This window comes from Hymenobacter fodinae (assembly GCF_004745825.1).
Taxonomy (GTDB): domain Bacteria; phylum Bacteroidota; class Bacteroidia; order Cytophagales; family Hymenobacteraceae; genus Hymenobacter; species Hymenobacter fodinae.
In genome coordinates this window covers 1552836-1595966 of sequence record NZ_SRLA01000002.1, presented here as the reverse complement: position 1 = coordinate 1595966, position 43131 = coordinate 1552836, and the positions used below count along the sequence as shown (strand labels likewise).

Annotated in this window: 40 protein-coding genes, 2 tRNA genes and 1 pseudogene (1 of these 43 cut by a window edge); 29 read left to right on the top strand and 14 right to left on the bottom strand. The window is 54.8% G+C overall.

All coding sequences use genetic code 11. The annotated features are described in order from the left end of the window. Positions 1-1175: HAMP domain-containing protein (locus tag EU556_RS13995; protein WP_245327654.1), on the bottom strand; the 1175-nt coding region annotated here is incomplete at its 3' end. Between the two features lie 352 nt (positions 1176-1527). Between EU556_RS13995 and topA the strand changes: the two genes are divergently transcribed. The 6 genes from topA to EU556_RS13965 all read left to right on the top strand — a co-directional run bounded on the left by topA (position 1528) and on the right by EU556_RS13965 (position 11347). Further along, a complete protein-coding gene (gene topA / locus EU556_RS13990; protein ID WP_135434703.1) occupies positions 1528-4008 on the top strand; it encodes a type I DNA topoisomerase in 2481 nt (826 codons plus the stop codon). A gap of 107 nt (positions 4009-4115) precedes the next feature. Next, positions 4116-4991: a DUF4846 domain-containing protein gene (locus EU556_RS13985; protein WP_135434702.1), complete on the top strand. Its 876-nt coding sequence runs from the start codon at positions 4116-4118 to the stop codon at positions 4989-4991. 120 nt (positions 4992-5111) lie between these two features. After that, positions 5112-5804 (top strand): SIR2 family NAD-dependent protein deacylase, encoded by a 693-nt coding sequence (locus tag EU556_RS13980; protein ID WP_135434701.1) that lies wholly within the window; start codon positions 5112-5114, stop codon positions 5802-5804. A 33-nt stretch (positions 5805-5837) separates the two neighbouring features. Then, complete coding sequence (locus tag EU556_RS13975; RefSeq protein WP_135434700.1) at positions 5838-6383, top strand: metal-dependent hydrolase; 546 nt, start codon at positions 5838-5840, stop codon at positions 6381-6383. Between the two features lie 106 nt (positions 6384-6489). Next, positions 6490-10215: a ShlB/FhaC/HecB family protein gene (locus EU556_RS13970; RefSeq protein ID WP_135434699.1), complete on the top strand. Its 3726-nt coding sequence runs from the start codon at positions 6490-6492 to the stop codon at positions 10213-10215. A 136-nt stretch (positions 10216-10351) separates the two neighbouring features. After that, positions 10352-11347: a Ppx/GppA phosphatase family protein gene (locus EU556_RS13965; RefSeq protein ID WP_210116280.1), complete on the top strand. Its 996-nt coding sequence runs from the start codon at positions 10352-10354 to the stop codon at positions 11345-11347. A 71-nt stretch (positions 11348-11418) separates the two neighbouring features. Here EU556_RS13965 and ppk1 read toward each other — a convergent pair whose 3' ends face one another. Genes ppk1 through gyrB form a run of 3 tightly spaced genes read right to left on the bottom strand, consistent with a single transcriptional unit; the run spans position 11419 to position 16173 of the window. Then, positions 11419-13701 (bottom strand): polyphosphate kinase 1, encoded by a 2283-nt coding sequence (gene ppk1 / locus EU556_RS13960; protein ID WP_135434698.1) that lies wholly within the window; start codon positions 13699-13701, stop codon positions 11419-11421. A gap of 52 nt (positions 13702-13753) precedes the next feature. Next, complete coding sequence (locus tag EU556_RS13955; RefSeq protein WP_135434697.1) at positions 13754-14134, bottom strand: RidA family protein; 381 nt, start codon at positions 14132-14134, stop codon at positions 13754-13756. A gap of 50 nt (positions 14135-14184) precedes the next feature. After that, positions 14185-16173: a DNA topoisomerase (ATP-hydrolyzing) subunit B gene (gene gyrB / locus EU556_RS13950; RefSeq protein ID WP_135434696.1), complete on the bottom strand. Its 1989-nt coding sequence runs from the start codon at positions 16171-16173 to the stop codon at positions 14185-14187. A gap of 498 nt (positions 16174-16671) precedes the next feature. Here gyrB and EU556_RS13945 point away from each other — a divergent pair, with 498 nt between their 5' ends. From EU556_RS13945 to EU556_RS13930, 4 genes are all read left to right on the top strand, one after another. After that, entirely contained in the window at positions 16672-16995 is a 324-nt protein-coding gene (locus EU556_RS13945) for a hypothetical protein (protein WP_135434695.1), read from the top strand. A gap of 395 nt (positions 16996-17390) precedes the next feature. Then, positions 17391-18338, top strand: a complete 948-nt coding sequence (locus EU556_RS13940; protein WP_135434694.1) for a helix-turn-helix domain-containing protein — start codon at positions 17391-17393, stop codon at positions 18336-18338. A 93-nt stretch (positions 18339-18431) separates the two neighbouring features. Further along, positions 18432-19184, top strand: a complete 753-nt coding sequence (locus tag EU556_RS13935; protein ID WP_135434693.1) for an SDR family NAD(P)-dependent oxidoreductase — start codon at positions 18432-18434, stop codon at positions 19182-19184. A gap of 749 nt (positions 19185-19933) precedes the next feature. Next, positions 19934-22765: a PAS domain-containing sensor histidine kinase gene (locus EU556_RS13930; protein WP_135434692.1), complete on the top strand. Its 2832-nt coding sequence runs from the start codon at positions 19934-19936 to the stop codon at positions 22763-22765. A 223-nt stretch (positions 22766-22988) separates the two neighbouring features. On the opposite strand, the gene EU556_RS26085 is transcribed toward EU556_RS13930, so the two are convergent. The 8 genes and pseudogenes from EU556_RS26085 to EU556_RS26825 all read right to left on the bottom strand — a co-directional run. Then, positions 22989-23132 (bottom strand): hypothetical protein, encoded by a 144-nt coding sequence (locus tag EU556_RS26085; protein WP_167855577.1) that lies wholly within the window; start codon positions 23130-23132, stop codon positions 22989-22991. A 229-nt stretch (positions 23133-23361) separates the two neighbouring features. Beyond that, entirely contained in the window at positions 23362-23928 is a 567-nt protein-coding gene (locus EU556_RS13925) for a LemA family protein (protein ID WP_135434691.1), read from the bottom strand. 205 nt (positions 23929-24133) lie between these two features. After that, positions 24134-24207, bottom strand: a tRNA-Arg gene (locus EU556_RS13920). 49 nt (positions 24208-24256) lie between these two features. Beyond that, positions 24257-24330 (bottom strand) — tRNA-Pro (locus EU556_RS13915). Positions 24331-24555: 225 nt separating this feature from the next. Continuing rightward, entirely contained in the window at positions 24556-25842 is a 1287-nt protein-coding gene (locus EU556_RS13910; RefSeq protein ID WP_135434690.1) for a site-specific integrase, read from the bottom strand. Positions 25843-26057: 215 nt separating this feature from the next. Continuing rightward, positions 26058-26474, bottom strand: coding sequence for a helix-turn-helix domain-containing protein (locus EU556_RS13905; protein ID WP_135434689.1), 417 nt, complete (start codon positions 26472-26474; stop codon positions 26058-26060). A gap of 2 nt (positions 26475-26476) precedes the next feature. Further along, positions 26477-27037: a S24 family peptidase gene (locus EU556_RS26500; RefSeq protein ID WP_245327652.1), complete on the bottom strand. Its 561-nt coding sequence runs from the start codon at positions 27035-27037 to the stop codon at positions 26477-26479. Between the two features lie 372 nt (positions 27038-27409). Beyond that, positions 27410-27610 (bottom strand): annotated as a pseudogene (locus tag EU556_RS26825) (helix-turn-helix domain-containing protein); the annotation flags it as partial. 634 nt (positions 27611-28244) lie between these two features. On the opposite strand from EU556_RS26825, the gene EU556_RS13895 reads away from it, so the two are divergent. The 10 genes from EU556_RS13895 to EU556_RS13850 all read left to right on the top strand — a co-directional run bounded on the left by EU556_RS13895 (position 28245) and on the right by EU556_RS13850 (position 36943). Further along, positions 28245-28646 (top strand): hypothetical protein, encoded by a 402-nt coding sequence (locus EU556_RS13895; RefSeq protein WP_135434687.1) that lies wholly within the window; start codon positions 28245-28247, stop codon positions 28644-28646. A gap of 13 nt (positions 28647-28659) precedes the next feature. Then, positions 28660-28998 (top strand): DNA-binding protein, encoded by a 339-nt coding sequence (locus tag EU556_RS13890; protein ID WP_135434686.1) that lies wholly within the window; start codon positions 28660-28662, stop codon positions 28996-28998. A gap of 77 nt (positions 28999-29075) precedes the next feature. Further along, positions 29076-30038 (top strand): hypothetical protein, encoded by a 963-nt coding sequence (locus tag EU556_RS13885; RefSeq protein WP_135434685.1) that lies wholly within the window; start codon positions 29076-29078, stop codon positions 30036-30038. Positions 30039-30123: 85 nt separating this feature from the next. Beyond that, positions 30124-30990, top strand: a complete 867-nt coding sequence (locus EU556_RS13880; protein WP_135434684.1) for a helix-turn-helix domain-containing protein — start codon at positions 30124-30126, stop codon at positions 30988-30990. After that, a complete protein-coding gene (dnaB, locus tag EU556_RS13875; protein ID WP_135434683.1) occupies positions 30987-32474 on the top strand; it encodes a replicative DNA helicase in 1488 nt (495 codons plus the stop codon). The genes EU556_RS13880 and dnaB overlap by 4 nt, the downstream gene beginning before the upstream one ends. A 173-nt stretch (positions 32475-32647) precedes the next feature. Continuing rightward, positions 32648-33259, top strand: coding sequence for a hypothetical protein (locus EU556_RS13870; protein WP_135434682.1), 612 nt, complete (start codon positions 32648-32650; stop codon positions 33257-33259). 123 nt (positions 33260-33382) lie between these two features. Next, on the top strand, positions 33383-34249 hold the full coding sequence (locus EU556_RS13865; protein ID WP_135434681.1) for a hypothetical protein: 867 nt from the start codon (positions 33383-33385) through the stop codon (positions 34247-34249). Between the two features lie 134 nt (positions 34250-34383). Beyond that, positions 34384-35262, top strand: coding sequence for a hypothetical protein (locus tag EU556_RS13860; protein WP_210116279.1), 879 nt, complete (start codon positions 34384-34386; stop codon positions 35260-35262). A gap of 93 nt (positions 35263-35355) precedes the next feature. After that, positions 35356-36207: a ParB/RepB/Spo0J family partition protein gene (locus EU556_RS13855; protein WP_135434679.1), complete on the top strand. Its 852-nt coding sequence runs from the start codon at positions 35356-35358 to the stop codon at positions 36205-36207. Positions 36208-36211: 4 nt separating this feature from the next. Continuing rightward, a complete protein-coding gene (locus EU556_RS13850) occupies positions 36212-36943 on the top strand; it encodes an RNA polymerase sigma factor (protein WP_135434678.1) in 732 nt (243 codons plus the stop codon). Here the strand turns inward: EU556_RS13850 and EU556_RS13845 are convergent. Continuing rightward, positions 36940-37560: a hypothetical protein gene (locus EU556_RS13845; RefSeq protein ID WP_135434677.1), complete on the bottom strand. Its 621-nt coding sequence runs from the start codon at positions 37558-37560 to the stop codon at positions 36940-36942. The genes EU556_RS13850 and EU556_RS13845 overlap by 4 nt on opposite strands. A gap of 50 nt (positions 37561-37610) precedes the next feature. Between EU556_RS13845 and EU556_RS26820 the strand changes: the two genes are divergently transcribed. Continuing rightward, complete coding sequence (locus EU556_RS26820) at positions 37611-37976, top strand: HNH endonuclease (protein WP_135434676.1); 366 nt, start codon at positions 37611-37613, stop codon at positions 37974-37976. Between the two features lie 2 nt (positions 37977-37978). Here EU556_RS26820 and EU556_RS13835 read toward each other — a convergent pair whose 3' ends face one another. Next, positions 37979-38461, bottom strand: a complete 483-nt coding sequence (locus EU556_RS13835; protein ID WP_135434675.1) for a hypothetical protein — start codon at positions 38459-38461, stop codon at positions 37979-37981. 92 nt (positions 38462-38553) lie between these two features. Here EU556_RS13835 and EU556_RS13830 point away from each other — a divergent pair, with 92 nt between their 5' ends. The 8 genes from EU556_RS13830 to EU556_RS13795 form a co-directional block, all read left to right on the top strand. Further along, positions 38554-39348, top strand: a complete 795-nt coding sequence (locus EU556_RS13830; protein WP_135434674.1) for a terminase small subunit — start codon at positions 38554-38556, stop codon at positions 39346-39348. Then, entirely contained in the window at positions 39348-40526 is a 1179-nt protein-coding gene (locus EU556_RS13825) for a PBSX family phage terminase large subunit (RefSeq protein WP_135434673.1), read from the top strand. Before EU556_RS13830 ends, EU556_RS13825 begins: the two co-directional genes overlap by 1 nt. Before the next feature lie 62 nt (positions 40527-40588). Continuing rightward, the gene (locus tag EU556_RS13820) at positions 40589-40864 is read left to right on the top strand and encodes a hypothetical protein (protein ID WP_135434672.1); all 276 of its coding nucleotides are present in this window, start codon (positions 40589-40591) and stop codon (positions 40862-40864) included. After that, the gene (locus EU556_RS13815; RefSeq protein ID WP_135434671.1) at positions 40861-41586 is read left to right on the top strand and encodes a hypothetical protein; all 726 of its coding nucleotides are present in this window, start codon (positions 40861-40863) and stop codon (positions 41584-41586) included. The genes EU556_RS13820 and EU556_RS13815 overlap by 4 nt, the downstream gene beginning before the upstream one ends. Next, a complete protein-coding gene (locus tag EU556_RS13810; protein ID WP_135434670.1) occupies positions 41583-41822 on the top strand; it encodes a hypothetical protein in 240 nt (79 codons plus the stop codon). The genes EU556_RS13815 and EU556_RS13810 overlap by 4 nt, the downstream gene beginning before the upstream one ends. Further along, positions 41819-42289 (top strand): hypothetical protein, encoded by a 471-nt coding sequence (locus EU556_RS13805; RefSeq protein WP_135434669.1) that lies wholly within the window; start codon positions 41819-41821, stop codon positions 42287-42289. The genes EU556_RS13810 and EU556_RS13805 overlap by 4 nt, the downstream gene beginning before the upstream one ends. Further along, the gene (locus EU556_RS13800; protein ID WP_135434668.1) at positions 42289-42825 is read left to right on the top strand and encodes a hypothetical protein; all 537 of its coding nucleotides are present in this window, start codon (positions 42289-42291) and stop codon (positions 42823-42825) included. The genes EU556_RS13805 and EU556_RS13800 overlap by 1 nt, the downstream gene beginning before the upstream one ends. Before the next feature lie 62 nt (positions 42826-42887). Beyond that, a protein-coding gene (locus EU556_RS13795) for a hypothetical protein (protein ID WP_135434667.1) crosses the window boundary here: on the top strand, positions 42888-43131 show its beginning. Its footprint extends 1244 nt past the window's final position; 244 of the gene's 1488 nt are visible here — the first part of the coding sequence; it begins with the start codon at positions 42888-42890; its stop codon lies off the right edge, out of view.

Below are 43131 nucleotides of genomic sequence, written 5' to 3'. Positions count from 1 at the left end.
ACACGGGTTACCTCGCCGGCAAACAGGTTGAGCGAGTCCACCATCTGGTTTAGGTTCTGCTTCAGCTGCAGCAGCTCGCCCTTTACGTCTACCGTGATTTTCTGCGTTAGGTCACCCTTCGCTACGGCCGTGGCTACGTTAGCAATATCTCGCACCTGCAGGGTCAGGTTCGAGGCCATCGTGTTTACATTGTCGGTGAGTTGTTTCCATACTCCACCCACGTTTGGCACCACGGCTTGGCCGCCGAGTTTACCCTCAGTGCCTACTTCCTGCGCCACACGGGTTACCTCGCCGGCAAACAGGTTGAGCGAGTCCACCATCTGGTTTAGGTTCTGCTTCAGCTGCAGCAGCTCGCCCTTTACGTCTACCGTGATTTTCTGCGTTAGGTCACCCTTCGCTACGGCCGTGGCTACATTGGCAATGTCTCGCACCTGAGAGGTCAGGTTTGAGGCCATGTAGTTTACGTTGTCCGTCAGCTCCTTCCAGATACCGCCTACGTTCGGTACGGAAGCTTGTCCACCAAGCTTACCCTCCGTACCTACTTCCTGCGCCACACGGGTTACCTCGCCGGCAAACAGGTTCAGGTTATCAATCGTTTTGTTGATGGTTTCGGCCATCACCTTGAAGTCACCCGATACAGGAATCTGGAAGGTTTCGTCCAGGTTACCCTTGCTGATGTTCTTCAGTACTTTGCCTACTTCCAGTACCGGAACGGCAATGCTGTCCACCAGCCCATTGATGTTATTGATCATGTCGCGCCAGAAGCCGGCGGCATTATCCGCTGAGGCGCGGGCTTTGAGGTTACCCTCTACCCCAGCCACCTTCGAAATGCGCGACACTTCGCCTCCTACCCCACCAATCATCTCCACCATGGAGTTGTAGGCCTCGGCTATTTCAGCAAAGATGTCATCGTTCTGCTTCGTGAGCCGCACCGATACGTCGCCTTTCTTAAAGGCATCAAGTGCGTACAGCACCCTGTTCAGCTGCTCATTCACGTAATCAGAATCGGCAGTTGAGCTTAGGTGCGGACTGCTGCCACGCTTGCGCGTGGAGTTATCGGAAGGACGTAAGGGCGGCATGGAGCCGTTGGTAGCTGGCGCAGAAGCCAACGTATCTAGGGTTTCCGGGGCGTCGGCTTCCGGACGGGTGTTCTTGGGCATCTTAGCTGAGGCCATAAACGAGGAGTAGTGGCGAAACCTCTGAGATGAGGCGGTGCACAAACGGAACATCGGGTGGACGAGTTCCAAGACTTACAAAGGTAGTAAATGCAGCTTTTTAGCCACCTATCCCACAAAAAACTTCCACAAAAACACTAAGTAGCGAGTACTTAGCTACTTGCGACACACAACCGGTTGAACCAACTCACTTCCTTACTCCTTATAGTATACCTAGCTACCCTTATTTGCAACGGCTTCAGCGCTGCAATGGATTATTCCAGCATCTTTGCGGCAAAATTCAACTTTACGCCGTGGCTGCCGTTTTCCAAGTAGGAACAGCTTTAGCGTTAGCAGTCACTCGCACCCCTATATGGTCAAAAATCTAGTCATAGTAGAGTCTCCGGCCAAAGCCAAAACCATTGAAGGCTACCTCGGAAAGGACTTCGTGGTTAAATCTAGCTTCGGCCACGTCCGCGACTTACCCAAGGACAATAATGCCATTGATATTGCCAATGGATTCAAGCCTACCTATGTCGTTTCCGCGGATAAACGGGATGTCATCAGCCAACTGAAGAAGCTTGCGAAGGAGGCTGAAATGGTATGGCTAGCAAGTGACGATGACCGGGAAGGAGAAGCTATTTCGTGGCACTTATCGGAAACGCTTAACCTAAGCAACGACAAAACTCGCCGCATTGTATTCCGGGAAATTACCAAGAATGCTATCCTGCACGCCATTGATACGCCCCGGGAAATCAACCTGGACCTGGTGAATGCGCAGCAGGCCCGACGTGTGCTCGACCGCCTGGTGGGGTTTGAGCTTTCGCCCGTACTCTGGAAGAAAGTAAAAGCTGGTCTTTCCGCCGGTCGGGTACAATCGGTTGCGGTGCGCTTGGTAGTGGAGCGTGAGCGGGAGATCAACCAGTTTAAGTCGTCCTCGGCTTATCGTGTGGTGGCTAAGTTCGACGCCGGCCGGGGTGCTGTGCTAGAAGCGGAATTGCCCACGCGCTTTAAAACGAATGAGGAAACTCAGGCTTTTTTAGAGCGTTGCATTGGTGCTTCTTATTCGATTGAAAACTTAGAGAAGAAGCCGGGCAAGCGTAGCCCAGCTCCGCCTTTTACTACTTCTACCCTGCAGCAAGAAGCCTCGCGCAAGCTGGGCTTCTCGGTGGCGCAGACCATGAGCGTGGCGCAGAAGCTGTACGAAGCGGGTAAGATCAGCTACATGCGGACGGACTCGGTGAATCTTTCACAGGATGCACTGGCCGCCGCCAAGGACGAAATCAGCCGGGCCTACGGACCCGAGTACGCACAAACGCGCCAATTCAAGACGAAATCAGCTTCAGCTCAAGAAGCGCACGAAGCAATTCGGCCCACCGATTTTTCACTCGTGAAAGCGGGTGCTGATTCGCAGGAGCAGCGCCTCTATGACCTGATCCGGAAGAGGGCCATGGCTTCACAGATGGCTGATGCCGTAATTGAGCGCACGGTGGCTTCTATCAGCATTAGTACCCAGCCGGGCACGCTGCTTACGGCTACGGGGGAGGTTATCACCTTTGAGGGCTTTTTGAAAGCTTATTCGGAGTCGAAAGACGAAGAAGTGCAGGATGAGACGCCCACGGAATCGACGTTCTCACGTGGGCTGCCGCCATTGTCGGTAGGCCAGGTGCTGCCCCTACAGCAACTGCGCGCAACAGAGCGCTTTGCCTCCCCGGCGGCGCGCTACACAGAAGCTTCATTGGTGAAGAAAATGGAGGAAATGGGAATTGGTCGTCCTTCCACCTATGCACCTACCATCAGCACTATTCAAAAGCGAGGCTACGTTGAAAAAGACTCGCGCGAAGGCAAGGAGCGCAAGTACCGAGTGCTGACGCTGGATGGCGACACCGTGAAGACGGAGGTGAAAACCGAAACCTACGGGGCTGATAAGGCCAAGCTGTTCCCAACGGACACGGCTATGGTGGTTAACGACTTCCTAGTGGAGCATTTCCCCGTGATTGTGGATTACCAATTCACGGCCAAGGTGGAAGATGAGTTCGACCAGATTGCCAACGGCCACGAGCAGTGGACTGATATGCTGGCTGGCTTCTACGGCACCTTCCACGAGACCGTGGAGCGTGGCCAGGATATTGAGCGCAGCACGTTAGGTAGCACCCGTGTTATTGGTACTCACCCCGACACTGGCCAGAAAATCACAGCGCGTCTGGGCCGCTTCGGTCCTTACGTGCAGATTGAACCTCAGGAAGGCTCGGAGGAAAAAGCGGTATATGCTAGCCTGCGGAAAGGGCAATTCATTGAGAACATTACCCTGGAAGAAGCCCTGGATTTGTTTAAACTGCCACGCATTGTAGGCCAGTTTGAGGAGAAGGACATGACGGCGGCGCTGGGCCGGTTTGGTCCATATATCCGGCACGACAGCAAGTTTTACTCGCTCACCAAGGAGCAAGACCCGCACACCATTACGGCCCAGGAAGCAATTGATTTGATTGAGGCTAAGCGCAAAGCTGATGCGGAGCGCCTCATAAAGGAGTTTGCGGAGAACCCAGAGGTGCAGGTGCTCAATGGTCGCTTCGGACCCTACATAGTAGTAGGCAAAAAGAACGTTAAGATTCCGAAGGGCGAGGAGCCAACCAGCCTCACGCTGGAGCGCTGCTTAGAGCTAGCCGCTGCCACGCCCGATAAGCCCGCGAAAGGAGGCCGTTTCGGCGCTAAGAAAGCTGCCCCCGCTGCTGATGACACCGCCGACAAGCCTGCTAAAAAGGCTCCGGCGGCTAAAAAATCAGCTGCTAAGAAGCCAGCCGCTAAAAAAGCCGCTGGCACTGCTACCAAGAAGGCCGCTCCCAAAGCGAAATAAGCACTGCTTATCAAGTACCAGTACAAAAGCCCCAACCTATTTGGTTGGGGCTTTTGCATTAAAATATTAGCAAAAATCTATCGTTACGAAGCCTCTTACTCTGTGCTATGAATATGTTGTTGCCGCTGCTAGGGCTGCTTGGATTTTTGAATGCCTTTATAGCTATTCCTAACCTACCTCCCCTAGTTAATCCTACTAGGGCCCTAGGCCAGTACCAATGGTTGCCAGGAGGTAAATACGATGCCCAGCAAAGCTTATCAGTGCGCTTTCCGGCTCCGGCAGGCTACCAACGGGTAACCGTAGCCTCTGGTAGCTTTGGGCAGTGGCTGCGGAATCTACCGCTCTTGCCCGTAGGCACTCCTGTACGCCTGCACAACGGTCAGTTAAAAAGCCGGCAAGATGTGCATGCCGCCGTGGTAAATATTGACACTGGCTCACGGGATTTGCAGCAGTGTGCCGACGCAGTAATTCGTCTACGGGCGGAGTATTTGTTTAGTCTCAACCCCGACCAAGTACACTTCCATCTCACCAGTGGCCACGACATCCGGTTCCAAGACTGGTATCAGGGCCGCAGCTTTCGGGTTGTCGGGGAAGACGTTTTGCCGGCCACCAAACCAGTGGAGGCGCCTACGCACTTGGTTTTCCGGCACTACTTAGATCAAATTTTCACGTACGCGGGCACACTGTCACTGAGCCGGGAGCTAACGGCCGTGCCCCTAGACCAGGTGCAGCCCGGCGACGTTCTCATTCGGGGTGGCTCGCCGGGCCATGCGGTGCTGGTGCTGGATGTGGCAACACAGCCCGGAACTGGCCGGCGCGTGGCGCTGCTGGCACAAAGCTATATGCCTGCCCAACAACTGCACGTCCTGAAGGCAGGCCCCCGACCCGACTCCGGAGCTTGGTTTGTACTTGATGCTAATCAAGAGCATGTGTTTACGCCGGAATGGACGTTTGCCAACGATGAGCTAAAGCGGTTCGAATAGGTAGCTTAGCTTCTTCACTTGCTAGTAGGGAGCGTAGGTCTGAAAAGCTCAGTTTGCCATTGGTTCGCAACGCAGAAGAACAATGCCTCGTCTTTACAGCATTCATCAGCGGCAATACCTATGAAAAAGAAACTGGTAGTACTCACTGGGGCGGGCATCAGCGCGGAGAGTGGCCTAGCTACCTTCCGCGGGTCAGATGGGCTGTGGGAAGGGCATCGGGTAGAGGATGTAGCCTCGCCCGAGGGTTGGGCCCGCAACCCGGAGCTGGTGCTCGATTTTTACAACCAACGCCGCTCGGCTGCCCGGCAGGCCCAGCCAAATGCGGGCCACCGGGCGCTGGTTGAACTGGAACAGGCCTACGAGGTAATAATTGTAACCCAAAACGTGGACGACCTGCACGAGCGAGCAGGCAGCAGCCACGTCATTCACTTGCACGGCAAGCTGATGGAGTCGCGCAGCACCCGGCACGAGGAGTTGGTGTATCATCTCACCTCTGACTTCCTGCACCTCGGCGACACCTGCGAAAAAGGTCATCAGCTGCGGCCCAACATTGTGTGGTTTGGTGAGCAGGTAACCCTCATGGAGCGAGCTATTGAAGAAGCCGCCACCGCCGATATATTTTTGGTGGTGGGCACCTCCTTGCAGGTATACCCAGCGGCCGGATTGGTGCATTACACTCGCCCCACCTGCCCCGTCTACATCATCGATCCGCAACAGCCCCCGGTTTCGCCACGGCCCAACCTACACTTTGTGCAGGAGCCTGCTTCAACCGGCGTACCCCGGATAGCTCAAGAACTGCTTGCCAGCGCCTAGCCAACATATATCGGCAAATACTGATATTGCGGCATGGCTTCCATTTTCGGACACACTATTGCCGGTGCAACGCTGGGTAAGCTGCTATTGCCAGAAAGGCGCCATTGGCGCTGGTGGCTAGTGGCGGCGGCCTGTGCTTTTCTTCCCGATGCTGATGTTATTGGCTTCAAATTCCACGTGGCCTACGGTAGCCTGTGGGGTCACCGCGGCCTCTCGCATTCCTTGTTGGCTGCGGCGGTAGTGGCCTCCTGCCTTACAGGCCTAGCAGCAGCACTACGCCGCAATAGTGCCGGAGTTCCTGTTGGCCGGGTTTGGCTTTTGCTGTTTCTAGCAACCGCTTCGCACGGCATGCTCGATGCCATGACCACGGGTGGCCTAGGGGTAGCGTTCTTCAGTCCTTTTGATACAGAGCGCTACTTTCTGGGGATGCGGCCAATTGCCGTTTCTCCCATTGGCGTGAAGAATTTTGTGGGTGAGTGGGCAGCTCGGGTGTTGCGGAGTGAGGTACTGTGGGTAGCATTACCCTGCGCCGCCGTGCTGTTGCTGCAACGCCTGCTTCGGCGGCCCATAACCCGGTAAGTGCACCTTCTAGCTTATTCCTGTTCTACTCTTGACTCAGAAATTAAAATGCAATTAAATCGTTGAGTCAGATTCTGCGTAGAACAGGCCTCCACACATTCACTCTATGCCACTACGCTATACTCGTGTGCTCCTGACCAGCCTTGGTTTGGCAGCCACTTTTCCGGCATTTTCGCAGTCAGCGGCGCCTACTCACACGGTTTTTCTGCTTGGCAATACCGCCACGGCAGAGTTGCCAGCCAGCCATTTACAGGCCCTGCGCCGCACCCTAGAGCAACAGCAGGGCACCTTCACGGTCGTGCATCTCGGCGACATTGTAGGCAACGCCGGTCTGGGGAGTAAGAAAGACTCTACGCAAGCCAGCCAGACTGCCCGCGCCGATGCACTCATTGCTTTGGTACAGGGCCTACCCAATGGCAAGCTGTACTTTGTACCCGGCGACAAAGACTGGGACAACTCGGGACCCGATGGGCTCAAGCGCGTCCGGCGCTTAGAAAAGTACATTGAGGACAAGCTGCCCGGTCAAAATGCCTTCGTGCCCACTGGCGGCTGCCCCGGCCCCGAGGTGGTGGACGTAGCGCCCAACGTACGACTTGTGGCCATCAACTCCCCCTGGTGGACGCACCCGTATTCCCGCCCCGAGGCACCCAATACGGACTGCAAAACTATGACCAAGGAGGAATTCCGGGAGCAGTTGCAGGATGTGTTAGACGATACCAAGGGCCGTAACGTGCTACTCGTAGGCCACCAGCCCGTACTGAGCAACGGCATTTATGGTGGACACATGCCCCTGAGCCGACACTTGCTGCCCCCGGTAGCCGGTAGCATCTACGCTGCTTACCGCCAGAACGTAGGCTCCCCGCGTGACCTTGCCAACCCCGCGTACCAGGAGTTTCAGAAGGAAATGCTGAACACGCTGCGCGAAAACCCCGGCGCCGTATACGCCGCCGCTCACGATTTCAGCCTGCAGCTCACCCGCAAAGACGAAAACTACCACGTGGTGTCGGGCTCGTTTGTGGAGAGGCAGCACGTGGGTGCCAATCGGGCTTCGCAGTTCAATGAATCGAAGGAAGGATTTACCCGCCTCGACTATTACGGTGATGGCACGGTAAAAACGGTGTTCTACACCTTTGAGGGCGGCGGTACCGCGGCCAAAGAGGCCTACGCGGCTACGCTGTTTCAGTCGGCTTGCCAAGAGCCACGCCTGCCTAATATTCCCGTCAACAACTTTATTCCGGAGTGTCCGACGGCACCCAAGGGCGTAGCGGAAGTGAAGCCCGATGCTCCCTTTCAGGCTACGCAAACCCTGGCGCCGGGCCCGCAGTACCGTGGTACGGGGTCCTCGCGCTTTTGGCTCGGTAATCTTTACCGCACCTCCTGGACGCAGCCAGTGCAGGTGCGCACCCTCGATTTGAACACCGAAAAAGGTGGCCTACGCCCCTTCGGGCGCGGCGGCGGACGCCAGACTACCTCCCTCAAACTGATTGCAGCCGACTCCTCGGAATACGTGTTTCGCTCAGTTGACAAGGACGTGACCCGCATCCTGCCGCCAGAGCTGCGCAATTCCTTTGCCGCCGATGTACTACGCGACATCACACCCACGGCACACCCCTACTCGGCGCTGGTTATCAGCTCCATGCTCGATAAAACGGATATTCTGCACGCTCGCCCCCGGCTGTTTGTGCTCCCCGATAACAACCAGCTAGGCCCCTACCGAGAGGAGTACGCTGGCCTGCTGGGTACCCTGGAAGACCGCCCCGTCGACCCCAAACCCAACCTGCCCGGCTTCGGGGGTGCTGATGATGTGCGGCGCTCGTTCAGCTTCTTTCGTCAGCTCTACAAAGACAACGACAACCGCATTGATGCCGTGGCCCTGGGTCGGGCGCGAGCGTTTGATATGCTCGTAGCCGACTTCGGCAAGCACGAAGACAACTGGAAGTGGGCTGGTTATGAAAACGGCAAAAAGACCGTGTACAAGCCCATTCCGCGCGACCGGGACCAATCCTTTACCCTTTGGAACGGCAAGCTGACTTACCTGGCTAACCGCGAATGGGCTGTGCCTAGCATTGAGGATTTCCAGGCCGAGTTTCACGACATGAAGAGCCTGAACTGGCCCGCCCGCCACCTTGATCGGTTTTTGCTGCAGTCGCTGAGCCGGGAGCAGTGGCAGGAAATTGCGCGCTACCTGCAAACCCAGATTACACCCGCCGCCATTGATGAGGCCACAGCCCAGCTGCCCCCAGAGATGATGCCTCTCTCGGGCAATGATCTGAACCGCAAGTTGAAAGCACGCATCCAAGAGCTACCCCAAGCCCTGGATGAGTACTATCTGCTGCTGGCTAAACGGGTAGATGTGGTGGGCTCCAATAAGGCCGAAGTATTTCAGGTAGACCGCCTCCCCGATGGACTCATGCGGGTGCGGATGTACGATAAAGCCAAGGATGGCGATGGTCCCAACGGCCAGCCCCTCTTCGACCGTACTTTCTCGCCCAAGGAAACCGATGAAGTCAGCCTGTATGGCCTAGACGGCAAAGACATATTCACCGTCACGGGCTCAGCAAATAAAAGCGTGCTCCTGCGCATTATTGGCGGCGAGGGTAAAGACCAAATTGCCGATGACTCGCGGGTAGGTGGCCTACGCACCCTCACGAAAGTGTACGATGTGCCCGGCACCGACCTCAAAGCTGGCCCCGAAACTGACAATCACTTCTCCGCCCGCCCCGACATCAACCTGTACGACCGGGAGCAGTTTGAGTACGACACCTACAAGCCGCGCGCAACCCTCATTTACAACCGCAACGATGGATTCGGGGTGGGCGCTGGCGTTGATTTTGTGCACCAGGGCTTCCGGAAGCCGGGCTTCAAAACCCTCTACTCATTTGATGTGCGGGGCTCCAGCAACGGCAACTTCCAAACGTCGTTGGCCTCGCGCTACCGCTACGCCTTTGGCAAGTGGGATATTGGAGCCCGCGCCGAGTACGGCAACTTCTTCTCCTACTATAACTTCTTCGGCCTGGGTAATAACACCACCAAAGACCAGGACCTGTACGACGACAACTTTTACCGGGCCCGTTACAAGGGCTTTACACTGGGTGCCTTCACCGAACGGGTGTTTCTGCAGCGCAGCGTATTCCGGATCGGGCCTACTTATGAGCACTACACCTCCAACTACAGCCGCAATAGCTACCTAGGCCAGTTGGAAACGGCCGGCGGCACTCCCGAAATTATTGCCCCCAATACTACGTTCCAGCGCCTCATTGGCCTAAATGCCCTGCTGGATCTGGACTTGCGTGACCGGCAGATGTTTGCCCGCCGGGGCGTACGTTTGCGGGTACAGCACGACAGCTACCAGCAACTCAACCGCGGCAAGGGCAACTTTGGCCTGACGCAGGGCTTCGCGGAGTATTATGGCACGGCTCGCCTCGGTATTCCGGTTACGCTGGTGCTCAAGGGCGGCGGCGCCAAAAACTACGGCAACGACCGGGAGATTCCGTTCTACAAATTCACCAGCATAGGCCTACGGGAAGGGCTACGCGGCTACTACCGTAACCGCTTCACCGGCGACGCCAGCCTGTACTTTAATTCCGAGCTACGCTTGGCACTGGGCCGCGTGACGACTTCCTTCCTGCCCTTCTCCTATGGAGTATTTGGGTTCTATGACCGGGGTCGGGTGTACTTCAACGGCTCGTCGCCGGGGGGCTGGCACGAGGGCTACGGTGCCGGCTTCTATATAGCGCCGGTGTCTGATCAGTTTGCCTTATCGGTATCGTATCAGAAGTCACCAGAAAATGGTCTACTCCAGTTTGGGCTGGGCTTCCGGATTGATAATTAATGGATTGCTTTTTAGTTGACACGCCTTGCCCTGCCACGGGGTAAGGCGTGTTCATTTCAGCCCTAGGCCACTAAACTGCCGTACCCGCTTCTAACGGCTATATTTGGCCCATCTTCTCCTTCATCCTGTTCTGCCGATGGAATATCCGCTTCTGAAGTTAGCTGCCATTGATATTGGGTCGAATGCCGTGCGCTGCCAGATTTCGGCGGTACTGCACTACGGCGACCGGTACCGCCTCAAGCGCGTGGAATACGTGCGCTACCCCCTTCGGCTCGGCGAAGATGTATTTGCCACTGGCGAGATTTCAGAGAAAAAGCAGCAGAAGTTCATCAAGTTTCTGCACGCCTTGCGCCTGCTGATGGAAGTGCACGACGTGGCCCATAATCATTACCTAGTATGCGCTACTTCCGCTATGCGTACCGCTCGCAACGGCAAAGAAGTGGCGGCGCGTATTCAGCAGGAGTTGGGCATGACCGTGCAGGTGATTGATGGGCAGGCTGAAGCTGCGTATATCAACCGCGTAATCGAGCATCTGCTCGAAGACAACAAGCACTACCTACACATTGACGTAGGCGGAGGCAGCACCGAATTCAATATTTACCACAACCGCCGCAAGGTGGCTTCGCAGTCGTTTGAGGTGGGCTCAATCCGGCGCATGCAGCAGGCCGAGGCAGGCCTAGCCGGCACCGATGCCCAGAACGAAACATGGCAGCGCATGGAAGAGTGGGTAAAGGAAAACGGCCGCCGCTACCACGTCTCGCGCGCCATTGGCACGGGTGGCAACATCAACAAGCTCTACAGCATGGCTCAGCCCTCAGTAGATAAGCCCGTAACGCGCCGCCGCATTGCCAGCATCCTCGACCAGCTCACCCGCATGACCATGGATGAGCGCGTGAACGTAGCCCTACTCAACCCCGACCGCGCCGACGTGATTGTGCCAGCTGGCCAGATCTATCTTTCCGCCATGGAGTGGGCCAATATCAGCCAAATGATTGTGCCCGATATCGGCCTAAAGGACGGTATGCTGCAGACCCTGTTTGAGGAGCACTTTGAAGAGTTTCGGCCTCAGGACGACCACACGCCCGGTTTTCCCCACCCCATGGTGCAAGCCCGCCCGACCGAAATCGAATAAGCCTACTGGCCTATAAATACAACAGCCCTCCCCAATTGTGGGGAGGGTTGTTGTATTTATAGCGAACTGGCCTAGGCCTCTAACTGCAATTCCTCGCCACCCAAGTCAACGGGTACGGGGTGCTCTGGTTCCGAGTCGGCGGGGTCGGGGGCGTTAGGGCGGTCATCGGCTGGCACCGACTCCTGCCCGTCACCCGTGCCACGAACTGCCGATACTTCGGCCCGGCACAGGTATTCATCGTAGAGGGCCGTTTCGGCCACCATGCCGTAGTTGCGCTGGTAAAACTCCTTGTGCACGTTGAAGGCGGGCTCATCCTCCGTAGGCTGGCGCCGGATGTAGGCCCCGTCCTCGCGCATGAGGTAGGTATTCTGATTGTCCTTGAGGTTGAAGTAGAGGATATTAATGGCCTCCCGCTTCAACTGGGGGTTGACAATCAGGAACAGCGCCTCAATGCGGCGGTCGAAGGAGCGCACCATCAGGTCGGCTGAGCCGGCGTACACTTTCGGGTCGCCCGCTTGGTGGAAGTAGAACATGCGGGAGTGCTCCAAGAAGTCGCCCACAATGCTGCGCACCTCAATGTTCTCGCTCAGCCCTGGTCTACCAGGCCGCAAGCAACAAATGCCGCGCACAATAAACCGGATGGGCACCCCGGCCTTGGAGGCGCGGTAGAACTCATCCATCATCTCCCGGTCTTCCAGGGAGTTCATCTTCATCACAATGCCGCTGGGCAACCCCTTCTTGGCATTGCGCACCTCCTCCCGAATCAGCGAAATCAGCTGCTGGCGCATGTCCTTGGGCGCCGTAATCAGGTATTCGTAGTCGTCGGGCTGGGAGTGGCCCGTAATTACGTTAAAGAATTCCGACACGTCGTGGCCGTACACGTCGTTGGTGGTGAGCATACTCACGTCGGTGTAGATGCGGGAGGTCTGCTCGTTGTAGTTACCCGAGCCGATGTGCACGTAGCGCGTCACCTTCTCTCCTTCCTTCCGGATGATCATGAGCATTTTGGTGTGCGTCTTGTACTTGCTCACCCCGTAAATCACGAAGCAGCCCGCCTTTTCCAGCTTGGCGCCTTCCCGAATATTACGCTCTTCATCAAACCGCGCCTTCACCTCAAACAGCACCGACACGTGCTTGCCGTTTTCGGCGGCCTTCAGCAAAGCTGCCGTCACGCGCGAGTCGTCGGCCAGTCGGTAAATCGTCTGCTTGATACCCAGTACGTGGGGGTCCTCAGCGGCCTTCTCCAGCAGAGCCACTACGGGCTCAATACTGTTGTAAGGGTGATGCAGCAGTACGTCGTGGGTTTTAAGGTACTCAAACATATTGTCCTCGGCTCCCTCGGGCAAGCTTATGGGCTGCACCGGCGCGGGCATTTTGGCGCCCTTGCCGCGGAAGTTTGGGTGTTTAAGAATCTGCAGCAGCCCCTTCAGATCAATGAGGGAGTTGATGACAAAGACGTTGCCGTTATCAATATTCCAACGCTCTTTCAGCACTCCCGTAAGGGCCGCCGAAGCATTGGGTTCCACCTCCAGGCGCACCACGCGGCCCTTCTTGCGAGTTTTGAGGCCGAGCTGAATTTCCTTGATGAAGTCAACATCGATATCGTCAGACTCTTCCAGCGTAAAGTCGCCGTTGCGGGTAATCCGGAACAAATCGGCCGACACGATTTCGACGTTGCGGAACAGTTTGGGTAGGTTGGCCCGCACAATCTCTTCAATCGGCACAAAGATTACTTTGTCCTTACGCGTGAGTTCGAAGAACCGCGATAGGTTCTGCGGGATCTGCACGAAGGTGAGGCGCTCCTGCCCTTTTTCCGCCTCGGCATCGCCCCCACCCGAGCGCGTAACTACCCCAAAGATGAGCATGGAGTTCATCATCAGCGGAAAGCCGTGGTAGGAGTCGTACACCATGGGCGTGAGCAGCGGGAAGATGGTGTTCTTGAAGTAGCCATCGGCCTTCTTCAGCTCCAGTTCTGTCAGCTCTGCCATCTTGAGCACATTGAAGCCGTTCTTCTCAAACAGCGGCTTCAACTCGTTCAGATAGGTCATCGACTGGTCGTTGACAAAGCGGTGCGCAAAATCCAGCAGCTTGCGTCGGAATGGCAGTTCCCGCAGACCCGAGTAGTCAACGCGCTCCTTGCCGTAGTCGAGATAATTATAGAGCGAACCTACCCGAATCATGAAGAATTCGTCGAGGTTCGAAGAAGTAATAGCCATGAACCGCAACCGGTCAAACAACGACCGGCCGGCGTCCTTAGCCTGATCCAGCACGCGGTAGTTGAACCGCAGCCAGCTCAGGTCGCGGCTGATGTATTTGCTTTTGCGAATGAGGTCGGCAGACTTGAAGAGTTTCATAAAGCGAAGGAAAGGCCAGACAAAATACGAGCAAATGGCCTCGGTAGTAAATCTATTCTGGAATAATAGCAGTGGCTTCTATCTCCACCAACAGGCGCGGGTCAATCAAGGCTTTCACCTCCAGCATGGTGGAGGCCGGCCGGATGGAGCCGAATACCTCGCCGTGGGCCCGCCCCACGGCCTCCCAAGAGGTGATATCGGTGAGGTAGATGCGGGTCCGGACTACGTGCTCAAAGTCGGCGCCAGCTTCCCGTAGGGCTAGGCCTATCTTCTCCAGCACCCGCTTGGCCTGATTATAAGCATCTAGGCCAGTGATGATGGCTCCGTCTTGAGCGGTGGTACCCGCCACTTCCACTACGTTACCCACGCGCACGGCCCGGGAGTACCCCACTATGGGTTCCCAAGGGGCGCCGGAAGAAACAAGCTGCCGCATGTGGCCTAGAAGAAATAAAAAAGGCCCGCTGTTCAGCGGGCCTTTTCGTGTTACACGTCGAGTTTCGCGTATTTAGCGTTTTTCTCAATGAAGTCGCGCCGGGGAGCTACTTCATCGCCCATGAGCATGGAGAACAAGTGGTCCGCTTCGGCGGCCGACTCCACGGTCACTTGCTTCAGAGAACGAGTGGCAGGCTGCATAGTCGTGCTCCACAGCTGCTCGGCGTTCATCTCGCCCAGCCCTTTGTAGCGCTGCACGTTTACGGTTTCTGGCTTGCCCCGGCCCATGTCTTCCTGAGCCTGCTGACGCTCGGCTTCGGTCCAGCAGTAGCGCTCCTCTTTGCCGCGCTTCACGAGGTAAAGAGGCGGCAGCGCGATGTAGATATAGCCGTTGTCAACCAGCTCCCGCATGTAGCGGAAGAAGAAAGTCAAGATCAGCGTCCGGATGTGCGAGCCGTCGATGTCGGCGTCGGTCATGATGATGATCTTATGGTAGCGGAGCTTGGCCGTGTTCAGGGCCTTATCGTCGGCTTCAATACCTTTCTCTGGATCAGCGTTTACCCCGAAGGTTACCCCCAGAGCGGTAATCATGTTCCGAATTTCCTCGTTCTCCAGAATGCGGTGCTCCTGGGCTTTCTCCACGTTGAGAATCTTACCACGCAGAGGCAGAATAGCTTGGAAGGCGCGGTTGCGGCCCTGCTTGGCAGTACCACCGGCCGAGTCACCTTCCACAAGGTACAGCTCGCAGATTTCAGGATCCGATTCGGAGCAGTCGGCTAGCTTGCCGGGCAGGGAGTTGGAGCCCAGCACGGTTTTGCGCTGCACCATCTCGCGGGCCTTGCGGGCCGCAATGCGGGCCTTAGCGGCCAGAATCACCTTCTCGATGATGATGCGGGCCTCTTTGGGGTTTTCCTCCAGGTACTGGTTGAGGATTTCACCCACCACCTGGTTCACGGCACCGTTTACCTCGGAGTTGCCCAGCTTGCCTTTGGTCTGACCTTCAAACTTAGGCTCAGCCACCTTCACCGAAATGATGGCGGTAAGCCCTTCCCGGAAGTCGTCGCCTTGGATTTCTACCTTAGCCTTGGCTACCTCACCCGATTTCTCGGCGTAAGCTTTTAGCACCCGCGTGATGGCCGAGCGGAAGCCCGCCACGTGCGTGCCGCCTTCATGGGTGTTGATGTTATTGACGTAGGAGAAGATGTGCTCCTGGTACGAGTCATTGTACTGGAAAGCAACCTCTACTGGAATGCCACGCTCCGTCGAAACGTACACAGGCGTAGGCATCAGCACGGTACGGCTGCTGTCGAGGTACTGCACGTATTCGGCTAGGCCACCCTGCGAGTAGTACTCATTACGAACGGGCTCAGCTTCGCCCCCATCCTCCACCGGACGCAGGTCCGTCAGGATGATGCGGATACCCCGGTTGAGGTAGGCCAGCTCACGCAGACGGGTAGCAATGCGCTCGTACGAGTAAATGATGGTCTCGTCGAAGATGGAGGGGTCTGGCTGGAACCATACGGTGGTACCGCGCTCGGTAGTGTCGCCAATCTGACGCACATCGTACTCGGGCACCCCAATGTTGTATTCCTGCTCGTAGATGTGGCCATCACGCTTAACGGTAACGTGCGTGTGCGTGCTCAGGGCATTCACGCAGCTCACCCCTACGCCGTGCAGACCACCCGACGTCTTGTAGCTGTTCTTGTCGAACTTACCACCGGCGTGCAGCACGGTGAGGGCAATTTCCAAGGCCGACTTGCCAAACTTCTGGTTGATGCCCACCGGGATACCACGACCGTTGTCTTGCACGGAGATGGCGTTGCCGGGGTGAATGGTTACTTCAATATGGTCGCACTGACCGGCCAGGGCCTCGTCAATGGAATTGTCTACTACTTCCCACACCAAATGGTGCAGGCCTTTCACGCCGGTATCCCCGATGTACATGGAGGGGCGCTTGCGCACGGCTTCCAACCCTTCCAGTACCTGAATACTATCGGCGGAGTACTCTGCGGGGGCTAATGTCTCTTTCGTTTCACTCATAGTGCGGGAGGTTCAGCGCTAACTGTCTAAGTAGGCAAAGATACCGAAAATATCCGGTTTTTGCCACCGTTTGCCCGGTTTCGGGCATTCTTGTTTCAACAAGCGCGGAGCCCTCGAAGTGCCCAAAAAGTCAACTATTCTGCTCTAGTACTAGATAGATATTTTACTACTTGCCCAGCTAACCCACAAGGCCATTCCCAAGCAACTTTTCCTGCTCGTTAGCTGATGCTTAGCATCCTGCAGAACTACTTCAGGCCAATGTTACCCGTTGCTCGGCTACGTTACCTGCGCCTCCAGCACTTATGTAGGCGTTGCTAGAGGGTGGGGCCAAGGGATTGGTAGATATTGTAGGCAGACTAGACGATAATTTCGCGGGCTTGAAAGAGGAAACGCACTACTGGGGAGCGGTGCAAGGGGCCTTGGCACTTGGCTTGCAAGCTGGCAGACAAGCGCTTACTAAGTCTCCTTACCTCAATCTCACCTCTTTTCCTTCCTACCATGAAAGCCTCCCTCTTTTCCTTCGTTGCGGCCCTAGGCCTGCTTGCCAGCTCTACTTCCATTGCCGCTGCTTACCCTTCCGATCCTTATAAGACTCGTAAAGAAGCCATCCGCTATGACCGAAGAGCCGAAGTAGAACGGGCTCGTCGTGAAGCAGCCCAGCGCAAGTACGAACTCGAACGCCAGCGTCAACTGGCCGCGCAACAACGAGCCCGCCTAGAAGCTCAGCGTCGTGCTGAGCAGCAACGGGCCGCCGAGCGCGCCCGCTGGGAAGCCCAGCACCGCCACGACAACCACGACCGTGACTACGGATACCGCCGCTAAGCTTGGTCTCTAAGCATGAATAGAAAGCCCTATCCGCCCCCGGATAGGGCTTTTCTTTGCGCGCTAACTGCTCTAGGCCACTGCTTTTCTCCTAGCCAGGCTGCGGGTTGGGTGGCAGAGCGGCAAATTCCCACGGCCCCGGGAGCCGACCACACATCTACTAGTAGAAGTTGAAGTGTTCACTTATCCCAGATCTGCACTTCTTTGGCAACACCACTTACCCGCACCCTTCTGTATTTATGTAAATGCAGCAGAAATACTTTCCTTTTTCTCTGCACTATCTAAAAGCAAGAGTTTCAAAATACGGGGGATACAAAAAACCTCCCTGCTGCAACTTAGTTTAGCGTATCACTGCTCTAGGAAGAAGTGCTCTATATTTGATTTTCTCATACGCTATGGCCACTCTCAAAACAAACCCCCTTGAGGAATTTTATCAGGAATTAACCACCTGTACGGGCGGCGAGCTGGATGCTTTATTGCCCAGCGGTATTCAGAAGGACATTGGGCATTTCAACGTGTTTGACCTGGCGGCGGTCTGGCAACCTGCCCAAGCGAAACCAGCAGTATCCTACGCCTGCCGGTCTTTTTACAAGATCAGCTTGCTACGCGGGCGCAGTCGGGTTGACTACCCCGATGCTACTATCCACATCGAGGACAGTACCTTGGTCTTCTCTTCGCCTAAACTCCCCCACCAGTGGGCGCCCGAGCCCGAGCAGAAAGGTCATTTTTGCGTGTTTACAGCTGAGTTTCTATTACCTGCCAACAGCGGCGTAGTACTCGACGAGCTACCAATTTTTAAAGGAGACCGACACCCTGTTTTCAAGCTCTCGGCGGCTGATAACAGCCGGGTGGAAGCTCTCTTCCAACGCATGCACGAGGAAATGGCTTCGGACTATGCCTATAAGTACGACTTGCTGCGCACCTATGTACTAGAGCTGATTCACCTGGGCCAAAAGCAGCAACCCGCCACGGTACTGCACCCGGCGCACAGCGGGGCGGCCCGACTTACCTCATTATTCATTGAACTCTTGGAGCGGCAGTTTCCACTGGAAACCCCGCAGCAGCGTCTACTTCTGCGCACGGCCAAAGACTACGCCGACCACCTAGCGGTGCATGTGAACCACCTCAATAAGGTGCTCAAAGAAACTACCGGCCGCACCACCACCGACTTAATCGGCAGCCGAATTGCACAGGAAGCGAAGGCCCTGCTCCGGCAGACCGACTGGACCCTGGCTGAACTTGCTGATAGTCTGGGCTTCGCCGATGTGGCGCATTTTGCCAACTTCTTCAAACGGCAAACGGCCGTTGCCCCCGGGGCCTTCCGCAGCCTGGCCGTGGTTTGATTTTCACATAAAATGGATTGCTGAGCGCAAAAGCCAAGCTGGAGGCGCACCAGACCTTTGTCGTGTTCTTTCTTACACGTCACAGCAATTCAGATGACAACCCCTAAAATCGCCCTCGTAACCGGCGGCAGCCGCGGTATCGGCAAAGACATCGCCCTGCAGTTAGCCCAGAAAGGTATCGACGTCGTTCTTACCTACCATACCAATCACCAGGAGGCCGCTGCTACGGTAGGCCAGATTGAAGCCCTCGGGCGCAAGGCCGTTGCCTTGCAGCTAAATACGGCGCAGGTATCTAGTTTTTCTGGCTTTTTCGCTCAGCTCACCACAACCCTTACGGGCACTTTTCAAACGGACCGCATCGACTTTCTGATTAATAACGCCGGCACCAGCCTCAACACGCCCTTTGCCGAGATGACCGAGGCAAAGTTTGATGAGATGCTGAACATTCATTTCAAGGGCGTATACTTCCTCACCCAACAGGCCTTGCCCCTGTTGCGCGATGGGGGCCGCATCGTCAATATGTCCTCGGCCACTACCCGCAGCGCCTTTGCCGGCGTATCGGCCTATGCTAGCATGAAAGGGGCCGTGGAAGTGTTCACGCGCTACCTGGCCCTTGAATTAGGGACGCGAAGTATTACGGTCAACGTAGTGGCTCCCGGCGCCATCTTTGGGGGTGGTGCCATGCAGGACACCCCCGAGATTCGGGAATACGTGGCCAGTATAACCGCCCTAGGTCGGGTAGGCCTGCCCGACGATATAGGCGGTGTAGTGGCCTTCCTGTGCAGCGAGGAAGCTAAGTGGGTGAATGGCCAGCGCCTTGAGCTAACGGGCGGCATGACTCTGTAGCTGCGGGGTAGTGGCCTAGAAGCCTTCACGCACTTAGATACATCACTTAAAGAGCCAGCCTGCAGAAGAAAACTTCTGCAGGCTGGCTCTTTTGTACAGTACCCTTCGTCGGAGTAGAAGTGGGTTAAAGTATGGGTTGATAGGAAGGACAAGAGTGGGACGTACCAGGCACTTAGCACAGCTCAACGGGGACACCGGCTGCACACTGCGCTAGTGCGAAGAGTGCTAACTCGATGACATTCTAATTCTACCTGCTAGCCTTCCCCAACTCTCCTGTACCATTTTAAAGTCCAGCCTAACGGAACAGAAATAGTTGATCCTATCCTCATGTAGTTCCGCTTCCATTGTCTAAGCGTCTGCTATGTCAAAACTTTTCCTGTCTTCTCCTACGTGCCTTTGTCTCTAACTACCGAATGCTCCACCTATTCATTTCGAACACACACTTCTGGCACTAGTTGAACTTTAGCTTGTATTACCCAGGCCACAAAGTGGCGTAAAACGTTGTTGTCTGTTTCGAACCATTCTACGCATTTTACCGTGCTACTAGGCCTGTCTCTGTCCATGCTGTAATTATCTAACTTGCAGCAGCCAGCGCGAGTATGGCAGAAAGTCATCGAGTATTTACTTCAGATTTAAGGTACCATACGCTACGCTTATGGTTTTCTTACCGAAGCATTAGGTGCTCCTTCTTTGTTGCTTATGAGTAATTAGCTTGTTCGCTCTGCCCTTATTATTCTGTTGCTGTCCCAATGGATTCTGCCCCCAAGTCGCTTACTATCCCACCCTTCCCTAATAGCGTGTTGCGCGACCTGCTGGACGTTTCACTTTCGGCTCTTCACCTAGTCAAGCCAATATACGCCCCAGATGGCGTACATATTGAAGATTTCTCTCTTGACTACGTGAACCTCGCCGGCCAGCGCATGACTGGCCTTTCGGAGCAACCCAATAGTACGCTACTCACGCTTTTCCCAAGTGCTGTCGCCGCCGGCATATTTGACTATTACCTGCGTGTGTACACGAGCAATGCTCGCTCCGAGTTTGAGGTAAACTACCAAGCTGATGGCCTTGATAATTACTTCAAGCTCTCGGCCCGACGTAGTGGTGAATGGCTGGTAGTAAGCTTCACCGACACCGCTGATCAGGACCGCAGCGCCGTGGAGGTGGCCCTGCGTGAGAGTCAGCGGCGTGAGCAAGCCCTCCGCGTGGAGGTTGAGCACCAGCACAATGCTCTGCGTAGTTTTATTGAGGATGCTCCGGTGGCTGTAGCTGTGTATCGGGGGCCGCGCTACCGCGTAGAAATAGCCAACGCTACCACGCTGTCTATTTGGGACCGTACGCTCCCCGACGTGCTGGGCCGACCAGTATTTGAGGTTATGCCTGAAGCAGCTACCCCCGAGGTTGTAGCCATCTTCGACCGAGTGTACGCCACAGGTACTGCACACACAGCCTACGAGCAGCTTACTACGATTGACCGCCACGGCCGAAGGGAGCAGGTGTACTGGAACTTCGTGTTTCAGCCTGAGCTCGAGCCTGACGGTAGCGTCGGAGGCATTCGGTCCATTGGAACTGAAGTAACCGAACAGGTGCAGGCCCGCCAGCAGGTGCAACAATTCAATCAAGATTTAGAGGTTCGGGTAGAGGAGCGCACGCGCCAGCTAGCTGCAACCCAAGCGGAAGTCTTGGCAGCGGCCCAACGGCGCGTGCAAGAGGTAGAAGAACTGTATCAGGTATTGGAGCAGACGCCTGCGGCCATTGCCATAACTCGCGGCCCCGAACACCGCTACGTGTACGTGAATGCGGCCGCGCGAACATTATTTTCTGGCCGGGAACTGCTAGGCCACACCCTAGCGGAGGCTCTGCCGGAAACCGAGTCGCTAGGCCTCTTGGCGCTCCTGAACAAAGTATATGAAACCGGGGAGACGTTTACTGGTACCGAGCAGCCCATCGATTTCACCAGCGCTGCTTCCCACCCGGAGCCAGTCCGCTACTTCACTTTCACCTACCAGGCTTACCACGAGAACGGCGCTGTAGTAGGTGTCTCCACATTTGCCTACGATGTGACTGAACAGGTGCTGGCCCGGCAGCGCGAGCAGGAAAGCGAGTTACAGATTCGGGCCATAGTAGAAGGCGTGCCCTTCCCTATCAACGTATGCGTGGGCCCCGACTTCCGCATTCAGCTAGCCAACCAAGCAATGCTGACTGCCTGGGGCAAGGGGCCGAGCGTTTTCGGTCAGCGCTTCGCCGATGTGTTACCCGAACTGGCCCAGCAGGGCGTTACGGCTCAGTTTCGACAGGTAGTAACCAGCGGCGAGCCTCTTCACCTGCGCAATCAGCGCTTTGAAGTGGTCATTCATGGCACGCCGCAAACCTTCTACTATAACTACAGCCTGGTGCCCCTGCGCGACAGTAAGGGGCAGGTGTATGGCATCCTAAATACGGCCGCTGAAGTAACCGACCTAGCCTTAGCTCACCAACGCCTAGCAACCCTGGCCGGCGAGCTGCAGGAAAGCGAGGCTCGTTTCCGTACCATGGCCGACGCCGCGCCCAATCTGGTGTGGGCCGTGCACCCCGACTCCTCTATCCGCTACATAAACCGCGCCTTCCTCGATTTTGTGGGAGTCAAAGATGAGCAGGAGTACTTGGCAGCGGGTTGGAGCGAATATGTGCCAGCAGAGGAATTTGAGCAGGCGCAGGTCACGTTAACTGGAGCCATTGAGCAGCTTAAGCCCTACGTAATGGAGCACCGCATGCGGCGCCACGATGGGGAGTACCGCTGGCTACTATCCCAGGGCGCGCCCAGCTACCTGCAGAACGGTGAATTGTATGGTTACGTAGGTTCGGCCATCGACATTACGGAGCTTAAGCAGGCCAATGAACAGTTACGGCGCACCAATTCCGACTTGGATAACTTCATTTACACGGCCTCGCACGATCTGAAAGCTCCCATTGCGAACATTGAGGGGCTGCTTTACCTGCTGCGGGACGAGCTGCCCCCCGCCGTAGCCACTGACCAGGCCATTGCCCCTACCCTCGCGCGCATGCTCGATTCAGTTGAGCGCTTCAAGCGGACCATCACCCACCTGACTGAGGTATCCAAGCTGCAAAAGGAGTACGCGACACCCACGGCCGTCGTAGACGTAGCAGCAGTAGTAGAAGACGTACGCCGCGACTTGCAGCCGTTGCTACTCGAAACGGCTGCGCAACTAATGGTGGCAATAGAGGCCGTGCCATGGGTGCAATTTTCAGAGAAAAACTTGCGCTCGGTGGTCTATAATCTGCTTAGCAATGCCCTCAAGTACCGCCACCCCAACCGCCCAGCAGAGGTAACGCTGCGGGCCCGGGTGCAGCCCGGCTATATGGTGCTCGAGGTGCAAGACAATGGCCTCGGCATCCACCCAGATCAGGTGCCCCGACTGTTCACCATGTTCCAGCGCTTTCACACGCACGTAGAGGGCACCGGTATTGGCTTGTACATGGTGCAGCGTATGGTAGAAAACGCCGGGGGCCACGTGGAGGTGGAAAGCCAGGAAGACGTGGGCACTACGGTATCAGTTTATTTACCCTCATTACCTCTTGCGTAGACATTTGCCTTGCCCTACATTTCCCATAATTCATTATGCCCTATTTGCACCCGAGAACGAGTTACTACCTTCCATAGTATTTCTAGAGCCTCTACCTTTTGTGTTGCATAGGCTGACGCCAAGTGTGGCCTAAGTAAGGAGTGACAGGCAGCTTGGCTGCATTAAACAGGTTCGGCATAATTAACTTACGCCACCCGAAGCGCACGACCACGGGCAGCTTCACTTAGTCGTTCCATACCACTACGGTGTTGCCTTCCACGCGGGCTTCGGCGGGATGAATCACGTTATCGGCGCCAGTTACGGTGAATTCGCGCAGGGGGCGGCTGGTTGCCTCTAGGCCAGTAGCGTAGTCAAAGCTCGGGCGCACTTGCCGTTTTTTACTTGTATACCCTTTTAAATTAGTCTGGAGGTTTGCAGTAGTTATCAACTATAAATGCTTTCGCTACTAACTGAGTACATGCAAAAGCCCCGTCCAGATTAGTGAACGGGGCTTTTGCATATAAGCGCATGCTATATAGACGAAATAGTCCCTTTGGCATGCCCAGTAGTTTAAATTAAGGACAAACAGCCGAACTTCCAGCCGCTGCTCACCTCTACTAAGCAGCGGCAGCTTTGCGGCGTTCTGATTCCGCCTTTACTTCAGCCTTGAAATCCTCATTAGCATGAAGGTCCGGGTAAGCTTTCCAGACGGCACCAGGCGCATCTCCATCACGCAAGCGGTTTAACGCTTCATTTAACATGTTGGCTTCCGTAGGCCTCTGCGGTGCAGCTTTAGCTTCGGCGGTTAGCTGCTCTGATTCTTCTTCCCCAAAGAAGCCGTGTTGATATAGCCCCGTAAGCTTTAGCACTGCCCGACTAAGCGCCCGTTTCTCAGCTGTCTCCGCGAAATAGCTGTTTTTACAGTTCTCCGGCACAGCGCTACCATAGGTTTCCACCGTCGCCTCGTCCATTTTCGCCACCGCTTTTATGACGGCGTACTTGGGCTCTAGTTTGAGGGCCTTATAACTTACCTGAATTCCGTAGTGGGCTTGCACCTTCTCAATACCAGATCGAGTAAGAATGGTGTAGTGCTGGTGCTGAAATACGTCTTCCTTGATTAGGCCGCATTCCTTGTACAGGCTATTGAGCTTATCGGCTTTGGTGGCGGGGGCTTGTTTTGCCATAGCAGTCAATTGAGTAAATACTGGAAAGTGGCCTACGTAGTAGGGACGTGTTTTTTTACGGCCTTCACGTCTATCTGTTATCCTTACCAATACGAAACGCTGATAAATAGCACGCTGGACCGCTTCTTACTGCAGCCGGAGCGTGGGCAGAAGCATTGACAGTAAAACAAAAACCCGCCTTACACTCTTGTAAGGCGGGTTTTTGTGGCCCCGATTGGATTCGAACCAATGACCGTCTGCTTAGAAGGCAGATGCTCTATCCAGCTGAGCTACGGGGTCAAAAACAAATAGCCGCCCGCCCTCTGGTGGGCTGACGGCTATCAGTATGTCGGGGTGGCAGGATTCGAACCTGCGGCCTCCTGCTCCCAAAGCAGGCGCGATACCGGGCTACGCTACACCCCGAAAAAAATGTTGAATTCTGAGAAGTGAAATTGAATGAACTCCAGATTCACCAATCAAAATTCAACATGCAAAGTGGAGAGGGGGGTACCCTCTTATAGTCTGTGTCAACTCCGTTTGAGTGTGACAAAAGTAGATGCTTTTTCTGAAACCGCAATACATGAAGTGTATTTGAGGTGTTCCGAGCTAAACTTTTTACGCGCACACACGCACACTTTCACACACTTTTTATTCCTCCGGTTTACCGGAACTGAGCTTGTTCCACCCCTCTAACATCTGTTTCTCAGTGTCTTCGTGTTCGAGGTGAGTATACTTCATTGTGCTCTTTAAATCTTTATGGCCCATCTTATTTTTTATCGCAATCGGGTCTAATTTCATTCGAGCTAAGAGCGCCCCGAAGGTATGGCGGGCTGTATGGGTACCCGCCGCCTTCCATTTCGGGAGTATTTCTTCGTGCTTTTCGGTGCCTTTATAACGCACCCGAATGTACGGGGCATCGATGCCAGCGGCGTGTAGAATCTCCTTAATCCGTTGCCCGGTTATTTGCTGGCTTCGGATGGGCAGCACCTGGCCAGCGGGCAAGTGGGAGTATTTATCTAGGATAGCCTGCACAATCGGCAGTATCGGAATCTGTACCGCAGTCCTAGTTTTCTTCTGCTCAGTCCGGATCATATTCATGGCCACCGCCGGCTTGATGTGTGGCCGAAGTAGGGCGGCCGCGTCAGAGTAGCGCAGCCCGGTTAGGCACCGCATGATAAACACGTCCTTTTGTTCCTGCCATGCCCGCTTATCCGTTGGGGGCTCCCAGTTCATTAGCTGCTCCAGTTCCGTCTGGTTCAGATAGCAGGGCTCTATATCATGGTCCCAGTCGTTTTCAATCCATTTCGTGACGAGGCCCGCGTGCTGCATCAATACTCGCAGCGTGTTGATGTGCTGATGAATCGTATTGTTATATAAGGGCGTGTCGCGAACCAGGTAGCTAGTATAGCGGTCTATCCAGCTTTGGGTAACGGTAGCCGGGGTAATAGTCGGGTCGTACTTCTCGAACCAATCTATATACTGGCTCCCTTTCTCTAGATAGGACTTGCTGAACTTGCCGGCCTTCTCTCCTTTCCACTTCTCATACACAGCCCGAAAGGACTGCTCTGCAAGCGGCTTCTCTTTGGGCAGCTCGTCAAGTCGAGAATTTCCCGCTTTGCTTTTCCGGCCGGTAAGTTCTGCTATGACCTCCTTAAGTTTAGGGAGGAGTGCTTCATTGCTGAGTTGCCCCGCATCTTCCAGCTGACGCACGGCGCGCCCGGTAAGCAGGCGTATTTCGTCTAGGCGGTCGTTGTGGCTAGTGGCGCCATCGGCGTTCTTATGAATGTGGGGCGCGCTGGTATTGAAGTAGTGAGGGTGTACTACTACGCCCGTCGCCACCCGTACCGGCCGCGTTTCACCGATGCCCACACTAAGGTATACTGGCTTACGGCCATCGTTGGCGGCCTTGCTATGCAGGTAGAATCGGAGCTTCACTAGTAGATTGATTTGCCCTTGGAGGGATAATTTGATTTTCCCCTGCAGGTGTTTTTTGATTTGTACCTGCAGGTACTTTTTCCGATTCGCCGGAAAAATTCGGAGGGTGTACCGTTTTGGTACACCCCTAAATGGTGGGAATATTCCACCTTTTAATGCGCTTACTTTTCAGCATAATGCGGAGGGTATCACCAAAGTGGGGATACCTCACTTTGCTACTGCTGATCTTCCAGCGAAGAAGGGAGCCCAGCCGCACCTTGGAGCTCTCGCAGGATTGGCCGGAGCTTATCGAGAGAATCTTGTACCACCTGGGCCTGGTGCCCGGCCTCGGTGGCTATTTGCTGTCGGCGGGTAACGTTCTCCTCTCGGTAAAGCATAGGCTCGCGGCCTAGCACCAACCAGTCGAGGCGCACCCCAAGCTTATCGGCGAAGCGCGAGAGTAGATCCGCGCGTGGGAAATTCGTCTTACCGTTTTCCAGGTCACTAATAGCCTGTGCACTCGCGCCCACCATATCGGCGAGCCGCTCCATTGAAAGCGAATGGCGCTGGCGTATCACAGCAATGCGGCGGCCTAGGCCTTGCACGCCCTCCGCAGGCACCCCTTCCGGGGGCTTTAGTCCGGGTCTGGGCATGGCTATTCCTCCGGATGATGATGCTGGGTGAACTCCGCCCACATGGCATCAACCCGGCGGCGCATCTCATCTAATTCAAAGGAAGGAATCTGCCGGCCGGGCTTTTGGCGAGGCGCTGGTATGCTGAAGTTCAGCGCTGCCACCACTACCCACAGCTCTTGCACGTCGCGGAGTTTGATATCAAAATCCGGAAACTCGTCATTATCCGAGCGAAGAACCAGCGTGCCCTTGGCGTCGGTGTTCGTGTATACCCGCTTTACTACAATGCCTTCGTGGTTCACCACTACATGCACGTAGCTATTCTTTATCTTCTCTAAATCACGGTCAACATACCGGCAAACCACGATAGAACCGTCGTGTAGAGTGGGCACCATGCTACGGCCCTCAACCCGGAAAGCCCGGAAGGAACCATTGCGAAACTCCGGCAGGGGCATCTGCAGCGTCGGCAGTTTTTTGATAAACTCCGGCTCTAGGTGCTGCGAGATGTAGCCAGCTTTAGCCGTAGAGTCTACCAGCTGTATTGCTTCGTCGCCGTTGGGGTCTACCGCTACGGTAAGGGGCATTGGTAGATTACGCGGCGTACTAACTAGTCTACCTATAAACTCTACCTCCTGACGGGTCCGTGTGTTTTTCGGCGTAATGCTAGGCACAAGTGGTCGAGCGCCTTTTTCCGCCGCTGCTACTGCAGCCTCTATCTCATCACTATCAAGCCCCTGTTGAATAGCCTCTTCCCTGGCTACCCTTGCCGCTGGCGACTCGTTAGAGACTGGCCTAAATCCGGGAAGCCCGCCGGCCATTACAGGCGGCTCGCCTACGAAATTAGGCTCTATCTCTACGTCCTGTATATCCGGATGGCTAGGAGCCGGAACGGGTTGCGGATATGATCCGCTTGCTTTCCCCGTAAAAATAAACTCAAGGGCCCCAGGGAATGCTTGCCCAACTTTTGCCAACGTTTCAGGGGAGGGTTGTGCATTGCCCTTCTCTATGGCAGATAAGGTCTGAAGCTTTATACCTGCCCTTTGCGCAAACTCCGAACGAGTTAGGCCTCGTAGTTCGCGGAAATGCTCGAACCGTCCGCCTATGGTTTGCCATGCAGCGTCAGTTGCCCATGGAGAGGCGGCTTCTTCTCTCTCCATTGGGCCTTCTCCAAGTAGCAGCCAATCAGGGTTTACACTTGGAATTGCTTTTAAGATTTTCTCTAAAGCGTCGAATGAAGGCTTGTTGGCTCTTGCACCAAGATAGCCAGCTATAACGCCTGATTGTAGGTCAACTTGCCGCCCAAATGCGCTTTTATTGCCCTTAAAAAAGTGGTCAATCAAAACGCTAATCCGCTCAGACACATTGCCTTTTGTTTCAGATTCGAGCATTTCCTAAAAATTATTTTTAGGATTCCCTTGACTTTATCAAGCAAATCCTACAGTTTTGAACCATCAACATCATCAACACCGCAATATACAAGCTTTTGCTAAAGCCTATGGACGCCCAAACCCCTATCAAGCGCATTAGAGACCTTATGCCAGACGGGTATTTAGCCCTCCTGTCGGCTCGCACTGGAGTTCGGACCATACCTAACCTCTCTCAATTAGTGCGCTTAGAGCAGACTTCCAGTAAGCACTGGCCTCATGTGGAAGCATTGGCCCGTGAAACGAACCCGGAAGGTTTCGCTCAGTGGCAGAAAGCCCAACAGCCTCAAGTGGCTTAAAGCATTTAATCAATCTACAGCGGCGGCATCCGCTTCACCTTAACACCCCTCACTAATTCTTAAACTTTATGAAAATCTGCACGCCAGAACCCCTCTACAAGATGCACACGCCGGAAGGGACGGTACGCATCTCCCACCCCCGACCGGGCGACCAGCTCTCCGTTAACCACCTAGGCCCGCCGGACGCCAACGGCAAGCGCGCCATTACCATTCTGTTCGTGCCCATCATTGGCTGGGCTCGCGGCATGGATGATGAGCTGAGTATTTACACGGTTGGCCCCGATAGCAGCAAGTTTCGGCTAGCTACTGAGGAAGGCGCGAAAGAAGAATACTTCTTCGGTGGGCAAGTTCCGGAGACGCTGTATGAGCATCGGCTCGATGAGTACGGCCCGGGTACCCTCACTTATTTGCCGGCTCCGCTAGAAGCCCCGGCTCAAATGGAAATCCTCCCGCTACTGCGTGTAGCCTAATACTGCAGCGACTATGAGTGCCCTCTCCTTATCCCTTGACTTTGACCCTAAGCAGCTCGCTACGGAGATATTCCAGCGGCAAGCAGAGGCGCACTTTGCCTCGCTTCCGCCGCCGGATCCCTGGCTTACTATAAAGCAAGCCGCCGCCTATGCGCAGATGAGCGCGCTTCACATGAGCCGCTTGATTCAGGGCCGCCCCTATCGAGCTGCAACGGCCGATAAGCCGGAAAGACCGGCAGTTAAATCAAAAATACCGCATGGTGATACCGGCCGCCGCAATGGTATTCGGGTGCGCCAATCGGAAATAGATAAATACCTGAGTCGCCACGCTTACAAGAAGAATGCGGCCTAGGCCTAAGCCCTTAAAATGAAAAAGGCACCCCGGCATGGGTGCCCATTTCAACTCTTAAACTCTAATACACAAAGATAATGAAAACTGCTGAATTGACTCTGCCTATGGAAACCGCTGTAGCTGGCTTCATTGAGTGCCCCTCCTCACCTGCTAAGCAATATCAAGCACCCTCGCCCCTAACTGTTGAGGCTATCGAGGATATGTTGCAAGATGAGCCGGAGGTGCTGAGCTATTTGCGCTGGATAGATGATCTGAACAGCATTATTGAGTACCCTACCATTCTTAATGTAATTCTGGATTGCGCCCGGAATGGAGTTCAACGCCGTGCCGAGCGGTTCATGGGCAAGATCAACGCTGCATTATCAGAGGAGTTCAAGGCCTCATTGCCTACTCAACTAGGTGGCTTTACGCAAAATCAGGCAGGGTATTGGTTCGAGCCTGAAGCACAGCCACTACGCAAAGATTCGCCGCGCTTCCATTACCAAGTGCCAGAGGAATACTTTTATTCTTCTATGGCTCCTCGCTTCTTGCCAGGCGCTGTTATTGAAATGGAAGAAGTATTTGAAGGCGACCCACTTACGCCTGGAGAAGTATATCTTATAGGTGGGCAACTAGTTCGCCTTCGGCAAGTAGTCCAGATGTCAAACAAAACAAAGTCTGGATACATAAGCGGCGGCCGGTTTGAGGGTGAATTTGATGCCGACCCTCGCCCTGAAGATGCTCCCGAGAGATATATCGGCTGGTGCATGGGCTTGCATTTTGGGGAGTCGCCCTATTATACAGAAGAAAATCCCTTCCGGGTGTTCCGCTTTGTTCGGTACCTGCCGGAGAGCTTCAGCCACTTAATGGTTAATCCAAGCCTGCCGAAGCGTACGGACTGGGAGGAGATCAAAGCCCGCTATACAAAGCATGATGAGGACAAGGCGCGCTATAATGCGAACCGCCGCGTTGCGCGAGCTAAGAAGAAACAACTGCAGTCGGGCGGAATGTCAATGGCCGTTGTTTGGCCGACTCGCCAGGGCCAACGCCTAGCGGCTTAATCCATTTGAAGGTGCTTGTAGCCGGGCTACTTATTGGTAGCCCTGGCCACGCCTTTGCCCTTACTCTCCGTCTGCTCTCCGGTTCATGTCTGCTAAATCCCCGCAATATCTTATTCTACCGCTTTCGGTCTTGGCAATGGATGCGCCCTCGCTAAATGCAAAGGTGCTCCTAGCTGATATCCTGAGCATGTATAAGCGCACAGGGAAGGTATTTGCCTCAGACGACCATTACGCGGAGCGCTATAACATTGGTAAGCGCACCATAGGCGACGCCATGAAGTGGCTGGAAGATAATGGCTACATCAGTCGGGACTTCAATTATGCAGAGCGAAGCAAACGCGCTGTAATACCCACCGAAAAAGCCATATTACTCTATGAAAAGTCCATGCGAAATCCGCATGAAGTAGATGCGAAATCCGCAACTAGTCCATGCGAAATCCGCAAGGACTTCATGCAGAATCCGCAAGAAGTAGATGCGAAATCCGCAGAGTATAATAATAGTTTAATAAAACAGGATAAGAATAACAATAGCGCTTCCGCGCTGAGTGAGAAAAATTCTGAACCTGACTCTGCATCTACTTTCCCCGAATACACCGAGTTCTTGGTCGGTAATGCGGGCACCCAAGGAATAGAAGCAATACCCCCCGACGGGTTAGACTTTGATTCTTTCTGGAATGCTTACGGAAAGAAGACCGACACCAAGGCCTGTCGGAAAAAGTGGGAAGGTCTTTCGGCCAAGACGAGGGCCGCGATAATGGAGCACGTCCCGAAGTATGTGCGTGCCACCCCGGATAAGCAGTACCGGAAAGACCCGAAGACCTACCTCAACAATGAATGCTGGAAAGACGCGGAGCTGCCCACGCCCCGCGCAAGTAAAGGAGGGCCGCCCCCAACCGCCGCCCCGCCAGCCCTGCAAGACAAGTTGAAATCTCAACGCCAGAAAGCCTTATGAACCCTCTCGATAATTTCTCCCACCTCCCACAAAATTCCGACGAACTGGAGCGCGCCGTACTCGGCATCATGCTTACCAGTGATGCAGGCTTACGCGACGCGCTAACCCTGCTTAAGAACGGCGAGAAAATCTTCTACACGCCCGCCCACCGCTACCTGTTCAATGCCATTCAAGCGCTCCGCACCGAAGGTATAACTGTTGACAACCTGACAGTAAGCCAGCGCTTAGCCAAAGATGGCACCCTAAGAAGCACCGGCGGCGCTGGGTACGTAAACAAGCTATACACGCACGCCCCCCGCGGCCGGGCCATTGGCGACTACTGCCAGTTCCTGCTTCAGCTAACGGCGAAGCGTCAAATAGGCGAGCTTTTCCAGGAACTACTAAAGGGTTCTATTGACCCCACTAGTGATGTTCAGGAGATGATGGCGCAAGCCTACACCCGCATCCATACGATTCAACAGTCACTGCATACCAGCGGCCCGATAACAGTAGCCGATATGCTGGAGCAGGTCGCGACGGAGATAGAGCAGGCAGCACAGAAAGCCGGCGGCATTACGGGGGTGCCCTGTGGCCTCGCTGCCGTAGATGATGTATCCGGCGGCTGGCAGCCTTCCGACCTCATTATCATTGCCGCCCGACCCGGCGTAGGCAAAACCAGCTTTGCCCTAGCAGGTGCCGTGCCCGCCGCCCGATCAGGATACCCGGGCGCCATCTTCAACTTGGAGATGAGCAATACGCAGATGGTGCGCAAGATGATTGCCACGGAGCTAGGCGAGTATACCACCTCCCAGCTGCAGAAGGGCTACTTCCCAAGCGGCGGCCTAGAAGAAGCAAAGACAATACGCCACCGGACCCAGGGCCTACGCAATGCCCAAATCTACATCAACGATACCCCCGGCCTCTCCATTAGCGAGTTTCGGGCCCACGCTGCCAAGTTGAAAGCTGAGCATAATATCCAATGGATTATAGTCGACTATCTGCAGCTAATGACCGCCCCCGGCAAAGGCACTCGGGAACAGGAAATAGCCGCCATTAGCCGCGGGCTCAAGCTAACCGCGAAAGAATTGAACGTACCTGTGCTGGCGTTGTCGCAGCTCTCGCGGGCCGTTGAAACCCGGGGCGGTGAAAAGAAGCCGATGCTGTCCGACCTACGCGAGTCGGGCTCCATTGAGCAAGACGCCGATGTGGTAGTCTTCCTGTATCGGGCCGAATACTATGGGGTGAAGGAAGATGAAGTAGGCGACTCGGTAGCAGACACTACCGATGTGATTTTCGCGAAGCACCGCAACGGGCCGCTGAAAGAAGTAACGGTAGGCTCAACGATGAAGAACGGCCGGTACTTTGACCTGGAAGATGCCAGCTTCACCCCTCCGGTAACAGTGCCCACCCCCGCCCCTGCTGCTGAGCATTTCGGCCCGCGCAAGATAGCTCTGCGCACCTCAACACCCAGCGAGTTTAGCGATGCCGGCGAACCGGTAGACTAGGCCATGGAAGGATTTAAGAAAGAGTTCTGCTTTGTCTTTCTCTGTTCGTTCGCCATGGCAGGGGTGCTTCACATAATCGGCTTATATACCCCCGTAGCGACGGGTTGGTATTCCTTCGGGTCGGTGATCATCACTTGGTTTTGGCCTAAAGCTTATAACTGGTTCCGCAAGCCATGAACCTACCTCCCGTACCTCCGCAGCTCCGCGAGCTAGCCCGGCAACAACTTGCCGCTGAACCCTTATACCGCGGCCGCACTATGGCCCGCTCCCTCCGCCGCCGGCTACGTGACACGGCCGAATCTATTAAGCGCATACAGCAACTGGTACTGCAGCGCACCCGGCCTGCCGGTGCCAATCCTCACGTAGATGGTGGCTGGGCAAATGCTGGCGAGTGGCAGAAGCTCCTGGCCAGCATGGATGCCGCCGTAATGGCCTTGCGGTCTGCCTGGCATGCAGTGAAAGATTCTGAGCCTATCGTGAAGGAAGTACTGGCAACGTGGCGCGACCGGCATCAGCTGGGCCCCGATCTATTCTTCACCCAGGAAAACGACGAAATATATCTGCTGTTGCTCCCTGAAATTCAGGAAGCTCGCGCTACAGTTGACCCACTAGTCGAGGCTGCGCTAGCCGCTTGGGAGCAAGCCATGCTTACCTACCTGCATTTGCTGCAGCACTCCCAGTACATAGACGGGCCGCGGCTACAGAGCGGGGAGCTATCGGACTGCATCAAGCTGATTCGCACCGACCGCCTCCCGAACCTTGGCACCCTGCCCACGGCCGCCTAACCATACGCAAATAATAGTTATGAAGCCCCGCCCGCCATAAACGTACGAAAGCATACTTTCATAAAACCGGAAATTCCGGGTTTTACCAGACGTGTCTTTTTACACCTTTTACACCCTCTATATATGGAATTACACCGCATTAACATTATCAAGCCCTACGGATGGAATGGGCCTGAACCGGAGCAACACGCCCCGCGAGGGAAAGTGGAATCGATAGAGCAGCAAATAATAGAGGAGTATACCCGGCGTATGCCCGCTATTCTGGAGATGAAGCGGAGCACGCTGAAAATCTTCGCGCTGGGTTATGAGTACGAGTGGCCAGAAAATTCTTACTCGGTAGAGAATGCGCTTCGGGGTGCTGGCGTGGCCATGTATCACAAGTTCCCGGTGCTCTCCTATCTCGTATCCTTTGCTGATCCGCATAACAAGATTGCCTTATTAGTTCAGGAAAAGCACCGCGACTGGTCGGACCCTGCCACCTTACAGTCGTTGAAGTTCACGCTCCGCATTCTGAGTAACCTAGGCTGGACAGTGTATTGTCTTTCGGAGGCAGTAATCAATACAGTAGAAGCCGACCTATTGCCCGATCATTTGAAGGGGTGCCCTATGGGCGAGTATGAGTCAGATGCTCAGCACCAAGAATACCTGGTAGCCCGCGCTCAGCTAACCTTCCTGACGCTGGATGGCTTCGCCCGGTACTTGCGTGGGCTTCGTGACGAGCTACGCAAACCCCGCCCTACTCAGTATGCCACCCCCGAAGCAGAAGCGGAGGCACTGATGAACCGTAACGCTTCACAGAGCAATACCAAAGCCATCTTCGAAGCGTGGGCCCGGAAGCGGGATATGCCCTTGGAAACGTACCCCACTGGCAAGTATATGCACTACCGCACCGCTGCAGCTTACGAAGCGTGGGCAGCTGGTCGCGAATCAATGGCCGATGAAATTCCCGGCTACCACACCGACCATGGCGACTTCGGCCCGGTAGGTTAACACCCCCTCATTTCTTGATAAAACCCAAACGGAGAAGTGGTCTAAAAAAACCGACTACTTCTCCGAAAGGGAACCCCTTTGCCAAATTTCAAGCTTTTCACCTATATCATTTTAGCATCATGCGCTTTCACATAATGAATCGAATCGAGGCAGAAGACAACCTCGCCAAGCTTTTCAATGCGTACATGGGCAAGCTTCACACCATAGAAACAGTAGTAACCCCGATGTATTCCATGGGCGAGTATATCAGCCTTATGAAGCAGGCCACCCAGCCGGAGCAAACCACTGAGTTCGAGCAAACCTTCAATTACTGCATGCCCCGCTTCTACCACATGGTCATTCTAGGCGAGGCATTGAGAGGTATACATAACGACGTTACCAGCGCCCTAGGATGCCTAATTCAACTGCTGGATACCTGCGAAGGGGACCTTAAGCGCTACGCCATTGAAAAGCGCATGGCTAGCCTAGAAGAATTTGGTGGCGGTGAAGACGACGACTGGGCAGAGGATGGCCTAGATGAAGCGGGCGAGCAGAAGTGGCGGGTAGTCTTCAAAGAAGATGAGAAGACCCTCGATGAATACCACTTTAAGAACGATCTGAGGGAATACTTCTCTGGTGCCTCTTGGCGAGGTGAGCATATAGGATCAAGCAATGCGGAGGACTTCGCCACCTTCTCTATGCACGTTTTGGAGGCCACGAAGTTCGACGTGTTCAAGGGGATGCGCGAGGCCACGGGGCACGAGTTACCCACCTATCGGCCGGATGAAAACGGCAACATGGTAAAGCAGACCCTGGCCGATGAAATAGAGGCGGAGATCAATGAAGACATACGCAACCGCTCTATAGTAGCCTATTTCAACCAGGTGCTAAATGCCTGTAACCATGCGGCGGCATTGGAGGCCTTCGCCACCACGGCCGAGCATTACGAGGAGTTACGCCAGCTGCTCCAGCGCATCCTAGATGTAGACTTAGGCGACGCCCACTTAATCGGCTTCCCAGGTTGCGCGGCTTAAAATCAAGTCAGAGAATACGGCAAATACATTTTAGAACCCCTTGAAAGCCAAGGGCCGCACTCAATCTTTAATTCACTTTTCAACCATAAAGCAATGGAAGCCTCTGGAAAATCATTCTTCGAGTCGCTAAACGAAGAAGTAACACTCGCAGTCATTAAGGACAGCGCTGATATTGAAGCAGCCCAGCAACCGGAGGAAATTAGCACTGAGCCCCTCCCTACTGGTGCCGTTTTCCATACGACCAACTACGACCAGTTCAAAACCATTACGGCGAACCGGGAGGTTGATAACACCCATGCTCATAAGCTCGCGGCGGCTATCAAGGTCCGCAACTGGTTGCACATCAAACCAATCGATGTAACCAAAGACTTCGAAGTAATTGATGGCCAGCACCGCCTGGAAGCTGCCCGGCTACTCGGAGTGCCAATCTACTACCGTATTACGGAGGAGCTTAAAGAGGAGGATATTGCTATCCTCAACGCGAATAATAAGAACTGGAAAGGTGCCGACTACCTCAACTATTGGACGGTAAAAGGCAAGGCCCCTTATATCGAGCTAAGCCGCTTTATTAAGCATCATCCGAAGTTCTCCCTGTCAACCGCCCAAGAGCTGGTATCGGGCAACGATAGCAATAAGCACGTTGACTTTAGAGCAGGCAATTTTCAGGGTGGGTACTACCTCCGTGCTATTGAGGTAGCCGAGTTTCTGGAGAAGATACTCCAGATAACCAAGTTCGAATACGGCTACGAAACTCGGTTCGTCCGAGCCATCAATCACTGCGTGCTTTACGTGGAGGGGTTTAAGCAGGAAGTGTTTCTGCACAAGATTGCGCTACAACCGAACTCCGTAGTTCGGTGCGTCAATCATAAGCAGTACTTGGAGATGCTGGAGACCCTTTACAACTACAAAACCAACCACGAAAACAGAATACGTTTCTTCAAGTAAGATCATGGAACAGGACGTAACCGTACAAGCCTGCCCCCTAACAGCCGCCGTCTTCGCCTATTATGATTCAGGCGACGAACGGCACTTAGGACCGGTCCTCGACAAGCTCCGTCAAAGCTTGACCTCCTACAGTTTTCGCCGACTGTTTGTGTCATGCCCGGATAAGCGCAATGATCTGGTGCAGGATAGTTTGGCCCTGTTGCTGACCTTGTTTCGTAAACGTCGCTACAACCCCGCCGGTGCCGAGCAAGGGGAAACCCTCGGTGCCGGCGCCCTGTTGGCTTGGGCTTACCGTATCCATCTTCGCACAGCGGTTCACACTATCAAGAAGCAGAACCCCAGCGAGCCCGGGTACGACGAAGACCCCTTCATGCTTCTCACAGTAGCCGAATCCGATAGCATAGATGAACCTGAGTATGGGATAAGCCATGAGCAGGCCAGCCACGTTCTTGCGGAAGTTACCAAGGCAGTACTGCGCTTGCCACTAGGGCAACGGTCTTCTATCATTTTAACTTACTTCCACGGCCTCACTCAGACCCAGGCCGCCGAAGTGCTAGGTATAACTAGGGAGCTCGTTCACAGGCATGTAGAAAAGGGCATGGGCGCGCTTCGCCGGTGGGCTATAAACAACCCACAGTTGCGGCCAACCCCCGAGCTATACGCAGCTCTATCAGGTGTAAATACCGGGGGCCTTTTCCGCGAGCCGAAAAAGCCAGCACTGGAGATGGCGGCCTAGGCCGACCGCTCCCGCTTCGGTGGTATGCTGGGCCGGCCGGCGGCCTCGCGCCGCTCCATGGTCTTGATGAACTTAAGCACGGCTTGGCGTACCATCTCCTCTCCCTCGCGGTCTTCAGTTTTCACAGCCTTGCGGTAGTGCAGGGCAACGTATAAAGTTTCCATCAGCCACCAACTGATTTCCTCGCGGGTGTATGGCTTTCGCATACCTCGCCAATCTAGGGTAGTACTTCCCCGGCCTTGCTTGAGCTGCGTGTGTAGCATTATATCAAGGCCTGAATCAGTCAGGTACACCCCTACTCCCGACGCAAGCCAACGGCTCCACTCCAAGGGGTAATCTTGGAGCAGCATATGAACGGAGGGGCAAAACGAGATTAGCTCCCGGCTACGCTTATGGGTGAACCGCAGCCGCTTATTCTCCCCGTAGGCGACGAGCATGTACTTACCCGATTTCGTCTCTTCTAGGCGCCATAGAAAGCACGAAGACAGCCCGGTGGTGTCTGGTCCTAGTTTCGCCGGATACGGCCACCGGTGAAAGTAAAACCAAGTATTCGGACCAACGGGTCGACCGGCGGCATCGGTAATTGTAGAGGGACCGGGGTACGGCGGGGTAAGCATAGGGCGAAAAAGTATTAGTACAGATTTGTCATAATTGAGCCCACCTATTTATGAAATTCAATGCAAAGTACAAGCAGCCTCCAACTAAAAAACTTAGCAAAGCGGGGCGTGCTAAAAAAAGACGCAAGCGCCGGATTCGCGAAGGCCCAAGGCTACTTCCCGACCCCACGCCCCGACCTGATGAGAATTGCCCTGAATGGCAGGCGCTTAAGGCTCAGGTGCTCCGCGAGGAACGACGCTGCCGAACGTGCCGAACCAAGTTCCGGCTAACAGTTGACCATATAATACCCCTAAGCCTAGGCGGCGGCAACCATCGGGCAAACCTGCAATGCCTCTGCTATCGGTGCAACATGAATAAAGGCGCCGACCTTCCAGCCCCCGCGCCGGACTTGTTTCCGCTGGCTAACGCGGCCTAGCTTTACCCCTTCACGCAGCACTCCCCAACCGTGCGAACCGTGGAGGGGTCTTCGCGTGTCTTCACCCAGTTGATATACTGCTTTCGTAGTGAACCCGTAATAGGTAAGCCATCCGGCGTCACAAAGCCACCACATTCGGTGCACCGGTAGAGCGTGCGGCCATCATCTCCTAGTGTGGTGTCCGCCCTGGCCAACTCGACCCGATGCGGCCGGGTATCATCATACAGGACTACTACCCTATCCTTCGGTACCCGAAGCGGCCCGATGGCATTAGCGTCGGCCTCATCAATGTATACCCCCAAGACATAGAATGGCTGTGGCATCGGCTCGCGGTACATGTCGCGGTACTCCAAGACCAGGCTATCGTAGTTGTCTGGATGAAGTAGGAGCGTGTCGGCTTCGTTGAGCTCGAGATCCAAGATAAAAGCGCGAATGGTGCGCAGGTCTAAGGTATGACCGATGTACTTAGGGCCGAAGACTTCCATAGGATATAAAACTACAAGAAGCCCGCGAAATACTTGCCGCAAAATAGGGCCAAATCCTGCGTAGCGTTGGCGCTGGTAGCATCTTGCTGCTTATGGATACCCCCAACAGCGAAGAACAAAACGCGCCCGACTTCACCGATAAACGGAAACGGTTTATTGAGGAGTACCCCGTCGATTGTAACGCGACCCAGGCCGCCATACGCGCTGGCTTCTCAGCAAAAACCGCCCGGCAGATGGGTAGTTGGTTATTGACAAATATTGACATTCGCAATGCGGTTGATGAGCGCTTAAAAACGCTGGCCATGACAGCAGACGAGGCTGTTAAACACATTGGAGATATAGCTAAAACCCGCCTTAACGACTATCTGAAGGTCGAAACCAGGACCCGCCGGCCAACTATTCAGCAGCCACTGGGAGAGGCAATAGACCAACTAGAAGCTGAACTAGCTTTCGAGAAGAAGTACACCACCCGCTCGCTTGAAGTGCTGCAGTTGCAGGGCGACGAATTGAAGGAGTATCAAGCCGAGCGCAACCGGGTGCATAAGCGGCTGCAGTTGCAGATTATTCGCTTTGAGTGTGAGCTATCGGAAAACCCGGAGGCTACCCGCGACATTGACGGGCCGCCGGAAGAGTATGAAGCAGTGCAAGTAGACATGGTAGCGCTGGCAAAGACCAACGACCTAGGCCGGATAAAGGCCTTTTCTTGGACTGAGTTCGGACCCAAAGTGGAGATGTATCCCGCAGATGCAGCGCTACGCGATATCCTGAGAATGCACGGCAAATACGAGAAAGACAATGAGCAGTCGGCCCCGAAGGTTATGCCAGAGATCAAGGTATACACCGGCGCGCCACCACTCAGTAACTCCGAGAAGGAAGTCGACTTGTAATGTTTGACGCGGGCCCCCTTTACCTGGAAAACCTGAATGCCCCGGAGAAGACGCTAGTAAACCAGGGCGGCACTAGTAGCGGCAAGACGTACTCCATTATGCAGCTGCTGTACTTCTGGGCTATAACCCGGAAGCGCTTCGTGATTACCGTTATTGGTGAAAGTATCCCTAACCTTAAGAAAGGTGCCTACCGGGACGCGGAAACCATCTATGCCCTTACGCCGGAGTTGGAGTACTACATCGCCAGCTGGAATAAAACCGAGCGCATTATCTACTTCAAGAATGGCAGCATCATTGAGTTTACCTCGTACGAGACTGAGCAGAGCGCGAAGAACGGTAAGCGCGACGTGGCCTTCTTCAATGAGGCCAACGGCATAGGGTATAAGATATACTGGCAGGTAGCCCGCCGGACTCGCTTCAAGGTTATACTGGACTATAACCCTACGGCGGAGTTTTGGGCCCATGAGAAGGTTATCGGACAGGCCAACACCCGCCTCATCATCTCCGACCACCGGCATAACCTGTGGCTTACGCCGGAGCAGCACCAAGAGATTGAGGACATTCGGAATGAAGATGAGGAACTATGGAAGGTGTATGCTCGGGGGCTCACTGGCAAGATTGAGGGCCTCGTCTTCCAGAAAGTATTTAAGGCGCTGCAGCTTCCCGAAGGCGCTAAGTACCTAGGCACTGGCTTAGACTTCGGCTTTACTAACGACCCGACCAGTGCCCACGACCTATACCTCAGTGGTGGCGAGCTATACATCGATGAAATCCTCTACGACCCTGGCCTCACCAATGATGATATCTACAAGCTGCTGACTGACGAGCGGCCCGCTAAGCGCTGGAGCATCGTTGCCGATAGCTCAGAACCCAAGAGCATTGAGGAGCTAAAGCGCCTAGGCCTACCGATTGAGGGAGCCCAGAAAGGCCCCGGCAGCGTGAATGCGGGTATCGATGTACTGAAGCGCTACAACCTCAACCTGTTACCCTCCTGTGTATCGCTGAAAAAAGAGTTAGACCGGTACAAATGGAAGGTTGATAAGACAACCGGCAAAACCACGAATGAGCCCATCGATACGTTCAACCATGCCATTGATGCAGTGCGCTATGTAGCCCAGGCCCGGCTACAGAACCCGCAACCCAAAGCCACCCGGGCAAAGGTCAAAAAGTGGCGTTAACTCTGTAGATACTACACAGTTAAATTTCGTACATTCGTGCTATATCAAATTAGCAAAGTCACATGAATAACAATACTGGAATCATCCTCGCCTCCTCATCTCAGACCGTTACCCCAACTTTCCTATTTGCCTCAACTGTGTGCGAAGCGGCTAACGTGTCGGATGCTTTCCAGGAGCAGGTAGACAAGGCAATGGCGAATGATCCTGGCCTCATCATACAGGAGATTACGCACCGGACTACGGCAATCAACATGCACAACAGGGCTGCCGACCGCATCTTGCTTACCCTTCTGATAAAGGGAGAGATTGTCGAGTCAATTGATACAGAGGCGGCATGATCCGATTCGTAGATAGCACCGGCCCTTTCGTGCTGCCTACCAATTGGCGGGAGGTAACCACGCGGCAATGGTGCGAGCTGGCTAAGACCGACCGGCATGCTATCACGTTCGAAGATGTGGAGCGCGTCTTTATTGGCCGTTCGGTTCAGGATAACGACGCCATGCTCTCGCCGGTGTTCTTTCTGTCAGAGGAACCGCCCACGGAAGAAGGACTCCCCTATCCGGCGGATCTGGGACAGGAAACCTACCTACAGGTTGATACCATCTTCCGCCTGCTTCGGGAGAACAGCCTCGCCGATTGCTTTGCGAGTGTGTACGGCGTCTTCGTGCAACGCAAACAGGAGCTTTCGGGAAGTGGCCAGTTCAACATGGAGCGGGCCGCCCGTCGCGGTGAAGTCTGCCTAGGCTATCCTATCTCGGAAACATACCCCGCGGTGAAGCACTGCCTGGCAGAAGTCAAACGGCTACAGCATATCTACCAGCGACTAGGCGAGCCCGATGAAACCCCGGAAGGGCAAGACCACCGCGCGGCCGGCAATGAGCGATTTGATAAGTACAACTACTTCAACGTGCTCAAGCGCGTAGCTCAGGACTATCATACGTCGCCCGATGTGGTGGCACAGTGGCCTTATGATACCGTAGCAACCCATCTGCTCCATGAGCGGGATAGTTACGAGTTTCAGCAAGCCCTACGGGACCTCAGAAAAACCAAACAGCAATGACCTGTATAGCTATGCCAGTAGTGCCCGAAGGCCAGGAACAGCGCCCGCCCCTTGGCTTGACTCCTAAAGCAGTCTGGATTGCTCAGGTGAACCTGCAACGCTTGGAGGATATCAAGGCCGCCATGGCTAGGTATATCGAGGTAGGCCGGCCGATTCCTGATACGTGGCTGAAAGAGTACAACCACCTGGCTTTTTTATACACCCCCGCTCACATCATTACAGGCAAGAACCAATGAACCAGACCGCGCCCGATCTTCTACAGGCTACTGCCTTTCGTGCCCTTGGTGGGCAGAGTGCTGACGGTGGCATCGGTGCCGTACTGAAGGACGGGGCGCCCGTCGGCTCGTTCACGTACGGCACGAATGCCCAGGCCACACTTGACGACAATTTGCCTACTCCGCAAATACAGCTCTATCCGCTCACTGCTTCCGAAAAACCCGGTACGGATAGAGTCGAGCGCTACGACGCGGCCATCTCCTTTCTGACGAGTGTAGAAGGCCTAGGCGACGACCGGCCGGGCTTGAATGCTGGCGTAGCGGAGATGCGCCGCCTGAAGGATAAATTTATGAGTGAGCTCGATAGGCACCCCCTGGTTGAGATTACGGAAGTTCGCAGCGAGGAAGTGCGTAATGCACAACAGGCCATGCTTACCGGCATCTCCGTTGCCTTCACCATTGCCGTGCCCGCGCTGGCTACCTGCTAATGGCTGGCGTATTAGCTCCCCTGGTGTTTCAGCAACTTGATGCGTTCGGGCAAGAAGCGGTCGAAACCATCCGGAAGGATATTCTCACCAAAAATGTAGCGGGCTACGGGCCGATGAATGCGTCAGGTCGGGCTGCCCGCTCGCTGCGCTACTACATCATTGGCCGCGAGAGTGGGCTTACGCTCGTTATTGCTGGCATTGATTACAGCTATCATCTGGAGTATGGCCGCGGGCCCGGCAAGTTTCCGAATGTGGCCTCGCTGCGCACATGGGTACGGCGTAAATTCAAGATAACCGGTACCGATGCCAAGACCCAGCGCAAGGTTAAGAGCATTGCCTACCTGATAGGCCGAAAGATTGCGCAGGAAGGCACCATCTTGCACAAGGCAGCCCAGCCTTCGGGCATCCTCTCGAAAGCCACAGGAAGCGTAGCGCTGCAGCAACTGAAGAAGCGCCTAGGCCCGGCCTTGGTAGAACGCACCGCGGGCGCCCTACGTGAGATGGCCAGCCCCGAAGGACTCCGCTTGCGCCTGTAAATACCTGCCGTGTTTCGTGGCGGATTCATACCCAGCGCGACGCAACCTAGCACCTTCGGGCTATGCCCGCACTAGGAACCGTTACCATCATTTTAGGCGCCGCCAGCTGTAAAGCCGATGGTGGGGTACAGCCGTTTACCTTACGTACCACTTCGGACGCCGACGCCAACAACAATACCAACGTTCAATATTCGATAGTTAACGAAGCTAACGAGGATATTGACTCGGGCGGGGCTATTGGTGCTGATGAATCCTTCCAGGCAACGGCGCTGCCAAATGGTAGCTATACCATCTACGCCACCGACC

Bases quoted from the DNA above. Each gene is read 5' to 3' on its own strand.
- topA (WP_135434703.1), top strand. From the start codon at position 1,528: ATGGTCAAAAATCTAGTCATAGTAGAGTCTCCGGCCAAAGCCAAAACC.
- EU556_RS13985 (WP_135434702.1), top strand. From the start codon at position 4,116: ATGAATATGTTGTTGCCGCTGCTAGGGCTGCTTGGATTTTTGAATGCC.
- EU556_RS13980 (WP_135434701.1), top strand. From the start codon at position 5,112: ATGAAAAAGAAACTGGTAGTACTCACTGGGGCGGGCATCAGCGCGGAG.
- EU556_RS13975 (WP_135434700.1), top strand. From the start codon at position 5,838: ATGGCTTCCATTTTCGGACACACTATTGCCGGTGCAACGCTGGGTAAG.
- EU556_RS13970 (WP_135434699.1), top strand. From the start codon at position 6,490: ATGCCACTACGCTATACTCGTGTGCTCCTGACCAGCCTTGGTTTGGCA.
- EU556_RS13965 (WP_210116280.1), top strand. From the start codon at position 10,352: ATGGAATATCCGCTTCTGAAGTTAGCTGCCATTGATATTGGGTCGAAT.
- ppk1 (WP_135434698.1), bottom strand. From the start codon at position 13,701: ATGAAACTCTTCAAGTCTGCCGACCTCATTCGCAAAAGCAAATACATC.
- EU556_RS13955 (WP_135434697.1), bottom strand. From the start codon at position 14,134: ATGCGGCAGCTTGTTTCTTCCGGCGCCCCTTGGGAACCCATAGTGGGG.
- gyrB (WP_135434696.1), bottom strand. From the start codon at position 16,173: ATGAGTGAAACGAAAGAGACATTAGCCCCCGCAGAGTACTCCGCCGAT.
- EU556_RS13945 (WP_135434695.1), top strand. From the start codon at position 16,672: ATGAAAGCCTCCCTCTTTTCCTTCGTTGCGGCCCTAGGCCTGCTTGCC.
- EU556_RS13940 (WP_135434694.1), top strand. From the start codon at position 17,391: ATGGCCACTCTCAAAACAAACCCCCTTGAGGAATTTTATCAGGAATTA.
- EU556_RS13935 (WP_135434693.1), top strand. From the start codon at position 18,432: ATGACAACCCCTAAAATCGCCCTCGTAACCGGCGGCAGCCGCGGTATC.
- EU556_RS13930 (WP_135434692.1), top strand. From the start codon at position 19,934: ATGGATTCTGCCCCCAAGTCGCTTACTATCCCACCCTTCCCTAATAGC.
- EU556_RS13925 (WP_135434691.1), bottom strand. From the start codon at position 23,928: ATGGCAAAACAAGCCCCCGCCACCAAAGCCGATAAGCTCAATAGCCTG.
- EU556_RS13905 (WP_135434689.1), bottom strand. From the start codon at position 26,474: ATGCCCAGACCCGGACTAAAGCCCCCGGAAGGGGTGCCTGCGGAGGGC.
- EU556_RS26500 (WP_245327652.1), bottom strand. From the start codon at position 27,037: ATGCCCCTTACCGTAGCGGTAGACCCCAACGGCGACGAAGCAATACAG.
- EU556_RS13895 (WP_135434687.1), top strand. From the start codon at position 28,245: ATGAAAATCTGCACGCCAGAACCCCTCTACAAGATGCACACGCCGGAA.
- EU556_RS13890 (WP_135434686.1), top strand. From the start codon at position 28,660: ATGAGTGCCCTCTCCTTATCCCTTGACTTTGACCCTAAGCAGCTCGCT.
- EU556_RS13885 (WP_135434685.1), top strand. From the start codon at position 29,076: ATGAAAACTGCTGAATTGACTCTGCCTATGGAAACCGCTGTAGCTGGC.
- EU556_RS13880 (WP_135434684.1), top strand. From the start codon at position 30,124: ATGTCTGCTAAATCCCCGCAATATCTTATTCTACCGCTTTCGGTCTTG.
- dnaB (WP_135434683.1), top strand. From the start codon at position 30,987: ATGAACCCTCTCGATAATTTCTCCCACCTCCCACAAAATTCCGACGAA.
- EU556_RS13870 (WP_135434682.1), top strand. From the start codon at position 32,648: ATGAACCTACCTCCCGTACCTCCGCAGCTCCGCGAGCTAGCCCGGCAA.
- EU556_RS13865 (WP_135434681.1), top strand. From the start codon at position 33,383: ATGGAATTACACCGCATTAACATTATCAAGCCCTACGGATGGAATGGG.
- EU556_RS13860 (WP_210116279.1), top strand. From the start codon at position 34,384: ATGAATCGAATCGAGGCAGAAGACAACCTCGCCAAGCTTTTCAATGCG.
- EU556_RS13855 (WP_135434679.1), top strand. From the start codon at position 35,356: ATGGAAGCCTCTGGAAAATCATTCTTCGAGTCGCTAAACGAAGAAGTA.
- EU556_RS13850 (WP_135434678.1), top strand. From the start codon at position 36,212: ATGGAACAGGACGTAACCGTACAAGCCTGCCCCCTAACAGCCGCCGTC.
- EU556_RS13845 (WP_135434677.1), bottom strand. From the start codon at position 37,560: ATGCTTACCCCGCCGTACCCCGGTCCCTCTACAATTACCGATGCCGCC.
- EU556_RS26820 (WP_135434676.1), top strand. From the start codon at position 37,611: ATGAAATTCAATGCAAAGTACAAGCAGCCTCCAACTAAAAAACTTAGC.
- EU556_RS13835 (WP_135434675.1), bottom strand. From the start codon at position 38,461: ATGGAAGTCTTCGGCCCTAAGTACATCGGTCATACCTTAGACCTGCGC.
- EU556_RS13830 (WP_135434674.1), top strand. From the start codon at position 38,554: ATGGATACCCCCAACAGCGAAGAACAAAACGCGCCCGACTTCACCGAT.
- EU556_RS13825 (WP_135434673.1), top strand. From the start codon at position 39,348: ATGTTTGACGCGGGCCCCCTTTACCTGGAAAACCTGAATGCCCCGGAG.
- EU556_RS13820 (WP_135434672.1), top strand. From the start codon at position 40,589: ATGAATAACAATACTGGAATCATCCTCGCCTCCTCATCTCAGACCGTT.
- EU556_RS13815 (WP_135434671.1), top strand. From the start codon at position 40,861: ATGATCCGATTCGTAGATAGCACCGGCCCTTTCGTGCTGCCTACCAAT.
- EU556_RS13810 (WP_135434670.1), top strand. From the start codon at position 41,583: ATGACCTGTATAGCTATGCCAGTAGTGCCCGAAGGCCAGGAACAGCGC.
- EU556_RS13805 (WP_135434669.1), top strand. From the start codon at position 41,819: ATGAACCAGACCGCGCCCGATCTTCTACAGGCTACTGCCTTTCGTGCC.
- EU556_RS13800 (WP_135434668.1), top strand. From the start codon at position 42,289: ATGGCTGGCGTATTAGCTCCCCTGGTGTTTCAGCAACTTGATGCGTTC.